The sequence below is a fragment of the Pseudomonas sp. 06C 126 genome, from assembly GCF_001855215.1.
GTDB lineage: Bacteria > Pseudomonadota > Gammaproteobacteria > Pseudomonadales > Pseudomonadaceae > Aquipseudomonas > Aquipseudomonas proteolytica.
Genome location: NZ_MIFU01000087.1, coordinates 1 through 54669 on the forward strand (window position 1 = coordinate 1; position 54669 = coordinate 54669).

A 54669-nucleotide genomic window follows, 5' to 3' on the forward strand; every position below is an offset into this window, starting at 1 on the left:
GGGCAAGCCCGCTCGCCACAACTGCGCTATCTGCCTGGATTTAGGCGTTGCGGCAAAGTTGTGTAGATACCTATGCCGCGATAGGGCCCCAAGCCCCAGCGAAGCTCTCAACTCTGCTCACTCTCATACCGATCCAACGTATCACTGGCAATCTCACGCCCCAGGGCGATCAGTTCCGGCGCTTTGTAGAATTCAAAAAACCGGCACACGCGCTTGGGCACGTTGATCAGCACATCCGGCGGGTAGCCCGCGATTTTGTACTGGGCCAACGATGTCTGCATCACCTCGAAACTCTGGTTGATCAGATCCAGCAGCGATGCCGGCCCCACGTTGTCGATGATGAACGAACCGGTAGCGGATTTCGGTGCACCAGCGGACTCAGGGGCGGCGGCCGGTTGCTGGGCTTCGGGCTCGGCGCCCTCGAGCCAGGGGTTGATATCAGCGGCTTGCGCCTGCAGCGCTTCCTGTTCCAGCAACAGCAGTTGCTCGGCCTGCTTGCGCCGAAATGGCAGGTGCGAACCCAACGAGCGTACCAGGTTGTCGAAGCGGCTCTTGAACGCCGGCGGGCGCTGGATTACCGGCAGGGTGTAGTGCTTCTGGTTGGTGGCGTTGAGGTTGACCGCAATGATCAGGTCGCAATGGCTCGACACCACCGGCACGATTGGCAGCGGGTTGAGCAGGCCGCCGTCCACCAGCATGCGGTTGCCTTGCATCACCGGGGTAAACAGGCTGGGAATCGCCGCCGAGGCGCGCATGGCCTGGTGCAGGCAGCCTTCCTGAAACCAGATTTCCTGTTGGTTGGTCAGGTCGGTGGCGACGGCGGTGTAGGGAATGCGCAGGTCTTCGATATTGATCTCGCCGACGATCTTGCGGATCTGCCCGAAGACTTTTTCGCCGCGTATCGCGCCCAGGCGAAAACTCACATCCACCAGGCGCAGCACGTCCAGATAGTCCAGGCTTTCGATCCAGTTGCGGTAGTCCTTAAGCTTGCCTGCGGCATAGATCCCGCCGACCACCGCGCCCATGGAGCAGCCGGCGATACAGGCGATTTCATAGCCGCGCTTTTCGATCTCTTCGATCACCCCGATGTGGGCATAACCCCGCGCTCCACCGGAGCCCAGGACCAATGCAACGCGTTTTTTCATGATCGGATCCTTCGCAAAACAGCTGTCCACAATGCACCCAACCAGGGGGCTGCTTCAATCCTAGCTGACAAGAGTGATTATTTTCATAAGCCGAGCTAGTTGCTCGGGTATGCTTTGGCTATCGGCGCTAGGCATTTCAGGCTGTGTGATAAGGCACTTTTCGATGTAGGCAACGTCTACATCCCACGACTGTTTTCTTTTCTTGAGGTGTCATTGATGAAAGCCTGGATGTGTTTGCCTGTGATTGTGTTGGCCCTGGCCGGTTGTGCCGGCAAAACGGCCTATCGCGATAGCTGCGGCAGCCAATTGGACGCGGCGTGGCACGAACTGGATTTGGCCAAGGCTGAAGGTTTCGCCGGCACGGTCAGCTATTCCAAGGCCCTGTCGTTGCTGACTGGCGCCAAGACCCAGCAACAATTCGAAGCGTTCGAAGGGTGCGCCAGCAAAGCGGAAAAAGCCCGTTTCTATATCCGTGAGTCGCGCGCCGGGCGTTGATCCGAGTCAGCGCAACATGCCGGGGTAGTGGTTAAGGTAGTTCCAGACGCCTGTTTTGCGCAGGTACATGGACGTTGTTTATCAGGGGAAGCAGCATGTCGGCGTTGGTGGATCAGTTGGTCACCCAGGTCATTGGCCTGGAAGTCGGATTGTTGAGTTGCCAGGCGCGCCTGGCGGCGGTTACCGATGACGAAGCGCTGCATGACCTGCGCACCACGGTGCGGCGCCTGCGCAGCCTGCTGCGCCCCTTGCGCGGGCTGCCCGGCGTCGAGCAACTGGAAGCGGCCGCCAGCGCAGTCGGCCAATTGACCACGCCGTTGCGCGACCGTGAGGTGCTGGCGGCGTACTTGCAGCAGCACGGTTATCACGACGCTGCGGCGCGGCGTCTGCGCCAGCAGCCACAAACCTATCGGCAGGTGGCGCAAAGCCCGGAAGTCGCACAACTGCTGCTGATCCTGGATGCCTTTCCCCGCTTTATCCGCGCGTCAGATCATCAAAAACTACTCAAGGGGCTGCGGGCGCGCATCGAAAAACGGCTGGCCAAGCAATGGCAGACCCTTGATGCGGCCCTGCACGATCCCGGTCACGACCGCCATCGCCTGCGCTTGTTGATCAAGCGCGTACGTTACGCGGCCGAGGCTTATCCGCAATTGGGGCAATTGCCGGCCAAGGCCATGTCCCGTCTCAAATCCGCCCAAGGCGCACTGGGGGATTGGCATGACTGCTGGCAATGGCTGGCGCAGGCCGAACACCAGGCGGATCTGCAACCTTGTGTTGCAGTCTGGCATCGCACCATGGCCCAGGCCGAAGGCAAGGCGGATCGGGTACTGGATAAGCTGGCGGCGGAGTGTTTCTGAGGCGGCGGCTTATCTGTCTGGGTATTTGGCCGGAATAAGCGCTGTACCTGGCTGGCACGCTGGTTAAGATCGCACAATCGATTTTCTTGATGTGAGGTCGCCATGCGCTTTAGTGATTTGCTCGACGCCGCCCGTAATAACCCGCTGGACGTGTCTATCCCGGCGCAATGGGCCCAGGGCCGCGCCACGTTTGGCGGCCTGGTCGCCGCCTTGCAATACGAAGCCTTGCGCGCCCAGGTGCCGGCAGACCGGCCGTTGCGTTCGTTGGCCGTGACCTTTGTCGGGCCGGTGGCGCCAGACGTCTCTGCCAGCTATCAAGTGGAAGTGCTGCGCGAAGGCAAGGCGGTCAGCCAGTTGCTGGGGCGGGTGGTGCAGGGTGGGGAAGTAATGACCCTGGCACAGGCCAGTTTCGGCGCATCACGGCCTTCGGAGATCGACGTGCCAGCATTGCCCGCGCCAACCTTCAAGCATTGGGACGAATGCCAGGAACTGCCCTATATCAAAGGCGTGACGCCTGAGTTCATGCGCTACCTGGCAATGCGCTGGAGCGTCGGCGGTTTGCCGTTCACGGGCAACAAATCCCGGGAGATGGGCGGCTGGGTGCGTTTGCGCGGGGATGTGAAGGAGGAGCCTTTGACCGAAGCGCATATCCTCGCGCTGGTGGATGCCTGGCCGCCGGCCCTGCTACCGCACCTGAAGCGGCCTGCAGCGGGCAGCACCCTGACCTGGACCATCGAATTCATCCAGCCTCTGGCGCAATTGACGACCCTGGATTGGTGCCAGTACCACGTCGAGATCGAGCATGCCCGCGACGGCTATGGTCATGCCGCTGCGATGTTGTGGGGGCCTGACGGCCAGTTGATCGCCATCAGCCGCCAGACCGTGGTGGTCTTCGCCTGAGCCCGCGTCAGTGGCGGTGGCGCTGACGCCAGGCTTGCCACCAGCCACCATTGAGGACAAAGCGCGCAAAGGTCACGAACTGCTCGACCACCAGGCGCTGTACTGCATCCTTACGATCACTGAACGGCTCGCTGGCCTGGGCTTCCAGGCTATGCCCATGACGTTGCAGGGCCAGGCCGGCCAACACGCCGACCACGCCGATGGCAAAGCTGGCCAAGCTCAGGCTGAACACCCCGGACACAATCAGCAGAAACCCGACGATGAACAGCGGTACTGCAATCAGGTGCAACACCAGGTTGGTCGGGTGCTGATGGTTCTGCGGGTAGGCGCGCCATTGCCAGGCCGGGAGATTGGGGTGACGTTTGCCCATGATGATAAATCCTCTGTCCATTGATACTCGATGAACAGAGTTTAGGTGGGGCGGGCAGGGGCGGCGAATTGGGGTTGGCTATGGGGGTTATAGCCAATTGACGGGTTCAGCCAACGGCAAGCGTTGGCTGAACGGCAGGCAAACCTCACAACTTCAGTTGACCGATCGCCTTGCTCAACTCGCCAGCCAGGGTCGCCAGTTCGTTGCTGGTGGTCGCGGAGTCCACGGTCTGCTGCACGGTGTTTTCTGTGACATCACGGATGCTCACCACCGCACGGTTCATCTCTTCGGCCACATGGCTTTGCTGTTCGGCGGCGACCGCAATCTGCGTGTTGCTCTCGCGCATCTGCGCCACGGCGCTGGTGATTTCCGCGAGTGAGGCGCCGGCTTCCTGGGCCTGCTGCACGCAGTCATCGGCCTTGAACGAGCTTTCCTGCATAAAATCCACCGCATCCCGGGTGCCGGCCTGCAGGGCCGAGACCATGCGCGTGATCTCATCGGTGGAGCTTTGCACGCGCTTGGCCAGGTTGCGCACTTCATCGGCCACCACGGCAAAGCCGCGGCCCATCTCCCCGGCGCGGGCGGCTTCGATGGCAGCGTTGAGGGCCAGCAGGTTGGTCTGTTCGGCGATGCTATGGATCACCCCGACCACGCCGTTGATCTTCTGACTGTCCTCGGCCAGCTTCTGGATCATCTCGGCGGTTTGCTGCACGCCGGTGGACAACCCGGCAATCGAACGCTGGACCCGGGTCACCACTTCCTGGCCGCTGCCGGCCAGCGTGTCGGCGGTCTGTGACAAGTCCCGTGTGGCGCCGGCGTGCTGGGCAATGTGATACACGGTGGCGGTCATTTCATTGATCGCGGTGGCTGCCTGGTCCGTCTCGCTTTGCTGGCCGAGCATGCCGTGCTGGACTTCATTCATGCTGCTGGCCAGGCGCGCGGCGCCGTCGTCCAGCAGTTTGGCGGTGCGCGCGACGGTACTGACCACCCGCTGGTAGCCGGCCTGCATGGCGTTGAACGCGCTGGCCATCTGCCCGACTTCGTCCTTGCAGGCCAGGGGAACGCGGGCCGAGAGGTCGCCGGTTTTTTCTACGTGCAGCATCACGTCTTTCAAGGTGTTGAGTTGGGCGAGCAAAAAGCGGATCAGCAGTTGCGAGGCACAGAGCATCGCCAGCATCAGGATCAGCACCGCCACCGCGTAGTTGGTGAAGCGTTCGGTAAACACCTGGCTCAGGCTCGGCGCATACGCCAGTACGGCGATTTGCTGGCCGTCGGCGCGGGAGATGACCTCGGCGCCCAGCAACGGGTTTTCGCCGAACAGCGGCATAGAGTTGAACTCGACCCAGCCATTGGCCTCGCTGAGGGCGGATAGGTCCTGCTCTGCCAGTTCGGGAGCCAGGCCCCGCTGGAACACCAGCCAGTGCTCGTCCTTGGGCAGCGGCTGCCCCGCCGGCCATGCGCCGAGCAAGCGCCCCTGGGCTTGTGCCGAGGCTTGGGAGGCATGGCTGCGGGCCTGTTGCTCAAGGTGCACGGCATACAGCACCAGCAGCAGCGTGGTGATGAAAGCGACCGCATTCACGGCCCAGAATTTGTACTTCAGCGAGATATTGCTAAGCCAGGCACCCATGGAAGGTTTTCTCTGATAGCGGAAACAGTTTTGGCAAGGTGCCATTATTGTGCCGCTATTCGGAAAAAGGGTGTTGATGTGGGTCAATGCGCCGCGTCAATCCAACGCAGGCAGGCCGAAAAACGCACGGGAGCAGGCGGTGCTGTGTTGGGCCAGGTCTTCCAGGCTTTCTTCGCGGTGCAGGGCCACTTCGCGCAACACCTCCGGCAAGTAGGCTGGCTCATTGCGCCCGTTCTTCGGTTTGGGCCGCAGGGTGCGCGGTAGCAGGTAGGGCGCGTCGCTTTCCAGCATCAGGCGGCCCCGGGGGATTTCCCTGACAAGCGGGTGCAGGTGTGTGCCACGGCGTTCGTCACATATCCAGCCGGTGATACCGATATGCAGGTCCAGATCGAGGTAGCTGAACAGTGCGCGTTGTTCGCCGGTGAAGCAGTGCACCACGGCGGCGGGCAGTTGATCGCGGTAGTCGCGCAGGATCTCCAGCAGGCGCTGGTTGGCGTCCCGTTCATGGAGAAACACCGGCAAGCGCAATTCGACGGCCAATGCCAGGTGGGCTTCGAGGACTTTTTCCTGCTGGGGGCGGGGTGAGAAGTCACGGTTGAAGTCCAGCCCGCATTCACCCACGGCACGCACCCGGTCCTGGCTGAGCAGGTCACGCAGTTGCCGCTCGCTGTCGGCATTCCAGTCGCTGGCGCTATGGGGGTGAATGCCCGCGGTGCTGAACAAGCGTCGGGCGCTTGGATCCAAGCGCTGGCACAGTTCCAGGGCTTGTTCGCTGCCGTGCACGCTGGTGCCGGTGACCACCAGTTGGCCCACGCCGGCGGCATAGGCGCGGTCGAGCACGGCCTGGTGTTTGTCGTCGAAACTGGGGTTGGTCAGGTTGACGCCAATATCAATGAGTTGCATGGTGCTATCTCCGCCTGCGGCCGGAAAGTCTATCAGAGCTGTGGATTTATAAGAAAAGCCAAGAACTACAACGAGTTATCGCTGTCTTTGAACGTCGCAAGTCACACCGTGGTTGGCCGAAGGCCTGCTGCTGTGACACCCTTGCGCCCAAAGTCTGCGCCTCTGGCGCTCTGTTTCTGTCCCCCAATGTGGCGTTTTTCGCGGTGCATGGGGCCTTGTTCTTTCCGGAGAGCGGATGATCCGACCCTCGGCATTGCTCATGGTATGCCTGACGCTACTGCTGCCCAACGCGGCGGTTGCGCGTCTGGACGGGCCGCTGGAAGTGACCAAGCCGGGCAAGGTCCGCGACCTGGCCGAAATCCGCAGCAGTCGCACGTTGCGCGTGCTGGTCAACCAGAGTCGCAACAGCTCCGGTGAAGTCCAGGGCCAGTCAATTGGTGTCGAGTACCATCGCCTGCGGGCCTTCGAACACTACCTCAATGGCCGCGCCCGCGATGGCCAGGAAATCAACCTCAAGATCATTCCCAAGGCCAAGGATCAGTTGCTGGGCGCGCTGGCCCGTGGCGAAGGTGACCTGGTGGCGCCCGGTGAGCTGCTGGATGCGACGGCTGCCCACAAGATCAGCAGCAGTGACCCGATTGCCAGTGACGTGCCGCTGTGGCTGGTGGGTCTCAAGGGCCAGCGGCGGTTTACCCGGTTGGAGCAACTGTCCGGGCGCACCCTGGCCCTGACCACGGGCAGCGCAGCAGGGGAGGCGGTCAACCAGATCAACCAGAAGCTGGCGCTGCGCAAGCTGCCGCCGGTCAAGGTGGAATGGGTGGACCCCAGCCTGGCGGTGGAAGATGTGCTGGAGATGGTCCAGGCCGGGATCTTCCACCTGACCATTGTCGAGCGACCGATTGCCGAGCGCTGGTCGAAGATCCTGCCCAAGTTGCGTTTCGACAAGCAAGTGGCGATCAGTGAGCCGGGTGAGGAGTACTGGTTCGTGCGCCAGGATGCGTCGATGCTGCGGGCGAGCATCGACCGCTTCCTGAAAACCTACAAGACCCCGTCAGACCAGGATGTAGCGTTCCAGCGCATCTATCGGCGCCTCTACCAAGTGCGTTACCCCTTGGCGCGGGCCGATCGCCAGCGCCTCGAAAAGCTGCGCCCGGTCCTGCAAAAACATGCCCGGGAACAGGGCATGGACTGGCTGAACCTGGCGGCCCTGGCCTTCAAGGAATCGTCCCTCAATCCCGCCGCGAAAAGTGGCAGCGGGCCCACAGGCCTGATGCAGATCACCCCGTCGGCCGCCCAGCGTGTGGGGGTCAACAATATCCAGACTCTGGACAGCAATGTGCAGGCAGGGGCGCGCTACCTGGCGCTGATTCGCCGCAAGTTCTTCGCCAGCCCCAAGCTCAACGAGCGCGAACGTATGGCGTTCGTCCTGGCCGCCTACAACATGGGCCCGGAACGGGTGCAGGGCATGCGCGCCGAGGCCAGGCGTCGGGGGTTGAACCCCAATCAGTGGTTCTTCCAGGTGGAGCGTATCGCCATGGAGCAGGTTGGAATGGGTGGCGTCAGCTATGTTAATAGCGTGAACAAGTACTACTTGGCGTTTGATCGGGAACGGGACTCTCTGGAGCCGGTGGCGACCAAGATCGTCTCACGCAAATAATCTAATTAATCGATATTGATTAACGCTATTTTCGGCTTTTATCATTATATAAACTGATTAATATAGCGGCCAACCAACCCCATCATCGAAAAGGATTATCTACATGAGCCCAATGATCAGAAACGTTCTGTCCACCCGTGCAGGCTTCGGCTTGACTGTCCTGCGGATTTTCGTCGGCATCATCTTTGCCGCCCACGGTTCGCAAAAACTCTTTGGCTGGTTCGGCGGTGGTGGCCTGGCGGGCACGGCGCAGTGGATGGAGAGCATCGGCCTGGCCCCAGGTACGCTGATGGCGCTGTTGTCGGGCGGCACTGAGTTCTTTGCCGGCCTGGCGCTGATCATTGGCCTGCTGGCACGCCCAGCGGCGCTGGGTCTGACGATTGTCTCGCTGGTGGCGATATTCTCGGTGCATATCAGCAACGGTTTGTTCATGGCCAACAACGGCTATGAGTTCGCCCTGGCGCTGCTGGGCGGCACGGTGGCGGTCCTGTTCGAAGGTGCTGGCAAACTGTCTGTCGATCGCGCCATCGCCAATTGATCTTGCAGCACACGTGTTAAAGGCCCGCCCGTGCGGGCCTTTTTCGTTGTACGGGATTCTTGACACCGCCCCACCGGCTTCTCTAGGATGCTGCATGCGCCGATTTAAACAGCTAATTGCGGGGCGCCACAGGGACTCACTGCAGCCCCGACAGAAGCCTGCTCCAGGTTTCGAAATACCGCTAAAGCGCTGGTTCGGTGTTGCCTCTCACCTGCCCGCAGACTTTTGAGGCAGAGACACGACACGATGAATGCACTACGACCTCTTGTACGCCTGGCCCCGATCACTGCGGGCCTCACTCAGCGCAACCCTAAAATCCTCCTTGGCGGCAAGCACCAACCGACGCTATTGCGCTACCTGGATGGCTGGCCCCGCCGTACTGGACGCCCTTCGGCTTTCTTGATCCAGTTTGTCGAAGACGGCGAGTCCCTGGCGCGCTTTGCCACGAACAGCTTTGACCTGGCGGTGATCCAGGCGCCCAACGCCGACGATGCCGGTGAGTTCATCCGACACCTGACCCGCGTAGCGCGCCAGGGTTTGATTACCCGCCGCTGACCGCGACGCTCAATAGAACGCCGCGGCGGGTGGATGTTGGCGGCGTCGGTGCGAGATGAGAATCCCCAGCCCCAGCAGGCTCACCATCAACGGAACAGTGACGATAGTGAGCAGGGCTACCGTGCGCTCCAACTGCCGAACGTCCTTGTAGGCTTCCTTCTTCAGGGTGTGAAGTTCCAGGCGCAAGCGCAGGCGTTCTTTGTTCAGCGCCTGCAACAGCGTATTGGAGGAAAGGGCCTGGCTTCCCAGCCTCGATAAAGGCGCGTTGAGCGTCTGCCACTCCTTTTCTGCCTGGTCCAGACGTTGCTCCAGAAGGTTGGCTTTTTTCCGGTAGGACTGCGCGGCCTCGTTGCGCATTCTGTCCAGCAACCCTGGCTGTGGCCCGTCGCTTGCGCGGGGGCTGATAGCGCTTAGTGTGTCAGGCGCCGCCAGGTTATCCAGGGTGTTGAAGACAAACCTGGCGTTGCCCGGACGCTGCGCTTGGTGTCCATTGGCAGTGCGTGCGGCCAGCCAGACGCGGTCACTGAGCAAGTCAGTGTCGGCAACTAGCACCACATGGATATTGGCGGCTTTTTGCAACGTCGCTTTCTGGCCGTTAATGCCGTCAGGAAAGGCGGAGTAGGCGGGTCCCTGTATCCGTGCGGCGATCACACTCGATCGGCCGCGCATGGCGGCTTCGCTGAGCATGGCGTCGAACCCATCCTGTTGGGCGAAGCGTGCGCCATCGAACGTATAGGCTCGCTCCGAGCTCCAGAGCAGGGGAGTGAAGGTGGTGCGGCTTTTTTTCAGGGGCATGAGCGTACCGGAATTCAACAGTGTCACCCTGTCAACGCCCCAACTGCTGATATCGCTCTGCGCCATTGACTCTCGGGTCAGGGTGAGCGCCCCAGGATGGCGTACGGGTGCTTGGCCGTTCGCCACCACTACCGGCGTTGCGTAGAGGCTGTCTGCCAATACCTGGTTCGCTGGCACCTGCACGCCCCATGCGGCGAGCAGGTTTTGCTGGTCAGGGTTCTCGGTGGTTGAGCCCGGTTCATCCAGGGGGTCGATAAACATCAGCAGCTTGCCCCCAGCCAGGACAAATTGATCAATGGCAAAAAGCGCTTGTTCCGGTAGTCGAGCGGGCTGCACCACCATCAAGGTCTTGATGTGCCCGGGGATACGCGAAATGTCGTTGCCCAGGCTCACCAGATTGAACTGAGCGCGGATTTCCTTGAGCAACTGCCAAGGCGGTGTGATTTGCTGATTGCGTTCATCCCGGCTGCCGTCCACGGTTAAGCCGCTGATCAGGCCGATTACTGGCTGTTCCTGGCGTGCGACGTTGTGGACCAAGTGGCTGATCTCATACTCCAGGAAGTTCGCCTGAGCGGGGTCGAAGCGTTCGATTTTCTGAGGTTCATGGTTGGCGCGGGTGCCGATGAGCCCGAACAGCCCCTGCGTTCTATCCAGGCCCAATGACTCGGCCTGGTACTCCTCCTCTGAAAAGGGCTCAGGGTCAATCAGGTGCAGCGTGATGTTGCCTTTTGATGCTCCTTCATAGGCTTTGAGCAGCAGTGCGATGTACGCGCCATGGCTTTTCAATGCTTCACTCTTGCGGGCGTGACTGGCGTTGAAAAAATACACCTCCATGGGGGTTTCAAGCCCCGCGAGCAGGGCCTGCGTCGAAGGCGACAGGGTATGGATTTTTTTCTCTGAGAGGTCCAGGCGGTAGTTGGGCAGCTTCAGTGCCCAAACCAGGTTAAAGGCAAGAAAAAGCAGGACGATGACGATCAACGTCACGCCGAAGTTCATGAGGTTCCTCATGGGGGGTTCCTTTCTCAGCTTTTCCTGAAATTTAAAGTAAGGGTGGTTGCGGTGAGGAACGCAATGATCATGCTTATGAAGTACAACGTGTCATGCAGCGTCAGAAGGCCGCTATCTATCGAGCTGAAACGCATCTGTGGATTGAGTGAAATCAAACTATCGATCAGCCAGATGGGCGCCTGATGGTCCAACATATCCAGAACTAGTGATAACGTGCTTACTGCAAATAGTAGCGCGAGTGTGATCACAAAAATAATCAGACGATTATAGGCCAGTACACAGATGAGGCAGGCGAATGAAAGATAAGCACCTGCCAGTAGCCAACTCCCGATGGACTGAGCCAAGATGGTCGAATTGTCCGCGATGCCCAGATAATTTATGGTAATGACCAATGGGAAGTTCAATAAAATCGTGAGCGCACAGAGTGCCCAGGCGGCCAGGAATTTCCCCAGTGTCAGCTCCAGGGCGGAGACTGGCAGGGTGCTTGTAAAGCAAAATGCATCGTCTTTATGCTCGTTCGCCCAAAGCAGTGTTGAAATAATAGGAATGAAAAAAAGGTAAAGCCAAGGATGGAACTGAAAAAAAGCGTGTAAGTTTTCCGGAGTTTTTTCCAGGAAGTTTCCTACAAACAAGCCGAGCACAGTGTTGGCAACCAAGAAAGTCGCGATGCTTAAGTAAGTGGTCGGGCTCGACAAGTAACTGCTTAGTTGCCGCTTGAATATCACGGGTAGACGTTTCAATTGAGTGCCTCCTGGCTCAAGTGGTGGATGACATCGCTCAGGCGCCCCGGCTCAAGGCTCCAGGTATTGATCTTCCAGCGACGGTTGGCGACCAGGGCATTGACGTGTGGATAGATGATTTGCCCCGGCATCGCGAGCACGGTCACGCTGCCGGCGGTATGCCGGTCTTCCTCTATGCCGGCCACTCCCGGGAGCACGGCCAGCGCCAGCAGGTCGAGGGGGGCATCGGCGGCCAGGGTGATTGCCTGGTAATAGTGCGAATTGCGCTGTAGCTCGCTGACAGGGGCATCGGCCAGCAATCTGCCCTCGGCCATAACCAGCGCCCGTTGACAAATACACGAGAATTCTTCGGGATTGCGCGAGGCGACAATTACCGTCATGTCTTCCGCCAGGGACTGGATGAGCGTCCCGACCTTTTGCTTTTGCAAGGGGTCCAGGCCTGCTGTGGGCTCATCGAGTAACAGCAGCCTGGGGTCATGCAGGATGGCTTGGGCCAGCGCCACTTTGCGTTGGTGCCCCGCAGGAAGGGTGGCGATAGGTGAGTCAAGTACTCGCCAGAGCTCTAGGCGGGTGATTGCCCGATCCACCATCTTGCGCTTTTGCAGGCCACGCAGCCCGCGAACTTCGGCGATGAAACCGAGGAAGTTCTTGACTGTCATGTTGCCGTGGCCGAGTGCCGCTTCAGGTTGATAACCTATTATTTTTTTCGCTCTTATGGGGTGGGTTGAGATATTTGTGTCATGTATTTTTATGGTGCCGGAAGTTGCCTTGATTGCGCCTGAGAGCAATTTGAGTAATGTGCTTTTTCCTGCGCCCTCATGTCCAAACAATCCCAGGCATTCCCGGGAGGTAACGCTGAACGTCAAGTTGTCGATGGCAATCGTCTGTCCTGTTTTTTTTGTTAGATTTGTTATTTCGATCATTGGGCTTTTCTACTTGGTTGTTTGCCGGGGCATGCTGAGTAGACGGGGCTCTATAAGCCAGTGTCTTCGGTTTGAGAATTGCCGAACGTTGTGGGAAAAAGTACTGATCAAGTGTTTAAGGCGCTGCTTTGTTAAAAAATGGTACGTTCAATAGGGGCGTTTGGAAACGCTGAGTCGCTGGAATAAGGTAAGTCCTACATGTGCCTCAATCACTCGCTGAAACAATTGTGTTGTTCTTGGTGATATGTTGATTTTGATTTCATAGATGGCGTGTATATGAAGTACTACCGTAAAGGAGTCCGATACTCATGATGCTTCTGCGTACTCTTGTTCTTGAACATTCTGGTCATGATTCCCCGGTTAACGGTGCATTGCTCTGTTGCTTTGCGGTACCGCAAATCGCTGCGAACTTTCTCGTCTATAGCCTGGACGAAGAGGTCGAGCCTGGGAGTTCGCGGGTCTATATCGCTGCACTGCGCAGAAAGGCCGAGCGGTATTTTCTAGGAGGGGTCGAGTCCAAGGAGAACCTGCAACTGGCGATGAGCGTGCTCAAGCAGATCATCACCCTGGCCACCGCATCCGGGGTCAAGGATGGCAATTGCTCGGCGTCGCAGGTGGCGTATCACTTCATTGACTTGAAGGGCAGCAAGCTACCGACGGCGAGGCCTGAAGATCACCACTCACTGATGATCAAGAAGGTATTGGTGATGAAGGTGATCACTCTGGGGACTTCAGTCATTGGACTGCCTGCGATCGAGAGCGCCGAGTTGATTGTGCCGTCCATCCGTTTCTCGTCAAAAATGGTGTCGCCGCCCAATCCGGCAAATCGTAATGAGGCTGTGACGCAGGAGCCGGACGATGAACCGGCCGTAGTTCTGCCGGCGTTAATCCCTGAGGAGCCATTACCTACTCCGACGAAGGCGCCGCAGCCCGAGGAGCCGGCTCCGCGAGTGCAGGAGCCAGTGGCACCTTCCGAAGCCGCCCCGCCATCCGTGGTGCCGGATCAGGCGACCCTGCATGAGGTGGATACCACACTGACCAATCTTGCCCGGGTGGCGCAAGAGTTGACGCAACAGAAGCGTGCGGCGTTTGAGCAGCAGGAGGAACTTGAGCAGCAGAGAAGCCAGTTGCTACGGGAAAAAAACGCATTGGCGCAGGCCAATCAACAGTTGGCGGCGCTGGAAACTGACTTGCAGCAAAGAACCCTGGCGTTGAAGGGGCGTGAAGAGCAGCAGGCGCAGGTGCAGCAGGCAGAACAACGCCGTCTGGAGGGCTGGGCACGTCAGATCGAAGATGAGTCGTTCAGGCTGCAGGCGCTGGACCGTGCAACCCAGCAACAGGCTGAGCAACTGGCGAGCAGCATGGGGCAGTTATCGGGCCTGAGGGGCGATCTGCAGGCGGTGTTGAATCGCCTGGACGCCACCTTGTTTCCCGAGCAAAAGATCGAGGTGCAGCGCGGCGTGGATGCAGGCAGTTTGCCTGGTCCCGGTTGACCCTGGGAATCAGGCCTGGCTACTTTCTGGCGTTCATTTATTATCAAGGCCGACCAGTTGCCGTCAGGCAGCCAGTGCATCTCTGGTGGGTGTAGCGCTGGTTTGAACCAATGGAAGTTTGCGGGGGATGTGACGCTTTTGAGTACCAAGCTGATTACCAAAGAAGGTCATGAAGCGCTGAAGAAGGAGCTTGATTACCTGTGGCGAGAAAAGCGTCCTGATACCACGCGCAAAGTGACTTGGGCAGCTTCCCTGGGAGACCGCAGCGAGAACGCCGACTACCAGTACAACAAGAAGCTGCTGCGCGAAATCGATCGTCGGGTGCGTTACCTGCGCAAACGCCTGGAAGATATGCGCGTGGTGGAATACATGCCCGAGCAGGAGGGCAAGGTGTTCTTCGGGGCTTGGGTGGATATCGAAAACGAGCAGGGGGAGACCAAGCGTTTTCGAATCGTGGGCTATGACGAGATTTATGAGCGCATGGACTACATTTCCATCGACTCACCCATGGCCAGGGCGTTACTGCGCAAAGAGGTGGACGATGAAGCCATTGTGCAGACGCCAGGCGGTGAAGTGTGCTGGTGGATCACCGGCATCGAGTACATCAAGTAGCAGCCGACTTGCTGGCGATGGCGCCTTTAGTAAGGCCGGCTCCCAGGGGGGAGCCGGCTTTTTTTGTTTCAACCTTCGCGCAATACCGCCAGCGGGCTGGCGTTCAACGCCCGACGCGTACCGAATACCCCGGCACCACCGATCAACACGGCACCAATCAGCGGAAGCACCAGCAGCCACGGATGGGGGTGCCAGACCAGGTCGAAGGCATAGCGATACAGGACCAGCGTCACCAGTTCGGTACCCAGCGCCGCCAGCAGTCCGCTGACCGCACCCAGTAGCCCGAACTCGATGCGCCGGGCCTTGACCAGCAACTTGCGTTCCGCCCCCAGGGCGCGCAACAAGGCGCCTTGGCGGATACGTTCGTCCAGGGTGGCCTGAAGGCCCGAGAACAGCACCGCCATGCCAGCCGCCAGGACAAACAGCAGCACGTACTCCACGGCCAATGTGACCTGGGCCAGGATGCTGCGCAATTGGGCCAGCAGCGCCTCGACCTGCAGGATGGTCACTGCCGGAAAGGCTCGGGACAGGTCGACGATCTGCTGGTCATGGCCGGCGGCCAGATAAAAGCTGGTCAGGTAGGTGGCCGGCAGGTCCTTGAGGGTGCCCGGTTGGAAGATCATGAAGAAGTTGGGTTGGAAGTTGTCCCAGTTGATCTCCCGCAGGCTGGTGACGCGGGCCTCACGGTTTTCCCCGCCAACGGTGAAGATCAGGTGGTCGTTGAGCTTGAGCTTGAGGCTGTCGGCGACCTTGGCCTCGACCGACACGCCTGGTATGGCATCGCCCGGCTGATCAGACCACCAGGTGCCTGATGTGAGGGTGTTGCCTGGGGGCAGGTTGGCGGCCCAGGTCAGGCTCAGGTCCCTTTGTATCGCACGATCGCCACTGGAGTCCTTGCTGACAATTTCCTGCACCGGCTCGCCGTTGATGCTGATCAGGCGTCCCGGTACCACGGGATACAAGGGCGCTGCCTGCGCCTGCAGTTCAAGCAGGCGGGCACCGAAGGCGTCCTTGTCGGCCGGGAGGATGTTGAGGGCGAAATAGTTGGGAGCATCCTTTGGCAACTGGTTCTGCCAGGTGTCCAGCAACTCGCCACGCAGCAAGGCGATCAAACCCATCGATAGCAGGATCAGGCCAAACGCCAGGGACTGGCCCGCCGCGGCCAATGGGTGGCGTAACAACTGGCCCAGCCCCAGGCGCCAGGGCAGGGCGGCGCGTGCCAGCAGGCGGCGCAGGCTTTGCAACAACAGCAGGAGCAGGCCCCCGAGGATCAACGCGGCGATAACCCCACCGCCCAGTAGGGCGAAGGTCAGCACCAGGTCCAGGCTCAGGCGCCACATGATCAGGCCCAGGGCAAACAACGCGGCCCCATACACCATCCAGGTACTGGAGGGGATCGGCAGCAAGTCGCGCCGCAATACCCGCAGCGGCGGCACTCGGCCCAGGGCCGCCAGAGGGGGCAGGGCAAAACCGGCCAGGGCCACCAGCCCGGTACCGATGCCGGCTACGGCGGGTAGCAGCTCACCCGGCGGCACGTCTGCCGGCAGCAGGTCGTGCAACAGGTAAAACAGCCCCAACTGTGCGAGCCAGCCCAGTGCCGCACCGGCAAGGCTGGCCAGCAAGCCCAGGACAGTCAGCTGCAGGCTGAACAACAGCATGGTTTCCCGGCGCGACAGGCCCAGGCAGCGCAACAGTGCGCTGGCGTCGAAGCGGCGGCTGGCAAAGCGGTTCGCCGACAGCGCCACGGCCACCCCGGACAGCAGCACGGCAACCAGGCTGGCCATGTTCAGGTAGCGCTCGGCCTTGCCCAAGGCACCCCCGATCTGCTGGTTGCCGTCCCGTGCGTCCTGCAGGCGCTGGTTGGCGGCCAGCCCCGGCGTTATCTGGTCGCGATAGGTCTGCAGGGCGGTACTGGCTGGCGGCGCGCGCCACAGCTCGCGGTAGCTGACCCGGCTGCCCGGCTGCACTACGCCGGTGGCCTCAAGGTCAGCCAGGTTGATCATCACCCGAGGGGTGAGGCTATAGAAGTTGCCCGCCCGATCCGGCTCATAGGTGAGGACGCGCGCCAGGCGCAGGGTTTTCATGCCCACGTCGATGCTGTCGCCGACTTTCAGGTCCAGTGCTGTCAGCAGACGTGCCTCGACCCAGGCTTCACCGGCTTTCGGCCCGCCGCCCGAGGTTTCTTCGGCGAACGGTTCGGCCGCGCTTTTCAGTTGGCCGCGTAGCGGGTATTGCTCGTTGACTGCCTTGATGCTCGACAGCTGAATGCCGTTGTCGGTGGCGATGACGCTGGAAAACTCCACCACCCTGGCGTGCGTCAGGCCCAGTTGCGTGCCGCTGGTGACCTGCTCGGAACGGGCAGGGGAGCTGCCCTCCAGCACCAGGTCGGCGCCGAGGAACTCGGTGGCGCGCAGTAGCATCGCGCCGTTGAGCCGCGCCCCGAAATAACCGATGGCGGTGCTGGCGGCCACGGCCACCAGCAGGGCGAAGAACAACACGCGCAATTCACCGGCGCGGGCATCGCGCAATAACTGGCGTAGGGCAAGGCTGAACAGGCGCAACAGCGGCAAACGTGCCATCAAGGCTCCAGGGGCTCGACCATCAGGCCGGCTTCAAGGCGGATCAGGCGTCGGCAGCGATGGGCCAGGCGCTCGTCGTGGGTCACCAGCACCAGGGTGGTACCGTTTTCTTTATTGAGTTCAAACAGCAGGTCGCTGATGCGCTCGCCGGTGTGGCTGTCGAGGTTGCCGGTGGGTTCATCGGCAAACAGCACGTCCGGCTCGGCCGCGAACGCCCGGGCAATCGCCACGCGTTGCTGCTCGCCGCCGGAGAGCTGGCGGGGTGAATGGGTCAGGCGCTGGCCCAGGCCGACACGTTCGAGCAAGTGCCTGGCGCGCTCGCGGGCGTCTTTGCGCCCGTCCAGCTCCAGGGGCAGCATGACGTTTTCCAGGGCATTGAGGCTGTCGAGCAACTGGAACGACTGGAACACAAAGCCGACGTGTTCAGCGCGGATACGTGCCCGTTGATCCTCGTCCAGGACGCTCAGGGCCTGGCCGGCGAGGGTCACTTCACCGCTGCTGGGCAGGTCGAGCCCGGCCAGCAGGCCAAGGAGCGTGGATTTTCCGGAACCGGAGCTGCCGACGATAGCCAGGCTATCGCCCTTGTTCAGTTCCAGGCTCAGTTCGTGCAGGATGGTCAGTTCACCTTCCGCGCTGGGAACCACTTTGCTAAGGTTCTGCGCGGTGAGAATGCATGCGCCCATGGAGAATCCGATGCGAATATGGTTTTTGAGTGCTGGCCTGGCCCTGATGTGCATGGCCCAGAACGCAGCGGCGGGTACTGTCCTGATCGTTGGCGATAGTATCAGTGCCGGTTTCGGCCTGGATACCAGCAAAGGGTGGGTCGCACTGCTGGAGCAACGCCTCAAGAAGGAGGGTTTCGCCGATAAAGTGGTCAACGCCTCCATCAGCGGCGACACCAGTGCCGGAGGCTTGGCGCGGCTGCCGGCGGCGCTTGCAGAGCATAAGCCCGACGTGGTGGTTATCGAGTTGGGGGGGAACGACGGCTTGCGTGGGCAGCCGCCTGCGCAATTGCAACAAAATCTTGCGTCGATGATTGACCAGTCCAAGGCCGGTGGCGCCAAGGTGTTGCTGCTGGGGATGCAGTTGCCGCCCAATTATGGCCCGCGATATACCACTGCGTTTGCCCAAGTCTATGGTGCGCTGGCCAAGGAAAAAAACGTTCCGCTGGTGCCGTTTTTCCTTGAGGGCGTGGGCGGTCATCCGGACATGATGCAGGCCGATCAACTGCACCCGGCAGTCGGTGCCCAGGCCAAGTTGCTGGAAAATGTCTGGCCAACGCTAAAACCGCTGTTATGACGCTTTTCTAGCAGCGGTCTTTCGGCTAAGGTGGCGCCCCCGATTTGGAGCCCCCGATGTCGTCGCGTCCTGCCTGGTCCTTGTTTGCCTACCAACTGATCGAGCCCGACGAGCAGCTGGATCTGTTCGCCTGCCAGGAAGTGAAGGTGCATCTGGTGACGCGCCAGTTGGAGCTGGGCGGTACCATCGATCGCACGCTCTGCGGCACATTGCTGCCGGCCCAGCCACGCTGGTCTTCGGTGGATCGTTCGATCTTCCAGGACCAGCGCCTCTGCCCCTTGTGCCGGGCGATTCTCGAATCGCAAAAGCGGGGTACGCCGCCTATCTGGCCTGAACTGCGCTTCGAGCTTTAAGGGCAGGTACACGCTACAATCGCCATTTTACCCCCGTCGATCTGCGAAGGATTTTCCGGATGTTGTCGCGCCTGCCTGTCGTCACCCGCTGCCTGTCTCTCGCTGCCTTGTGTGCAGCCGGTCCTGTTGCGGCCCTGCAACTGCCCCTGCCACCACCGGGTGAAGACATTGTCGGCCAGGTCCAGGTGATCAAGGCCAAGTACGAAGACACCTTTGCCGACCTGGGGGTGACTTATGACCTGGGCTATTCGGAGATGGTTGCGGCCAACCCCGGCGTCGATGCCTGGTTGCCGGGTGCCGGGGCCGAGATTGTGCTGCCGACCCGTTTCATTTTGCCGCCGGGTCCCCGGGAGGGCATCGTGATCAACCTGGCCGAGTACCGCTTGTACTATTACCCCAAGGGCCAGGACGTGGTGTACACCTTCCCGCTTGGAATCGGTCGTGAAGGCTGGGGCTCGCCGATTGCCCATACCAGCATCATCGCCAAGACTCCCAATCCGACCTGGACCCCGCCAGCGTCAATCAAGGCCGAGCACGCTGCCGACGGCGACCCGTTGCCCAACGTGGTGCCGGCAGGTCCCGACAACCCCCTGGGGCCGTTCAAGTTCACCCTGGGCACGCCGGGCTACCTGATTCATGGTTCCAACAAGAAGTTCGGCATTGGTACCCGTACCAGCCATGGCTGCTTCCGCATGTTCAACAACAACGTGCTGGAGATGGCCAAGATGGTCCCGGTGGGCACGCCTGTGCGAATCATCAATGATGCCTACAAGTTCGGCATCAGCGGCGGCAAGGTCTACCTCGAAGCCCATGCGCCATTGAACGACGATGGCACGCCGTCGGTGGTCGACAAGCACACGGCAGTCATCAATGCGATGCTCAAGCGCGAAGACCTGGCCAACAACCTGCGGGTCAACTGGGATGAAGTGCGTGATGTCGTCGCGGCCGAAGATGGCTTGCCGGCGCAGATCGGCGAGCCGGGAGCGGCGCCGATGGTCACCAGCATGCCGGTCGATTTGCAGCAGTAACACCTGCCGTCAATCGAAGCCCGCCATGGATTGCTCCTGGCGGGCTTTTTATTGCCTTGGATCCATAGCTGAATCCCAGGCAATAAAAAGCCGATCCAAAAATGGATCGGCTTGATAACAACCCCGAAGGATTATTACTTGCGGCTAGCTTTTTCAAGCATACGCAGAGCGCGCTCGTTAGCTTCGTCAGCAGTCTGTTGTGCTTTTTGAGCAGCAGCCAGAGCTTCATCAGCTTTACGGTAGGCTTCGTCTGCACGGGCCTGGGAGCGAGCTGCTGCGTCTTCAGTTGCAGTCAGACGAGCTTCGGTTTCTTTGGAGACGCTGCTGCAACCGGTAGCCAGAACTGCGGCCAGAGCCAGAGCAGAGAATTTCAGAACGTTGTTCATCGTGTTCCCCTTCAAGGACTTTCTATTTAATGGCTACTATCTCAGAGTGAGCTAATAGCCGGCGTACATACTACCCATTACTTGTAGTAAGTAAACTGACGTAGCGCAAGAAGCAAAAAAAATTCTTGTGCCGAATCTATTTTGGCTAATCTTTAGCGAGTTTGTATAAAAAATATCCAGTTTTTGCTGCGCAGGCAAACATTGGATCCAGGCTGAAAGCACCGCCTGGCAAGTGTTAAACGTTGTAAGCCGATGTCAATTTATATATCTGCGCAAATACTATTGTTCAGATTGCCCGGGCGCTGACGGGCATCTTTCGCGCATGTAGAGGTGACTTTAAAAGCGTCGGTTCGTCTCAAGCTTCAACTGCCGGCAATGTTCAGGCTATCGACCATCGGATGTTCGATCAGCCCTTTCTATGTCCGCCAGCCTGATGGATGACGAGCGTCCCTTGAGCAATGACAGGATTGGTGCCTACTATTCCTTGGTGCGGGGCGTGAGTGCTGTAGGGCTTTTCTCGTTGTCGAAACCGGCACGGGGTGGCGTAGATGTTCCTTCGCCGGAAAAACATCGGTAAGGTAGGGGTCAGAAACCAAGACCCGCGAGGAGTAGTGATGAGCGAGGCGTTGTCCATCCACCATGACCAGGCTGGTCATCAGTTCGAGACCAATGTGGACGGTCATCGTGCCTATCTGACCTACATGGACCTGGGGAAACAGACCCTGGATATCTACCGCACGTTTGTGCCCAATGCCCTGCGTGGGCGCGGCATTGCTGCTGCGCTGACCGAAGAGGCGCTGCAATACGCCGAGAGCATGGGTTATACGGTGATCCCGTCCTGTTCCTATGTGGAGCGCTACATGGAGCGCCACCAGCGCCATGCCGCGAAGCTGTGAAAGCAAATATGCGCACATAAAAAAACGCCGGGCTTAGCCCGGCGTTTTTGTGTGCGTCAGGTACGTTTGCGCTTGGGCAATACGTCCTTGAGCTTGGCGTGCATGCTGCGCAGGGTGGTCTCGGTGGCAGACCAGTCGATGCAGGCATCGGTGATCGACACGCCGTATTGCAGGTCGGCCAGATCTTTTGGAATCGCCTGGCAACCCCAGTTCAGGTGACTCTCGACCATCAGGCCGATAATCGACTGGTTGCCTTCCAGGATCTGGTTGGCCACGTTCTCCATCACCAGCGGTTGCAGTGCCGGATCTTTATTGGAATTGGCGTGACTGCAATCAACCATGATGTTTGGCTTGATCTTCGCCTTGGTCAGCGCCTGTTCGCACAAGGCCACGCTGACCGAATCGTAGTTGGGCTTGCCATTACCGCCACGCAGTACTACGTGGCCATAGGCGTTGCCCTTGGTGGTGACGATGGACACGCCACCTTCCTGGTTGATCCCCAGGAAACGATGCGGGCTGGAAACCGACTGCAAGGCGTTGATCGCCACGGTCAGGCCGCCATCGGTACCGTTCTTGAAACCCACGGCCGAGGACAGGCCAGAGGCCATTTCGCGGTGGGTTTGCGATTCGGTGGTACGTGCACCGATCGCCGACCAGCTGATCAGGTCTTGCAAGTACTGCGGGGAAATCGGGTCCAGGGCTTCGGTGGCCGTGGGCAGGCCCATTTCAGCCAGGTCCAGCAGCAACTTGCGGCCAATATGCAAGCCGTCCTGAATCTTGAACGAGTCGTCCAGGTACGGATCGTTGATCAGGCCTTTCCAGCCGACGGTAGTACGCGGCTTCTCGAAATACACGCGCATCACCAGGTACAGGGTGTCGGACACTTCCGCAGCCAGCACCTTGAGGCGTTCGGCGTACTCATGGGCAGCCTTGAGGTCGTGGATCGAGCAAGGGCCGATCACCACGAACAGGCGGTGGTCAGTGCCGTCGAGGATGTCACGAATGACTTCGCGGCCCTTGGTGACAGTCTGCAGGGCAGCGTCGCTCAAAGGGATTTCGCGCTTGAGCTGATCGGGCGTGATCAGGGTCTCGTTGGATTCGACGTTTAGGTCGTTGATCGGTAAATCAGCCATCGTGTTACTCGTCAGGGTCACGGGTGCCGGCCGCCAGCGAACCCCGTGCGGCGGAGCACAGCATGATTTAAATGCAGCGGGGAGCCGAACCTTAGCGCGTACAAGCCTGCTCGACAATGGGCAATTGCGCGTGTTGTCGTGTGGCCTGATAGTGTGTTGCCTGGTTAAAGGTGGTGGTGCGGATCGAGTGAAAGCGTTTGAATTGACGGATTTGGATATCGACCAGCAGTTGCTGGCGCTGCCTGGTGCTTCGCTGCTGGTGTTTACCAGTGTCGGCTGTTCCAGTTGCCGTTGGGCGCGCCAGCAGCTACCCGGCTGGAATCTGCCGGTGGCGCGCATCTGCTGGGTCGACGCTGGGCACAATGGCGGCGCGGTTGCGCGCTACGGGATCTTTCATTTGCCGGCTTTATTTGTAGTGTGCGAGGGTCAACTCCACGGCGCACTACAGGTGGGCCTGAACCCGAGTGACCTCAGCGACGCTATAAATGAGGCGCTCCAACAAGAACCAGAGGAGTTGCCATGACGAGTGCAGTTGAACCTGGGCCGCGCATTGGGATTATCGGCACCGGTGCCATCGGTGGTTTTTACGGGTTGATGCTGGCACGTGCCGGTTTTGACGTGCATTTCCTGTTGCGCAGCGAATATGCGGCGGTGAGTGAGCGTGGCTTGCAACTCAATAGTTCGGTGCATGGGGCCTTGAGCCTGCACCCGGTCCAGGCCTATGCCAATGCGGCCGACATGCCGCCTTGCGACTGGCTGCTGGTGGGCACCAAAACCACCGGCAACGTTGAGCTGGCACCGACCATTGCCCAGGTGGCGGCGCCGGATGCCAAGGTCGTGCTGTTGCAAAATGGCCTGGGTGTCGAGGACGGCCTGCGCGAACATTTGCCTGAGTCCCTGCATTTGCTCGGCGGGCTTTGTTATATCTGCGTGCACCGTTCCGGGCCGGGGATCGTCGAGCACCAGGCCATGGGCCGGGTCAGTCTTGGCTATCACAGTGGCAATGCCGCACAGGATGCAGACCGCCGCCAGGCGATTGTGGAGGAGGGCGCCGGGCTGTTCCGCCAGGCCGGGATCGACTCCCAGGCCATGCCTGACCTGGACCAGGCACGCTGGCATAAGCTGGTGTGGAATGTGCCATACAACGGCCTGTCGGTGCTGCTCGGTGCCAATACCTCGGAGTTGATGGCTGACCAATCCAGCCGGGAATTGATCCAGGGCCTGATGGCCGAAGTGGTGCAAGGCGCCCATGCATGCGGCCATGAAATCGCACCTGGCTACGCCGCGCAGATGTTCAACATGACCGAGCGTTTGACGGACTATTGGCCCAGCATGTATCACGATCATCTGCACCAGCGCCCCCTGGAACTGGCTGCGATCTACGCCCGTCCGCTGGCTGCCGCCCAGGCCGCCGGCTGTGAAATGCCGCGGATGCAGGCGCTGTATCAAGCCTTGGGCTTTATTGATCGACGCAACGGCTGAGGAACAGACATGGCCAAAGGCATGAGCGACAAACTGGTACTGGCGATTTCCTCGCGGGCACTGTTCGACCTGGGCGAAAGCCACAAGGTTTATCTGGCCCAGGGCGTCGAGGCGTACCGCAAGTACCAGATCGACCACGAGGAAGAAATCCTTGAGCCCGGGGATGCGTTCCCTCTGGTCAAGAAGCTCCTGACCCTCAATGCCAGCCTGGGCCGCGCGCGGGTCGAGGTGGTGCTGGTGTCGCGCAACAGTGCCGATACCGGTTTGCGCGTGTTCAATTCGATCCAGCATTACGGCCTGGATATTTCCCGCGCGGCCTTTGTCGGTGGGCGCAACCCCCACCCTTACCTGGCGGCGTTTGGCTGCCACCTGTTCCTCTCCACCCATGCCGAAGATGTGCGCAGCGCACTGGATGCCGGTTTTGCGGCTGCGACCATTCTGTCTGGCGGCGCCCGCCGGGCTTGCAGTGCCGAATTGCGGATTGCCTTCGATGGCGATGCGGTGCTGTTTTCCGACGAGTCCGAGCGCGTCTACCAGAGCGGCGGCCTGGAAGCCTTCCAGGCCAGCGAGCGGCAAGCGGCCCGCGAACCGCTGCGCGGCGGGCCATTCAAAGGGTTCCTGGCCGCCCTCAATCTGTTGCAACGTGAGTTCCCCGATGAGTCCTGCCCGATCCGCACGGCGTTGGTGACGGCGCGTTCGGCCCCGTCCCACGAACGGGTGATCCGTACGTTGCGCGAGTGGGACATCCGCCTGGATGAGTCGCTGTTTCTTGGCGGCCTGGAAAAATCCGCGTTCCTTGAGGCGTTCGCCGCCGACGTGTTTTTTGACGACCAGGCCGGCCATTGCGAGAAAGCCAGGGAGGTTGTGGCCACCGGGCATGTGCCCCATGGCGTGAGCAATGAGCCAAAAGTCCAGGTCCAGAGCTAAGTTCATCGCAGTCGCGGAGGCGCTGCTAAGCTGAAACAATCCCCGCCATCCTGGCAGCCCGGGAGGTTCTATGATTCGGTCGATGTTGTACGCCTCAGACCTGGGTGTTTATGCGCCTTACGTGATGCAGCATGCGCTGGCGATGGCACGTACGTTCAAGGCGGATCTGTATGTGATTCATGTGGTAGAGCCGATCGGGCTGTTCGCAGAGTCGGTGCTTCAAACCTATCTTGATGAACAGGCCTTGAGCGAATGGCAGAGCCAGGGGCTCAATACAGTAATGGCGAACATCGAGCAGCGGGTGCTGGACAGTTTTCGTGAAGAGTTGCAGGACGGCGAGCAGGACTTGCAGGCGATTCGTTCGGTGCGGGTGATCCAGGGGGATCCCGCCCAAGTGATTCTCGACCAGGCGCAGAAACTCTCGGTGGATTTGTTGATCGTAGGGAGTCATAGCCAGGGCGCAGGGATCTCGACGCCACTGGGGCGTACCGCGGCGCGGGTGTTGCAGTTGTCTCAGGTACCGGTCTATCTGGTGCCTTTGCTGCAGCGTCGGCGCAGTGATGATGTGTGATGGGGCGTAAACGATAAAAAGTTCTAGATTTATCAATCCAACCTTTAATATAGTTATATACCGTCGCTGATATCCGTGGCGTCTATCTGCTTTGAGGGACACATATGAAGCTTCAACAATTGCGCTACATCTGGGAAGTGGCGCACCACGACCTCAACGTTTCCGCCACGGCTCAAAGCCTCTACACCTCGCAACCGGGTATCAGTAAACAGATCCGCCTGCTCGAAGACGAATTGGGCGTCGAAGTGTTCGCCCGCAGCGGCAAGCACCTGACCCGCGTCACACCCGCTGGTGAGCGCATCATCACCACGGCCGGTGAGATCCTGCGCAAGGTTGAAAGCATCAAGCAGATCGCCCAGGAATTCTCCAACGAGAAAAAAGGCACCCTGTCGATCGCCACCACCCACACCCAGGCCCGTTATGCGCTGCCGCCGGTGATCAGTTCGTTCATCAAGCAGTACCCGGACGTGGCCTTGCACATGCACCAGGGCTCGCCGATGCAGATCGCGGAAATGGCAGCTGACTGTACTGTCGATTTTGCCATCGCCACCGAAGCCCTGGAGCTGTTCGGCGACCTGGTGATGATGCCGTGCTATCGCTGGAACCGCTGCGTCGTGGTGCCCCAGGGGCACCCATTGGCTAAGCTGCCGAAGCTGACCCTGGAAGCGCTGGCGGAATATCCGATTGTCACCTACGTGTTTGGCTTCACCGGCCGTTCCAAGCTCGACGAAGCCTTCAGTCATCGCGGCCTCACGCCCAAAGTGGTGTTCACCGCGGCTGATGCCGACGTTATCAAGACTTACGTGCGCCTGGGCCTGGGCGTCGGCATCGTGGCCAAGATGGCCGTCGATACCAAGCTCGACAGCGACCTGGTGGTGCTCGATGCCAGTGAACTGTTCGAGTCCAGCGTGACCAAGATCGGTTTCCGTCGTGGCACGTTCCTGCGTGGCTTCATGTGCGATTTCATCGAGAAGTTCGCCCCGCACCTGACCCGTGAAGTCATGGCCAAGGCGATCCAGTGCCACAACAAGCAGGAACTGGAAGAGCTGTTCGACGGCGTTGAACTGCCGGTTCACTGACCGACCTAGCGGGCCTCGGTCACCACGAACTGTTGCCGGGCGCCCGCTACTAGAATCTCTACCTCATCCCCCTCGAACTTGCCCAGCAGGCTTTTGCCCAGCGGCGAGCGAGGGGTGATGACGGTCACCAACTGCCCCACCACATAGACTTTCAGGCCTGCCGCGTCCGGCGCGAGGAGCAGCCATTGCTGACGGCCGCTGTCATCTTCGAGGCCGAGCAGGGTGCCCACTTCGATACCCCGTTGCTCATCGTAGGGTCGCAGGTTCAGGTTCTGGCACAACACCAGTGACTGCCTGATTTCCTCCACGCGCTTGGCTTGCCCGGCGGCGAGGTAAGACGCCTCCAGGCCCAGGGTGTCGTATTTGTTCTCGGCGATGTTTTCTTCGTGGGTCGCGGTCTCGTAGGCGGTTTGCGCGGCGCGTTGCGCCACATCCAGGTCGGCGGCGAGTTTTTCCAGGATCAACTGGAGGACGGCATGTTTATTCATGGGGGCTTGCGGCTCAATCACAGAATTGCAGGACGTTGGCCCGGCTCTTGTCGCTGGGGGCGTTCTGGTCCTGTTGGAGCCAGAACTGGCATTTGGGGTTGGACAGGTTGCGCGGGTTGGCTCGCGCCTGGTCCAGCGTCTGTTGTTGTTCCTGCTTGTGCAGGTTCTGTTGGTATTGCTCAAACATTTGGTTGGGCGGCTCTGGCGTCACGGTCGGCGGCGCGCCCAGTTGTTGCACGGCCTGGGTGACGGCGGCCACAGGTTGTTCAAGCAGGTAGCGCGAGGCCAGCCAGCCTGTCAGCGCGATGGCGACAAAGCCCAGCCACAGGCCCAGGGCCACGGCAATACTGAGTTTGAACAGCGACATCGGGCGATCGGACATGGCGGCCTCCTGGCGGACGGTTGCGGTGAGCGAGGGATTGTCGCATAGCCAGCGTGCAGAATAATCGCGATCAACCCTTCTGCATGACGGCATTTATGCGGACAATCGAGCCTTTGAATGATGGAGCCCGGAATGAAAGCCCGCTGGGATATTTTTTGCAGCGTCGTCGACAACTACGGCGACATCGGCGTGACCTGGCGCCTGGCCCGGCAATTGGCAGCAGAACACGCCTGCGTGGTGCGCCTATGGGTCGATGACTTGCGGGCGTTCGAGCGCATGTGCCCAGAGGTGGAGGTGCAGTTGGACCAGCAATGGCAAGAGGGCGTCGACGTACGTCACTGGTCACAGGACTGGGCGCCTACGCCAGCGGCTGATGTGGTGATTGCCGCATTTGCCTGCCAATTGCCCCATGACTATATGGAGGCCATGGCGGGGTGCGAGCACTCGCCACTGTGGATGAACCTCGACTATTTAAGCGCCGAGGAATGGGTCGTTGGTTGCCACGGCCTGCCGTCGGTGAAGTTCAAGGGTGTGCAAAAGTATTTCTTCTTTCCGGGATTTCGCCCTGGCACGGGGGGCTTGCTGCGTGAGGCCGGGCTGATCGAGCGGCGCCAAGCCTTTCAGCGTGATTTGCAGGGCCGGCAAAAATTCCTGCAAGGGCTGGGCGTCTTTCCCGCAAAGGGCGCGCGGTTGATGTCGCTGTTTGCCTATGAAAACGCCGGGCTGGCCAGTTGGCTAGACGTGTTGGCGGCTGATGGGCAAGCCACTCATCTGTTGGTGCCGGAAGGGCGCATTCTTGGCGACGTGCAGCGCTGGTTGGGTGTGGAGGCGTTGGCCGCAGGGGATATTCACCTGCGCGGGACGCTGACGGTACAGGTGCTGGCGTTCGTGCGGCAGGAACAATACGACCGCCTGCTGTGGTGCTGCGACTTCAATGCCGTGCGCGGCGAAGACTCCTTTGTGCGTGCGCAATGGGCTGGGCGCCCGTTGCTATGGCACATCTACCGCCAGGACGAAGATATCCACCTGGACAAGCTCGATGCCTTCCTCGCGCTCTATACCCAGGCCCTGTCGGCACCCGCAAAAGCCGCGCTGATCGCCCTATGGCAAGCCTGGAACACCGACAGCGATATGGCCTCAAGCTGGAAAATCCTGCTGGGGCATTGGCCGGAACTGACCGAGCACGCCGAAAAATGGTGTCTGGAACAGGCCTTGCAGGCTGATCTTGCGACGGCGCTGGTACAGTTTTATGAAAATTGGATATGATACGCGACCTTGATTTTTGTAAATCCCATCCAAATTTCGGATATTCGTAATGAAAACTGGTAAAGAACTGAAACCCGGTACCGTGATCCGTATCGACAACGACCCTTGGTTGGTTCAGAAAGCTGAGTTCACCAAGTCTGGTCGTAACAGCGCAATCATGAAGACCAAGCTGAAGAACCTGCTGACCGGTTACAAGACCGAAACCGTATACAGCGCCGATGACAAGCTGGACGACGTAATCCTCGACCGTAAAGAAGCGACCCTGTCGTTCATCAGCGGCGACACCTACACGTTCATGGACACCACCGACTACACCATGTACGAGCTGAACGCTGAAGACATCGAAGCCGTTCTGCCATTTATCGAAGAAGGCATGACCGACGTCTGCGAAGCGATTTTCTTCGAAGAGCGCCTGGTTTCCGTAGAGCTGCCGACCACCATCGTGCGTAAGGTTGCCTACACCGAAGGTTCCGCTCGCGGCGACACTTCGGGCAAAGTGATGAAGCCGGCCAAGCTGGCTAACGGTACCGAACTGCAAGTGGCTGACTTCATCGAAATCGACGACCTGATCGAGATCGACACCCGTGAAGGTGGTTCGTACAAAGGTCGCGCCAAGAAGTAATTCTGGCGTTACTGATAAAAAACCCGACCAAGAGTCGGGTTTTTTTATGCCTGGTGACCAGTCACACCGTGATATGCAAACGCACATCGACGTTGCCACGGGTGGCATTGGAGTAAGGGCAGACCTGATGTGCGGCATCCACCAGGCTTTGCGCCTCATCTTGTTCCAGGCCGGGCAGGGACACGTGAAGGTCGATGTCCAGGCCAAAACCACCGGGGATCTGGCCGATGCCCACATGGGCGGTGATCGAGGCGTCATCGGGGATTTTGCGTTTGCTCTGGCTGGCGACGAATTTCAGGGCGCCGATAAAGCAGGCCGAATAGCCAGCGGCGAACAGTTGCTCGGGGTTGGTGGCCTGGCCGCCAGCGCCGCCCAACTCTTTGGGTGTAGAAAGTTTGACGTCGAGGATGTTGTCGCTGGAAACGGCACGACCATCACGGCCGCCAGTGGCGGTGGCTACTGCGGTATACAGAGTTTGCATGGGAGATTCCTCGCGGTTTGGTTTGCGCTAAAAGTTTGCGCGCTAAGTAAGTGGCGAGGTGAATGTATCGCGCAAATGTTTAGTGCGCAATATAAATTTCCAAGCTAATCCCAATCCCTATAGGAGCCGGCTTGCCGGCTCCTATAGGGGGGATGTTCGGTCGAAAACAGTGTGAGGGTCAGACGCTACCCTGCAGGTTCCTGCGCAATTCCAGCAAATCCGCCTGCAGCTTTTGCAGTTGCTCCATCTGCATACCGCTGGCGCCGAGAATGCATTGGGGGATATCCATGGCCTTGTCCCGCAGCGCTCGGCCGGTTGCGGTCAGCTCTACGACGACTACGCGCTCATCGTTGCGGCTACGGGTGCGACTCAGCAGGCCCTCGGCTTCCAGGCGTTTGAGCAGCGGTGTCAGTGAGCCGGGATCGGTCAGCAGGCGGCTACTGATTTCGCCTACGGTCAAACCATCTTCTTCCCACAACACCATCATCGCCAAATACTGTGGGTAGGTCAGGCCAATGGCTTGCAGCAGGGGTTTGTAGACCTTGGTCATCAACAACGATGTGGAGTGCAAGGCAAAACACAGTTGGTTGTTGAGGAGCAGGGAATCGCAAGTGTCGGTCATGGCAGTGCCTTAAAACGTATTTGCTCTGGAATCTAGCGGCCAAACCTTTAACGCGCCAGATAATTCTGTGGCAGCGGTCAGCCCCAGCCGCTTTGTAACGCCAGATCCCACGGTGGAACAGGGCTGAAACGGCTCTTGAGATACTCCAGCAGCAGGCGGCTGCGGGCGTTGGCCTGCTGTTCCAGGCGCAGGGCGTAGATGCCAGCGGTTTCTGCCGTAGGCAGGCCGTTTTCGCAGAACAGCGGCACCAGTTCACCGCGCACCAGATACTCGCTGGCCAGCCAGGTGGGCAGGTGTGCGATGCCCAGCCCGGCCAGGGCGCCGGATAGCAGGGCTTCGGCATTGTTGGCGCTCATGCGGATGCGCTGCGGACGGTAGGTGTTCTTGCGGCCATCGAGTTCAAAGCGCCAGGCGAACATTGGCGCCAAGCCTTCCCAGTCCAGGCCATCGTGCTCGTTGAGCTGGCTGGGATGGGTCGGAGTGCCGCGGTTCTTCAGGTAGGCCGGGCTGGCGCAGGCGATGCGCACGATGCTGGCCAGCGGCGTGGCGATCAGCCGTGTATCGACGATATGCCCCGCGCGCAGCACCAGATCAACCTTGCCCAAGTGCTCGCCCTGCATGTCGACAAAGCTGTCGATCAGGTGCAGGTGCACATCCAGCCCCGGGTAGACCGTCAGAAAGTCTGCGATTGCGGGCGCCAGGTGCCGACGCCCAAACGCGGCGGGTGCATCCACGCGAATCAGGCCTTCGGGCGCATGGCTCAAGGACACGGCCTCGGCTCGGGCCAGTTGCAGCTCCCGGACAATCCGCCGTGCACGCTCGGCAAACGCCGTGCCTGCCGGCGTGGGGAGCACCGCATGGGTACTGCGCAGGAAGAGCCGGCTACCGACGGCACTTTCCAGGCTGTCGATCCGGCGGGCCACGGCGGAAGGCGTGAGGGGGTGGCGGCGCGCGGCAGCAGAAAAACTGCCTGCCTCCAACACATCGAGGAACAGGCCCAGTTGATCAGTCAAGGTGGTGGGGTTCATGGGGGCTCGCTTGTGCGGATTTGGCATAGCCATTGTGCGTTGCTGTGCGTTTCCATGCCAGAGGGGACTGCGTAGGATGCAGGGCTTGAGACGGTGGGGGTGTAGTTGTGGTGGATATGGCGATGTATGTGGTGCTGGGCGTAGCCTTGGGTACCGTTGGTGGTCTGTTTGGCATCGGTGGCGGGCTGATCGCGATCCCGGTGCTGGGCGTGCTGTTCGGCCTGGATCAGCAAATCGCCCAAGGGACTGCGTTGGTGATGGTCGTGCCCAATGTGATGCTGGCGTTGTGGCGTTATCACCAGCGCAATCGGATCGAGCTGCGTCATGCCTTGCCACTGGGGCTCATGGGCTTTTGTTTTGCCTGGTTGGGGTCGATCTGGGCGGTGGGGATCGATGCGGGGATCATGCGTATTGGCTTTATTGCGTTTCTGGTGGCGCTGTCGGCATACAACCTGTTGCGCATGGTCACCAGCAATGCGCCACCGTCACCGCAGATGCGCTATTCCTGGCCGTGGCTCGGGGTGTTGGGGGCGGTGTCCGGCTCCATGGGCGGGTTGTTCGGCGTCGGTGGTGCGGTGGTTGCAACCCCGGTGTTGACCAGTATTTTCGGCACCACCCAAGTGGTCGCCCAAGGCTTGTCCCTGGCGCTGGCTTTGCCCAGTACCAGCGTCACGTTGGTGACCTATGCCTGGCATCAGGAAGTGGATTGGCTGATCGGCGTGCCCCTCGCCGTTGGTGGGCTGCTCAGCATCAGTTGGGGGGTGAAGATCGCCCACGCATTGCCGGAGCGATTGCTGCGCGGGTTGTTCTGCGGCTTCCTGGTGGTGTGCGCGGTGATGTTGACCTTTAAGGTCTGAAGCCCTCAACAATGTACTGCGCCAGGCATTCGGTGATCGGAGAGGCCATGGCGGGATTGCGCAACAGCCGCAAATTGACCATCGGCAGCGTGCCGAAGCCCTCGTCGCTGCCGAGTATGCGCAGATCGTCTGTCACCAGGCTTTCCATCATCACCATCGCGGCCAGGCCTGCACCGACTACCGCCTGAATCGCTGCGCCATTGGAGCTGTGATAGGCCAGGCGATACGGACGCCCCGCGGCATCCAGCGCCGCGGTGGCCCAGTGCGTGCAATAACTGTCCATGCCGGAAATTGCCAGGGGCAGGACTTCATGTTCGTCCACGCAGAAGCAGTGGGAGGCCACCCAGACCATGCGTTCGGTGCGCAGCAGTTCACCAACTTCGCTCCCCGGCTCGCGACTGATAACGGTCAATGCCAGGTCACGTCGCTGCATCAGCACTGGCGTGCCTTCGCAGTGCATCTCGATCTGGATCAGCGGGTACGCCTTGGAGAACCGCTGGAGAATGCCGGGCAGGTAGCGCATCACGTAGTCGTCCGGCGTACCGATGCGCACCAGCCCGACCATGTGCGGTTCACGCAAGGTATTGAACACCTCGCTGTGCAGCTTCAGGATGCGCCGCGCATACCCCAGCAGCACCTGGCCTTCGGGCGTGAGCTTGACCTGTCGGCCGTCACGCTCGAACAGCTTGCGTTGCAGCACGTCCTCTTCCAGGCGCTTCATCTGCATGCTTACCGCTGACTGAGTGCGATTGATCTGCTCGCCAGCCCGGGTAAAACCACCCAGGTCGGCAATGGCGACGAAGGTGCGCAGCACCTCGGTATCGATACTGGGGTAGTTGGGCAATTGATCAATCTCTGAGATGTATTTCATAAAAAACATTCGTTGGATTGATGTTAGTGCCAGGCACAGACTTTAGTCATCCCCAGTGGAGGGCGAGATGATGAAAGGTCGAATCGATCATGGGTTACTGGCGAAGCGCCGCTTTGCTGGGCTGTTTCAAAGGGTTTCGCGTTGGTACGCCCTGCAGTGCGAGCGGCAGTTGCTGGCAGAGTTGAGTGATGAATCCCTCAAGGATATCGGCTTGACCCGCAGGGATGTCGAGCATGAGCGCCACCGGCATTCCTGGAACGATCCTTTGGGTAAATGACGGCTTCGCGCTACAGTCTGTGGGCCAAATCAGGAGATGCACATGCCCGCAGATCTGAGTTTCTCCCTTAAGCAGGCGCGTCGCATGGCGTTGGCGGCCCAGGGCTTTTCCGGGCGCCCACCGCCTGTGCAGGTCAAGGCTGTGCAGGTCAATCGCTTGATCGAGCGCCTGGGGGTGCTGCAGATTGACTCGGTCAATGCCGTGGTGCGTTCGCACTATCTGCCGCTGTTTTCCCGCCTGGGCAATTATTCGCCGCTGCTGCTGGAACAGGCCGCCTGGAGTCAGGGGCGGCGGCGCACGTTGTTTGAATATTGGGGGCATGAGGCCTCGCTGCTGCCCATGGCCCTGTATCCGCTGATGCGCTGGCGTATGCAACGTGCGTCCGAGGGGCAGGGGATCTATCAGCAGATGGCGCGTTTTGGACGCGAGCAACAGGCCACCATCCGCCGGGTATTGGCCATCGTCGAGCAGCAAGGCGCGCTGGGGGCTGGCAGCCTGTCGACCCGTCAGGAACGCGCCGGGCCCTGGTGGGACTGGAGTGACGAAAAGCACGCGCTGGAGTGGTTATTCGCCGCCGGCCTGGTGACGGTGGCCGGGCGTCGCGGTTTCGAGCGTTTGTACGACCTTCCGGAGCGCGTCATTGCCCCGGCGATTCTGCAACAGGCGCCCTTGAGTGAGCACAGTGCCCAACGTGGGTTGCTGCTGCATGCCGCGACGGCGTTGGGTGTGGGGACGGAAAAGGACCTGCGTGATTATTTTCGCCTTGAGCCAGCAGACAGTCGCGGGCGCCTTGCCGAGCTGGTCGAGGATGGGCAATTGCAGGCCTGCCAGGTCCAGGGGTGGAAACAGCCGGCGTACTGCCTGCCCGAGCCAAGCGTCCCGCGCAAAGTCACGGCCAGTGCCTTACTGTCGCCTTTCGATTCATTGATCTGGGAGCGCAGCCGTACCGAGCGGCTGTTCGAATTCCGTTATCGGTTGGAGATCTACACCCCGCAGGACAAAAGGGTGTACGGCTATTACGTGCTGCCATTCCTGCACAACGAACGGATTGCGGCGCGCGTGGATTTACGGGCCGAGCGCGCCAACGGGCGGCTGGCGGTCCATGCGGTGCACGAAGAAGAGCCGGGGTTGGACGAGGCGGGGATGTTGGCGTTGGCGTTGAATTTGCGGCAGATGGCTGATTGGTTGGGGTTGGAACAGGTGCAGATCAACTGTCAGCGGCCCAGTGCGGCCCGGTTGCGGGTGGCGATGCTGGCAATGGAGGCAGGCAGGTAGGGCTGCTGTGGCGAGGCCGCTCGCCACAGCGGGCCTCGCGGTCCTAGCGTTTAACCTGCTTCAGCGTCTCGGCAATCAGGAACGCCAGCTCCAGCGACTGATCGGCATTCATCCGCGGGTCGCAGTGGGTGTGGTAGCGGTCCGACAAGCCATCTTCGGTAATCGGTCGCGCACCACCAATGCACTCGGTGACATTTTGCCCGGTCATTTCGATATGAATCCCGCCGGCGTAAGTACCTTCGGCTTCATGGACCTGGAAGAATTCCTTCACTTCGCTGAGGATCTGCGCGAAGTCCCGGGTCTTGTAGCCACTGCTGGCCTTGATGGTGTTGCCATGCATCGGGTCGCTGCTCCACAGCACCTGCTTGCCTTCGCGCTGCACGGCACGGATCAGGTTGGGCAGGTGATCGCCGACCTTGCTGGCGCCCATGCGCGCGATCAGGTTCAGGCGGCCGGGGTCGTTGTCCGGGTTGAGGATATCGATCAAGCGAATCAGGTCGTCGGGGTTCATGCTCGGGCCGACCTTGACCCCGATCGGGTTGTTCACCCCGCGCAGGAACTCGACGTGTGCGCCATCGAGCTGGCGCGTGCGGTCGCCGATCCACAGCATGTGGGCCGAGCAGTCGTAGTAATCATTGGTCAGGCTGTCGCGGCGCACGAAGGCTTGCTCGTAGTTGAGCAGCAGCGCTTCGTGGGCGGTGAAGAAGCTGGTCTCGCGCAATTGTGGCGAGGTGTCCATGCCGCAGGCGCGCATGAAGGCCAGGGTCTCGTCGATGCGATCCGCCAGTTGGCTGTACTTGTCGGCCAGCGCGGAGTTGGCGATAAAGTCCAGGTTCCACTTGTGCACCTGATGCAGGTCGGCAAAGCCGCCCTGGGCGAAGGCCCGCAGCAGGTTCAAGGTGGCGGTGGACTGGTGGTAGGACTGCAACAGGCGGTCGGGGTCCGGGACGCGGCTTTTCTCGTCGAAACCGATGCCATTGACGATATCGCCACGGTAAGCAGGCAAGGTGATGCCGTCGATGGTTTCATCGTTGGCCGAGCGCGGCTTGGCGAACTGGCCAGCCATGCGCCCGACTTTGACCACCGGGCAGCCAGCGGCGAAGGTCATGACAATGGCCATTTGCAGCAACACTTTAAACGTGTCACGGATCTTTGCGGCGGAGAACTCGGCAAAGCTCTCGGCGCAGTCGCCACCTTGCAGCAGGAACGCGCGACCCTGGGTCACCTCGGCAAACTGGCGGCGCAGCTCCCGGGCTTCGCCGGCGAAGACCAGTGGCGGGTAACTGGCCAGGCTCTGCTCGACCTGCAGCAAATGTGCGGCGTCGGGGTAGCGGGGTTGTTGCTGGATCGGCAGGGCGCGCCAGCTGTCGGGGCTCCAAGGTTGGCTCATCGTGAACTCGAATGAATGTCGGGAGCGTGCATGTTATCAGCAATTAGTGCGTGACCTGCTGGCGCTGCTTGGCCGACAATCGCGCCTTTCCCGCTTGCTACCAGGCGGCTTGAGCCCGTGCCCGGGCCCGTTAGGAGATGAAATGACTGAGGAGCGCGTCGAGCGCCTGTTGGCTGAGGTCCATGATGACTTCGGCATGATTCGCGTGCTGGAAGTGGCTGACTACCGCTTTCTCGAGTTTGGCGATGCCATCGAGCAGAGCTGTGTGTTCACCGCCGACCCCAGCTGGCTCGAGTACGACTACACCCGCGCCATGTTGATTGGCGCCTTGTGCCATGAGCAGCCCGAAAGCGCGCTATTTCTCGGCCTGGGGGCCGGGACGCTGACCCAGGCGTGCCTCAAGTTCCTGCCCCTGGAGGATGTCGAGGCCATTGAGCTGCGTCCGGACGTGCCGCGCCTGGCTATCGAGTATCTAGGGTTGGATGATGACCCGCGGTTGTACATCCGCGTGGGCGATGCGTTGGAGTTGCTGGAGACGGCAGAGCCGGCAGACCTGATTTTCGTCGACCTGTATACCGATGTGGGGCCTGGGGTTGGCCACCTGGCCTGGACCTTCCTGGAAAACTGCCAGAAGAAACTCAACCCCGGCGGTTGGTTGGTGATCAACCAGTGGGCGACCGATGATGGCAAGCCGCTGGGTGCTGCACTGCTGCGCGGGCTTTATCATCGGCATTATTGGGAATTGCCGGTCAAGGAGGGCAACGTGATCCTGCTGGTGCCGGCGGACCTGGACCAGACGCTGGACCTGGCGGCGGTTTCTGCGCGGGCCGAGGCGCTGGCGCCGCGCCTGGGGTATTCGTTGCAGGCGTTGATCAAGGCTGTTCGGCCGGCGACGTAGGTGTCTGTACTGGCCCATCGCGGGCAAGTCGAATCGTCGCACCGCCGCTCCCACAGGTGTATGCGGTCAAATGTGGGAGCGGGCTTGCCTGCGATGAGGTCATCACTGACTGCTTACAAACCTTTGAACACCCCCGGCCGCTTCTCCAGCATCGCTCGCACTCCTTCCTTGGCATCCTCGCTGTTCAGCAGTTTTTCGACCAGCACCGGCAACCCGGCCGCCGCCGCAGTCTCGCCTTCATCCCGCGCCTGGCGTGCCGATGTCAAAGTCGCCTGCACGCCCAGCGGCGCCTGGCTGGCGATCCGGTTGGCCAGGGCCAGCGCCCGCGGCAGCAGGTCTTCGCTGGCCATGACCTCCTGCACCAGCCCCAGGCGCAGGGCCTCATGGGCATCGAACTCATCGCCAGTCAGTAGCCAGCGCATGGCATTGCCCCAGCCGGCGATCTGGTGCAGGCGCAAGGTGGCGCCACCAAAAGGGAAGATCCCACGCTGGACTTCCATCTGCGCAAAGCGCGTATTGCTGGCGCACAGGTTGATGTCCGCTGCGAGCATCAGCTCGATACCGATGGTCAGGCAATAGCCCTGGGCGGCAACGATCACCGGCTTGCTGACCCGCGGCCCGGCAAATACACCCCACGGATCGCAGCCTCCCAGCGGCGGTTGCCAGCCCTGGGCCATGGTGTGTGCGACGTTGATCAGGTCCAGCCCGGCGGTGAAGTGGTCGCCATGGCCGAACACCACGGCTACGCGGGCTTCTTCATTGCGATCGAATTCGCCGTAGGCCAGGCTCAGTTCGTTGAGCAGGTCGAGGTCAAAGGCGTTGCGCTTGGCGACCCGATCGAGCCCCAGCAGCAGGACATGCCCTTGTAGTTCACGGCTGACGCGGCTGCTGCTGGCTTGATTCATGGGGAGATCCTCGGGCGCGAAAGGCAGTTTCGGACCGAAGGGCCCACTGCAAAAGGTGAAGCGTTTAAGCGCAATGACCAACAGGGCCGGGCCTTTGAAAAATAGACGCTCCTGCAAGGATGCGCAAAGCCTGTGACACAGAGCACTTGAATGGGCTTTTCCGATAAAAAAAGCTCCCTTTTTCAGGGATTTCCGGTATAGTGCGCGCCGGCCTTTAACCGGGCCGCGTTTAGGTAGCGCAATTCCCCGAAGTCAGCTTCGGCTGCACGTCCGCACAGCGGACTCTCCCTTGACGAATCTTTTTCATTCATTCGTTTTCGCAAATCCCCGCCGACAAAGCAGCCAGGGCGACTCTTGAGTCTCAACACGGCATGCGCAGCTTTGGAGCATGGGTCTTTGCGGATGCACTTAGAGGCAGACCCATGACCCAGGAAACCGGCGGCTTCGCCGCTTTTAATCTTAACCCGAACATTCTTGCTGCCGTCATCGCGACCGGCTACGAAGAACCTTCGGCTATTCAGCAGCAATCGATCCCGATCATCATGGCCGGCCAAGACATGATTGGCCAGGCGCAAACCGGTACCGGTAAAACCGCCGCGTTCGCTCTGCCTATCCTGCATTGCATCGATCCTGCCAAGCGCGAGCCGCAAGCCCTGATCCTGGCGCCAACCCGTGAGTTGGCGCTGCAAGTAGCAACCGCTTTCGAAACCTACGCCAAGCAAATGCCGGGCGTTACCGTTGTGGCCGTTTACGGCGGCGCGCCTATGGGCCCACAACTCAAAGCAATCCGTAATGGCGCACAGATCGTTGTCGCCACCCCGGGCCGTCTGTGCGACCACCTGCGTCGCGACGAAAAAGTGCTGTCGACCGTGAACCACCTGGTTCTCGACGAAGCTGACGAAATGTTGAAGCTGGGCTTCATGGATGACCTGGAAGTCATCTTCAAGGCGCTGCCACCGACCCGTCAGACCGTACTGTTCTCGGCCACCCTGCCACAGTCGATCCGTGCCATTGCTGAACGCCACCTGCGCGATCCGCAACACGTGAAGATCCAGACCAAGACTCAGACCGTTACCGCGATCGAACAGGCTCACCTGTTGGTTCACGCTGACCAGAAGACCTCGGCTGTATTGAGCCTGCTGGAAGTCGAAGACTTCGACGCCCTGATCATGTTCGTGCGCACCAAGCAAGCGACCCTGGACCTGGCCAGTGCCCTGGAAGCCAAAGGCTACAAAGCCGCTGCGCTGAACGGTGACATTGCCCAGAACCAACGTGAGCGCGTGATCGACTCCCTCAAGGATGGCCGTCTGGACATCGTTGTAGCGACCGACGTAGCTGCTCGTGGTCTCGACGTTCCGCGTATCACCCACGTGTTCAACGTTGACATGCCTTACGATCCAGAGTCCTACGTTCACCGTATCGGCCGTACTGGCCGTGCCGGGCGCGAAGGTCGTGCACTGCTGCTGGTGACTCCGCGTGAGCGCCGCATGCTGCAAGTGATCGAGCGTGTAACCGGTCAGAAAGTTGCCGAAGTCCGCCTGCCGGATGCCCAGGCCGTTCTCGATGCCCGCATCAAGAAACTGACCAACAGCCTGTCGCCGCTGGTGGCTGACGCTGAATCGACCCACGGCGACCTGCTGGACCGCCTGACTGCCGATATCGGTTGCACCCCGCGTGCCCTGGCTGCAGCCCTGCTGCGCAAGGCTACCAACGGTCAGGCCCTGACCCTGGCGGCGATCGAGAAAGAACGTCCACTGGTGCCGAACAACGCTCCGCGCGGTGATCGTCCAGAACGTACGGGTGACCGTCCGGACCGTGGTGATCGCGAGCGTCGCGCTCCGGTTCCATTGGCTGAAGGCCGTGCCCGCTGCCGTACCGCGCTGGGCGCGCGTGATGGCATCGCCGCCAAGAACCTGCTGGGCGCTATCCTCAACGAGGGTGGCCTGGCACGTGAAGCGATCGGTCGCATCCAGGTGCGTGACAGCTTCTCCCTGGTGGAGCTGCCGGAAGATGGCCTGGAGAAGTTGCTGGCCAAGCTGAAGGACACTCGCGTTGCCGGCAAGCAGCTCAAGCTGCGTCGCTATCGCGAAGATTGATCGGCCTGCAGGCTGATTGATCGAACATAAAAAATCCCCGACTGGTTCGGGGATTTTTTTGCCTGGGATTTCACCTGGCCCTGGGTGTTGTGGGGAAAGGGGACAAGCCAGCGCTGTTAGTCAAATCGATAGATATCCATCCCCAAGGCGCCCAGGGTGAACCCCTGGTGCGCCACACTGAACTGCCCACCCGCGCCGCGTGCGAAGTACAACGGCAGCAAGTGCTCATCGCTGGGATGGCTGCGTACCGCATAAGGCGCTTGCTGGCGGTAGTCGTGCAACGCGGCCTCATCCTGTGTGGACAGTTTGTCGACCACCCAGTCGCGAAATTCCCGCGCCCAGGGCTCAATGCTTTCCGGGCCGGCGCGCCAGTCCAGCTCACCGAGGTTATGGGTAATGCTGCCGGAACCGATCAGTAGAACGCCTTCTGTGCGTAAGCTCGCGAGAGCCTGCCCGATCCGGGTTTGCAGCGCGGGGCCCATATGGCTGGGCAAGGACACCTGCACCACGGGGATATCGGCCGCCGGATACATCAACGACAGCGGCACCCAAGTGCCATGGTCAAAAGGGCGCTGGTTGTCGAGGCGGGCCTGTAGGTCATCGGCGGCGAGCAACTCGACGATCTGCCGCGCGAGTGCCGGGTTGCCGGGCGCTGGATACTGAACCGCAAACAGTTCCCGGGGGAAGCCGCCGAAGTCGTGCCAGGTTTCTGGGGCGGGACTGCTACTGACCAGTAACTCATGGCTTTCCCAGTGCGCAGACATCACCACGATTGCCTTGGGCCGGGGCAGGGCGCCAGCCAGTCGCTCAAGGGCCGGCCCGCTGGCGCCGGGTTGCAGGGCCAGCATGGGCGAGCCGTGGGAAATAAACAGGCTGGGGAGCATGGGCGGGGTCCTCAAGGTTAAGATGGGACCATCTTCAATCAGATCATTGATCTAAATCTAATATAAGTTTTAGCGCTATTTGATCGAATTTTCAGGACTACTCATGGACTCCACCTTTTGGCATGACCGCTGGGCAAGCAATCAGATCGGCTTTCACCTGCCCGAGGTCAACCCCTACCTGCTGCGGCACTGGCCTGGCCTCGGGTTGGCCAATCAGGCACGGGTACTGGTGCCGCTGTGTGGCAAAAGCCTGGACCTGATGTGGCTGGTGCAGCAGGGGTATGGGGTGCTGGGTGTGGAGCTCTCGGAAAAGGCCGTCCAAGAGTTCTTCCAGGAGCATTGCCTGGTTGCGCAAGTCAGCCAGCGGGGAAGCTTCAAGGTTTATCAGGCGGGCGCTATCGAGTTGTGGTGCGGCGATTTTTTTGAGTTGAGTCGCGAGGATGCAGCGGGCTGCACGGCCCTCTATGACCGGGCGGCGCTGATTGCCTTGCCGCCGTTGATGCGCGAGCGTTATGCCGCGCATTTGCAGGCCATTACGCCGCAGGTGGATAGTGGCTTGCTGATCAGCCTGGACTATCAGCAGGCCCAGAAAGCAGGCCCGCCATTTGCGGTCAGCGACGATGAGGTCCATAGGCTGCTGGGAGCGCACTGGCGGCTGAGCACCCTGGAGCAGCGGGATATCCTGGCCGAGAGTCCGAAGTTCGCCCAGGCTGGCGTCACGCGGCTGGAGGAGCGGGTTTACCAACTGGCGGGGTGTTAAACCTGCGCCCACAAAAAAAGGGGCGATTGAATCGCCCCTTTTTTACTCGCTGGCTGTCAGCCGCGACGACGCAGTGCGTCGATCCGCTCTTCCAGCGGCGGGTGGCTCATGAACATCCGTGCCAGGCCTTGCTTGACGCCGCCGTTGATGCCGAAGGCATTCAGGGTGTCAGGCATATGCACCGGCAGGCCCTGTTCGGAGCGCAGGCGTTGCAGGGCGCCGATCATGGCGGCAGTACCGGCCAGTTGGGCACCGGCTTCGTCGGCGCGGAATTCGCGTTTGCGCGAGAACCACATCACGATGGAGCTGGCGAGGAAGCCCAGTACCAGTTCGGCAAAGATGGTCGCCACGTAGTAGGCGATACCCTGGCCGCCTTCGTTCTTGAAAATCACCTTGTCGACAAAGTTGCCGATGATCCGCGCGAAGAACATGACAAAGGTGTTCACCACGCCCTGGACCAATGCCAGGGTCACCATGTCGCCGTTGGCGACGTGGCCGATCTCGTGGGCCAGCACGGCCTTCACTTCGTCGGGCGAGAAACGCTCCAGCAAACCCTGGCTGACGGCAACAAGAGCATCGTTCTTGTTCCAGCCGGTGGCGAAAGCGTTGGCCTCGTAGGCCGGGAAGATCCCGACTTCCGGCATCTTGATCCCGGCTTCGCGGGACAGTTGCTCGACGGTCTGCAGCAGCCATTGCTCATGCCGGGTGCGCGGCTGGGTGATGATCTGGGTGCTGGTGCTCATCTTCGCCATCCACTTGGAGATGAACAGCGAGAAGATCGAGCCGGCAAAACCAAAGACGGCACAGAAAACCAGCAGCTGATTGAGGTTCAGATCAACCCCGTTGGCCGCCATGAACCCGTTGAAGCCGAAAAGGCTCAGGGTGATGCTGGCAATCAGCACGACCGCCAGGTTAGTGGCCAAGAACAGCAGGATGCGCATCATGGTTGTAGAATTCTCCTCATGCTTAATATGTCGCTTACTGCGGGGTATATAAGGTGCGGCACTGGGCTATTCAACCGGGCGACTATTTCAAACTGTGTCCTACAGCGTGAATGTAGAGCCTTGAAGGGAATTTCTGACTCTGGATGCAGCTGGAAATTCCCGTTCGGCAGCCTTTGGGCCCCGTGATTGTTGGGACGTACAGAGTAGAGGGGAAGCGGGGCAGGGCAGAAGGTGTTTCTACGCGAGGCGGGCACAGATGTGTTGCCAGATACTCGCTGTACGACCTGTAGCGGGTCGTACAGCGAAAGCACAGTTACTGGCGATAGGACTTCAGGAAGTTGCCGATGCGCCCGATGGCCATGTCCAGGTCATCCACGCGCGGCAGGGTCACTACGCGGAAGTGATCAGGCCACGGCCAGTTGAACGCCGTGCCCTGGACCACCAGCAGCTTTTCCGACAGCAGCAGGTCGAGGACGAACTTCTCGTCGTTGTGGATCGGGCACACTTTCGGGTCGATCCGTGGGAAGGCATACAGGGCGCCCATGGGTTTGACGCAACTGACGCCGGGAATGTCGTTGAGCAGCTCCCAGGTACGGTTGCGCTGCTCCAACAGACGGCCAGCGGGCAGCACCAGGTCGTTGATGCTCTGGTAACCCCCCAGTGCCGTCTGGATCGCGTGTTGGCTCGGCACGTTGGCGCACAGGCGCATATTGGCCAGCATATCGATGCCTTCGATATAGCTCTGGGCATTGTGCTTGGGCCCGGAGATGGCGACCCAACCGGAGCGGAAGCCCGCCACCCGGTAGGACTTGGACAGGCCGTTGAAGGTCAGGCACAACAGGTCCGGGGCGAGCGAGGCCGTGCAGATGTGCACCGCGTCGTCATAGAGGATCTTGTCGTAGATCTCGTCGGAGAACACCACCAGGTTGTGCTGGCGCGCCAGTTCCAGCATGCCCAGCAGGACTTCCTTGGAATACACCGCGCCGGTCGGGTTGTTGGGGTTGATGATGACCAGTGCCTTGGTGTTGGGCGTGATCTTGGCCTTGATGTCGGCCAGGTCCGGCCACCAGTTGGCTTGCTCGTCGCACAGGTAATGCACCGGATGGCCACCGGCCAGGGTCACGGCGGCCGTCCACAGCGGGTAGTCCGGCGCGGGCACTAGCACTTCGTCGCCATTGTTGAGCAAGGCTTGCATGGCCATCACGATCAGCTCGGAGACGCCATTGCCCAGGTAGATATCTTCGATACCCACCCCTTCCACCTGCTTCTGCTGGTAATACTGCATCACCGCCTTGCGCGCGCTGAAAAGACCTTTGGAGTCGCTGTAGCCTTGGGCGGTGGGCAGGTTGCGGATCACATCCTGGAGAATTTCATCCGGCGCTTCGAAACCAAAGGGCGCCGGGTTGCCAATGTTCAGCTTGAGGATGCGATGGCCTTCCTCTTCCAGGCGTTTGGCGTGCTTGAGCACTGGGCCGCGAATGTCGTAGCAGACGTTGGCGAGCTTGTTCGATTTGCTGACCTGCATGGCGATGTGATCCCGAAAATGAACGATCCAGACGATGTGAAGACTACCGTGCTGGGAATCCTGCGTGTGGCCTGACCCATAAATACGTTTGAATGCCGATAACGCGGGTGCCAGACTGGCGTTTTGAAGAGGCGCAATCATACGTGCCGCCTGATCCATGGAAAAGACACAGATCAGGCTTTTTCAGTTGTCGAGGTGTATTGATGGAAAAGTTGGATAAGACCCTGGATGAATGGCGGGAAATGCTCGATCCGGCGCAGTACCAGGTGTGCCGCCTCAAGGGCACCGAACGGCCGTTTTCCGGTAAGTACAACGCCACCACCACCGATGGTGTGTATCACTGTATTTGCTGCAATGAGCCGCTGTTCGATTCCAAGACCAAGTTCGATGCCGGTTGTGGCTGGCCCAGTTTTTATGAGCCGATTGCCGACAGCGCGATGATCGAGATTCGCGATGTCAGCCACGGGATGATTCGCACCGAAGTGACCTGTGCCAAGTGCGATGCGCATTTGGGGCACGTGTTCCCTGATGGACCGCCGCCTACTGGCTTGCGTTACTGCATCAACTCGGTGTGCCTGGACCTGGTTCCCCGTTGAAACCCTGCGTTGTGTAGGAGCGGACTTGCCCGCGAAGATCGTTAACGGTGACGCGGGCTGCCTGGGTGAACGCAGCGTCTGGGCGTTTTTCGCGGGCAAGCCCGCTCCTACAAGGGGAGAATGTCGGGATATCGGTTTGGTTAATCATATTGTGTGCAATTGAATTGCTCGCTATGTTTATCTTGTCTTCTTTACTTCTTGAGGCCTTGTCATGAGCGACAACCTGCTGACCATTCCCTGCACCACCATCAAGGGCGAGCAAAAGACCCTGGCGGACTTCGCCGGTAAGGCGATCCTCGTGGTCAACACCGCCAGCAAGTGTGGGTTTACCCCCCAGTACAAAGGCCTTGAGCAGCTCTGGCAGCAGTACAAGGACCAGGGGTTGGTGGTGTTGGGGTTTCCGTGCAACCAGTTCGGCAAGCAGGAGCCGGGCAACGAGGGGGCGATTTCTGAGTTCTGTGAGCTGAACTTCGGTGTCAGTTTCCCGCTGTTCAAGAAGGTCGATGTCAATGGGGGTGAGGCCCATCCGCTGTTTGTGCAGTTGAAGCAGCGTGCGCCAGGCCTGCTGGGTTCCAAGGGCATCAAGTGGAACTTCACCAAGTTCCTGATCGGCCGCGATGGCCAGGTGGTCAAGCGTTTTGCCCCGACCACCAAGCCCCAGGAACTGACCCAAGAGATCGAAGCGTTGCTTAAATGACAGACTTGCCTAGCGTATCCCTGGCCTTGGATGACCAGTTGTGTTTCAAGCTGTACGCCGCCTCCCGGGCGGTGACGCGTGCCTATAAGCCGATGCTTGACCAGTTGGGCCTGACGTATCCGCAATACCTGGTCATGTTAGTGCTGTGGGAATGGCACGCCTGCGCGCCGCACCCGCCGACGGTCAAGGCGCTGGGGGAGCGCTTGTTGCTCGACTCCGGCACTTTGACGCCGCTGCTCAAGCGCCTGGAACAGCTGGCGCTGATCAAACGTCGCCGTAGCGCGGCCGATGAGCGTGAAGTGCACCTCAGTCTTAGCGAAGCAGGCCAGGCGCTGCGTGATCGCGTCCAGCCGCTGAAGGCCCGCCTGTTGTGTGACAGCGGCGTGGACCTGAGCCACGCCGACGCCCTGCGCCAGGGGCTGGACCAGCTGTTGCGGCAAATCAAAGCGTTGTCGTAGTCGGCACCCAGAGGTCGAGCAGGGCGTTGAGTTCTTCGCGGCGAAAGGGCTTGGCCAGGTAGTCGTTCATCCCGGCGGCCCTGCACCGTTCGCGCTCCTCGGCCAGGGCATTGGCGGTCAGTGCGACAATCGGCAGCTCTGGCCAGCGCCCGCTGCGGCGAATCTGCCGGCTTGCCTCGTAGCCGTCCATGACCGGCATGTTGCAGTCCATCAGCACCATATCGAAACGTTGTTCCTCCAACTGTTTCAACGCCTCGCCGCCGTGGGCGGCGACCACCACCTCGCAGCCAAGCTTGCTGAGCATGCCTTTGGCTACCAACTGATTGACCGGGTTGTCTTCCACCAACAGGATGCGCGCCCGGTGGGCGACCGGGCTGGTTTCCAATTGGGCCAGGTCGAGGACGATTTCACTGTCGGCGCGCAGGGTGCGGTGCAAAACCTGATACAACGCCGCGCGGCTCAGCGGGCGTGCCTGCTGTTGCAGGGGCGCCAGCGCGGCCACTTCCTCGCTGGGCATGAAGCTGCCGTAGGCGGTGACCAGCAGGATCGGTGCGCGGATGCTCGGGCGCAGGCGGAACAGGCATTCGGGGCAGTCGGTGATGAGGACGTCCGGTGCCAGGCCGCTCAAGTCATCGTCGATCGTATAGCTGTGCGGCGTTAGTCCCCAGTGCGGCAGCAGGGTCTGCAGCAGTTCCGCCAAGCCGCTGCTGGCCCCGGTAATGACTGCAACTTCGCCGCTCAACGGCCCGAACCGCACGGCCGGTGTGTGGGCTGGGAGTGGCAGTTCGGCACAGAACTGGCTGCCGAAGCCGGTTTCTGAACTGATGGTCAGCCGGCCTTGCATGGCCTCGCAAAGATTATGGGTCAGGGCCAGGCCCAGGCCAGTCCCGCCGAACTGTCGGGTAATACCAGCACCCGCCTGGGTGAAGGGTTTGAAGATCCGCGCCTGCGCCTCCTGGGCAATGCCGATACCGGTGTCGCACACTTCTATGCGCACGCCATCGGGTTGCGCATTAAGTCGTACATCGACGCGGCCGAAGCGGGTGAACTTCAAGGCATTGGACAGCAGGTTACTGACAATCTGCCGGACCCGGGTCGGATCACCCACGACTTGGGCGGGAAACTGTGGGTCGATCAGGCAGGTCAATTCCACGCTGGGCGCGGCGTTTTGTGACAGCAGGTTGGCGGTGTCTTCCACCAGGGACCCGAGGTCGAAGGGGATGCTCTCCAGTTCCAGTTGCCCGGCATCGAACTTGGACAGGTCGAGAATATCGTTGAGCAGCTCTACCAGGACTTTGCCGGAGTCATGAGCAATCGACAGTTGTTGGCGTTGCTCGGCATTCAGCGCGCTGTCCAGGGATAGCGCGATCATGCCCAGCAAGCCATTGAGCGGGGTGCGGATCTCGTGGCTCATGTTGGCGAGGAAGGCCGCCCGTGCCTGGGCCATGCCCAGGGCGGTCATTTTCGAGGCCTCCAGTTCTTCGTTGGATTGGCTCAGCCGCTGGTTGATCGCCTTGAGCTCGGTGGTACGCGCCGAAACAATGTCTTCCAACTGGCCAAGGTACTCGGTCAGGCGGTCTTCGGCGTGGCGTCGTTGCTGGATTTCGGTCTCCATATTCTCGAACTGTTGGTTGGCGACGTTGACCAGCACACCGATCTCATCGTGTTCGTGCCCGGGCGGGCAATCCAGGCGGGCCTGGGGTGCACTGCCGGGGCTGCGTGTACTCAGTTCGTGGATGATGCGCACCAATGGCTGGGTCAGCATCACGTAGAACAGGCCCAGGAGGATGCCGGTCAGGATCAGGCTGCGGGCAAAGCCATTGAGCAGGGTGATCTCGGCGCGGCGCAGGAAACGGCTGCCAAATGCGTAGGTATCGACGTCAAGACGCAGCACGCCGAGGGATTCGCCGGGCATATGGGTGAGGTACAGGCGGTCTTCGAACTGGCGGTTGGCGCCGAACAGGAAGTCGCTGATGGGGCGGTAGCGGCTCTCCTTGCGCGGCCGATCAACATCAGCCAGCACCAGGCCATTGTTATCGACCAGTTGCGCCCGGGTAATGGCGGGGGAGTGCAGCAGGCCCAGGGTCAGTTCCTGGGCCAGTTCTGCGTCGATGTTGTAGGCGATGCGTGAGGCCGGGTTGTGACTGATTTCCAGCAGCGCATGTATTTCACGGTTGATGGAAGCATCTTCGCTGGCATAATCAATGCCGATTTGGATCAGGCTGAGCAAGGTTCCCAATACGAAACCGACCAGCACAGTCAGTCTGGCTTGTTTATAAGACAAGCGGTGGGCGAACTTGATATCCATTGGGTGCTGAGCCACTTTACGTTTCCCTTCGCCCGGCAAGCATAGCTGAACATCCTCAGCGCCAGCCTTGCCCGGTATGAATCGTTTTTCAGGTGCAACCGTCTGGCAGCTGCGTCAGGGTTGCCAATACGCCATCTTTTACAAAAACTTGCCACAGGAATAGTCATGGATTCTCGATTGAATGCCTTTCTTGAGCGGGCCGATGCGGTGCTTGCTCGTCTGGAACCCCTGTTGCCAGCCCCTCGCGCGGTGATTGACTGGAATCACTGCCTGGCAGCCCGCTGGCAGCGCGAGGGCCGCAGCGGCTTTCTGTTGCCACTGGAAGTCAGCCTGGATATGCGCCTGTCCGACCTGATCGGCGTCGACAAGCAGCGCGAGCAATTGGCGCGCAATACCCAACAGTTTCTCGACGGCCTGCCTGCCAACCATGCGTTGCTCTGGGGCTCGCGTGGTACTGGCAAATCGTCCATGGTCCGCGCGTTGCTGGCCCAGCATGCCAAGGCCGGCTTGCGCTTGATCGAAATCGAGCGTGATCACCTGGCTGACCTGCCGCGTGTGGTCGAACAGCTACTCAAGCTGCCACAGCGTTTTATCCTGTTCTGCGACGACCTGTCGTTTGAGGCTGGCGAAGGCGATTATCGTGTGCTCAAGAGCGTGCTCGACGGCTCGCTGGAGCAGGCCCCGGAAAACGTGTTGCTGTACGCCACCTCGAACCGTCGTCACTTGGTGCCGGAAAACCAGAGCGACAACGACAACTGGAAGCGCGTGGACGGTGAGCTGCATCCCAGTGAGGCCGTGGAAGACAAGATTGCCTTGTCCGACCGTTTTGGCTTGTGGTTGTCGTTCTACCCGTTCACCCAGGAGCATTTCCTGGACGTGGTGGAGCACTGGATCGGTGAGTTGGCGAACAAGGCCGGCTTGCAGTGGCAGCGTGATGAAGCACTCGACATCCTTGCGGTGCGCTGGGCGACGGGCCGTGGCAATCGCAACGGCCGCTGTGCCTACCAATTTGCCCGCTACTGGGTGGGCCTTAAACTGCTGGAGCGCCATCCATGATCGACTTGCAAGAGGCCGGCAGCGGCCTTGATGGATACGCCATGCTTTGTGCACAGCTGGAATCGCTGCTGGCCGATGAGCGTGACTTTATCGCCAACGCGGCGCAGTTTTCCGCGTTCCTGTACAACCAGCTCGATGACTTGAACTGGGCTGGTTTTTATCTCAACCGTGATGAAGAACTAGTGCTCGGGCCTTTCCAGGGGCAGATCGCCTGCGTGCGGATTGCGTTCGGCCGGGGCGTGTGTGGTGCCGCGGCGGCTTCGCGACAAACCCAGCGGGTGGAAGATGTGCATGCGTTTGCCGGGCACATTGCCTGCGACAGTGCCTCCAACAGTGAACTGGTGGTGCCGTTGATCAAGGATGGGACGTTGATTGGGGTGCTGGATCTGGATAGTCCGAAACTGGCGCGTTTCAGTGCTGAGGATCAGGTGGGTATTGAGCGGCTGGTAGCGATCTTCCTGCGGTTGACTGCCTGCTGACTAAGCGCCGTCCCCTGTGGGAGCTGGCTTGCCTGCGATGGTGTCCGTAAGAGTACATGGGGGGTGTCAGGAACCCCACGTCTTCGTTAGCGACCATCGCCGGCAAGCCGGCTCCTACAGTGGAGCGAGGGTGTCCAGTTGCTCCTGCAGTACGTGCTCAAGGTCGAGCATGGCTTTTTCGATGGCCTTGACCCAGGTCTCGAATTGCGCCAGGTCGGCATCTTCGCCAGCCTGTTCCAGCAGCTCACATTGTTCGGCCAATACGCCGGCCTGGGCGATCCTGGCGGCGCCCTTGATCTTGTGGGCCTGGTCGATCAGGCCCTGGCGGGCACCTTGCAGGAGCAATGCCATGAGTTCGTCGCGATCGCGCCGGCTGCTGCTCAACAGTTCTTCCAGCAGACGCTGGCTCAGCAGTGGATCACCGCCGGTAAGGGCGTTCAGGCCGTCGAGGTCAAAGATCCGCGATGGCGCGTATGGGGTGATTTCGGCCAGTTGGCGCTCCAGTGTCGTGAGGCTGATGGGCTTGAACAGGCAGTCATTCATGCCCGCGTCCCGGCAGCGCTGTTTTTCCTCCGGTTGGGCATTGGCGGTGAAGCCCAGAATGACACAGGGCGTGATGCTCTCCCGTCGCTCATGTTCACGGATTGAACGGGTCAGTTCATAACCGTTCATTACCGGCATATTGCAGTCGGCAATGATCAGGTCGAAGTGTTCCTGGCGCCAGGCCTGGAAGCCCGCCGCACCATTGTGGACTGCGGTGAAGCGATGCCCGAGGAAGCCCAGTTGCTGGCACATGAGCAGGCGGTTGGCCGGATGGTCGTCCACCACCAGTACATTCAGCACGGCTGCGGCATCCTGGGCCGCGGGCTTGAGTTCGATCAGCGGGTAGGCAGGAGGCAGGCTGGTCAGTTGCAGCGAGACAAACACCTGGGTGCCCACGCTGGGGACGCTGCTCAGGGCCAGCTCTCCGCCCATCATCTCGCACAAGCTGCGACAGATCACCAGGCCAAGACCGGCGCCGCTCCTGGCCAGGTGCCCGGAATTGTCGGCTTGGGAAAAAGGTTCGAACAGGCGTTGCTGGTCATCCCGGCTGATACCGATACCGGTGTCCTCGACCACCAGTTTCATCTGGATCTGTTGTGGCTGTCCGGTGGCCTGGATATCTACCTTGATCTTCACGTCTCCCTGCTCGGTGAACTTGATGGCGTTGCTCACCAGGTTCGACAGGACCTGTTTGAAGCGCAGGGGATCGATCTGCACGTCACGTTCTTCGACGCCGGGATTGAACTCCAGCAACAGGTTGAGGTTTTTCTGGCGTGCCAGGCCATCGAACACCCGCACGACGGACTCGATCAGCTCCCGCAGGTCGACGCGCTCCGGCGCCAGGCTCAGGCGGCCCGACTCAATGCGCGCGATGTCGAGGATATCGCCAATCAACTCCAGCAAGTCCTTGGCCGAGTTGTAGGCCACCTCGATCGCCGGACGGTCCAGGTGCCCCTGATCGGCCCGTTTCAGGGTCAATTCCAGCATGCCGATCACCGCGTTCATGGGCGTGCGGATCTCATGGCTCATGGTCGCCAGGAACGTGCTTTTTGCGCGATTGGCTTCATCTGCGCGGTCCTTGGCGGCGCGCAGGTCATCGAATAATTGGCGACGTTCGCTGATATCGATCCAGCCGCCGATGATGCCCTGCACCTTACCGACCGAATCCCGGTAAGGCAGGATCCAGTGATAGATCGTCAGGTGCTGCCCGCCAATGTCCAGGGAGCGGTCAAGGATCAGTGGCGTGCCTTCGGCCACCACTCGCAGATAGTCGGCATGGTACTGGTTGGCCTGGGCCGCATCCGCCAGGCTGATTTGCATGACACTCTTGCCAATGACCTCTTCGCGCCTGACGCCGAAGACCTGCAGGTAACTGTCATTGCACGTCTGCAGCAAACCATTACGATCGCGCACGTAGATGGGGTGAGGAGTTTCATTGACCAGGGCACGCATGAATTCGTATTGGTCGCTCAAGGCCCGCTCTGCCATCTGTCGGTGCTTGATCTGCCTGCGCATGTAGCCGTTCCAGGCCAGCGAGGTGAGCAGCAGCAGCCCGGCAGCGCTGATGATCTGGATAATCAGGCGGTGGTAGTTGCGCCAATAGCTGTCGGATGCGGCCGTGTAGCCACGCCAGCGGTTGTTGATAACCCCCAGTTCATCCGGCGCGATGCTGAGCAGGGCCTTGTCCAGTATGGAGGCCAGTTCTGTAGCGCTGCGCGACGTTGCCAGGGAAAAAGAGGCCAGTTGCGTACCGATACTTGAACTGATCTGCAATCGGTCCTGAAAGAACTGGGACGAAAGGAAGTAGTTGGCGACCACCAAGGAATTGACGGCCCCATCCACTTGCCCCTGTGCGAGCATTTCCGAGGCCTTGAACGTATCGTCGGCCTGTACCAGGGTGATCTGTGCAAATTCCCGATGCAGATAATCCACCAGGGGGTTGCCTTGGGTGATAGCCAGTTTTTTTCCTGCCAGTTGCTCAAGGCTGGAAGGGGCGCCGGGCTCCTTGCGTGTGAGCAGGACGTAGGAGTTCTGCAGGTAGGGACGGCTGAAATTGAGCCTGGTTTCACGTTCGCGGGTCGGGCTGATGGCGGCAATGATGTCGGCGCTGCCGTTCTCGACCTGCTCGATCATCTGGTTGACGTTGCGGGTGTGCTGGAACTCCAGGCGCAAGCCCGTGCGCAGGCGGATCAGCTCCAGCAGGTCGGCGGTCATGCCCCGCAATTGGCCGTCTGAATCGACGAACGTCAGTGGCGCGAAGGTTTCGTTGATGACCACTTTCACCACCGGATGGTCCTTGAGCCAGCGTTCTTCACGCCGGCTCAACTGCAGCTTGTGGTCGCTCAGCAGGATATCGCTGCCTGCGCTCCAGCGTTTGGCGATGCTTTCGCGCTCGTAGGGCTCGACGCTGGCGAGGACCGCATCGACGATGCTCAGCAGGGTTTGCTGGCCGCGATGTACGGCAAAACTGAAGCCGTAGGCTTCGTGCTTGCCGAAATTGGCCATGCGGATGTTCTTCAGGTAGCCCTTGTTGATCATGTAGTGGGTGGAAATGGTATCGCCGAGAAATACATCGGCCTGGTCGAACGCTACGGCGTTCAGCGCATTCAAGTAAGACGGATAGACCTGGATGATCGCGTTGGGGTACAGCGCTTCGACTTCCTTGAGCGGCAGGTAGTGGTAGACGAGGCTCAGGCGCATGCCCGCCAGCCCCTCGTCGAGCGGGCGGGTTTCTGCGTCACGGGTGACCAGCACTGGCTGGTCGACCGCGTAGGGTGTTGATAGGACAATGTCGGCGTTGTTCGCTTCAAAGCCGTTGGCGCTACCCAGCAAATCGATTTTCCCGTCTTCCAGCGCCTGCATTGCCGCTTCCCGCGACGGGTAGCGCATCACGGTGACGGGCACTGCCAGGGCTTTGGCGAGGATGCCTGCGTAATCGGCAGTAATACCTTCGTAGTCATGCCCGCTGGCGGTGATGTCGAAAGGCGGGTAGTCGGGTATCGAGGTGCCTAGCACCAGTTCGCGCTTGTTTTGTAGCCATTGGCGCTGGCTAGGGTCCAGTTGAACGTCCAACTGAGCGATACCGGCACGGCTGAGCAGAGAGTAGCGTTCTGGAGCGGTTTGAGTGGCTGGCACGGCTGTACTCAAGCACAGCCCGATACTCAAAATGATTAGATAGTCCTTTAAACGCCTTGGCATCCTGTTTCTCACACTAACGCGTTGCGTTTTGCCATCTCGATAAGTTCTACCAAAGACTTGGCTTTGAGTTTTTGCATTAAACGTTTTTTATAAGTGCTGACAGTTTTATTGCTGAGGAACATGCCTTTGGCAATTTCCTTGTTTGTGCGACCTTGCGCAAAAAGTTGTAAGACCATAAGTTCTCGGTCATTGACTGATTTGAAAAGTATCAATTCTTCGTTTTCGCCCAGTTCGGCGTCTGTGGTATTCAAGGCCTGGCTTGGGAAATAGTTGTAACCTGAAAGTACAGCCCTGATTGCACTTAGCAGTTCGCTTAAGTCACCTTTTTTGCAGACATAACCGTCGGCACCTGAACGCATGCAGCGTGTAGCAAAAAGTGTCGGGGATTGGGCCGTTAGAATCAGGGTTTTCATTGGCGTGCTCATGGCGTTGAACCTGCAAAGGACCTCCAGACCGTCGAGCTTGGGAATACTGATATCAAGTATGATGAGGTCTGGAAGGCATTCGCGGACCATTTGTATCGCGTCGCAACCGTTATCTGTTTCACCGACTACTTTGTAACCTTCATGTTCCAGCAACATTCGGATTGCAAGTCGAATAACCGGATGGTCGTCAATAATAAAAACTGTATTCATGAGGCAATTCCATACTAGTGCAAATTAGCGCGCACATTAGCTCAGAAGGTAGGTCAGGAGCATGAAGGGAAGGCTGAGTAGGTATAAAACAGGAAAAATCCTACGTATAAAAAGGTATTGGACTACGATGCGCTAAGGCTTTCTTGGTCGTATTGTAAGAGTTTCTTAGGTGGAACGCTTTAAAGTTGTGCGGTGTTATTGATAGGTTGGAGAAGGGCGATATTTCATTTGCAGAAGTGTTTAATGTCCTACGTAGAAATTTGAAAAGTTACCTTGGGAATAACAGAGTGCGGGTGCGGCAGCGTTCTTCAGGTTTGACCCACGGTTTTAGCTCAAGTCCAGGGCCACACTCTTTAGTCCTGGCCGAGCCCTGATTGGCTGATCAACTCGATCCAGGCTTCTTTGTTCAAGGGCTTGGGCAAATACCCAAGCAGACGCAAGTCGCGTTGTATGGCGAGGGTTTTCAGATATTCCAGTTCAACGGCCGGTAGGCTACTTAGCAATACCGCACTTTTGACAAAACCTGCATGGCTGGCGATCTCCACCAGCTCCAAGCCGGTGAGGTCGGGCAGGCATTGATCACATAACATGACATCGAAGGGGGCCTCGGTCGTCCTCATCAACTTGATCGCCTGTTCGGCATTTTCAGCGGGGGTCAGTTGGCTGAAACCGAAACTCTTGAGCAGGCATTGGATGGCCAGGAGTTGAAACGGGTGATCTTCCACCAACAGGATGCGCAATTGTCGTTCTGGCATAGGAAGTTCCGTGGAAGTAGCT

The 54669-nt window shown here is 60.0% G+C and carries 56 protein-coding genes; 30 read left to right on the forward strand and 26 right to left on the reverse strand.

The genetic code is table 11. The features are described from left to right. Positions 1 to 107 precede the first annotated feature (107 nt). Positions 108 to 1145 carry a patatin-like phospholipase family protein gene (locus tag BHC62_RS15370; protein ID WP_029300796.1) on the reverse strand — a complete coding sequence of 346 codons (1038 nt, stop codon included), beginning with the start codon at positions 1143 to 1145 and terminating at the stop codon, positions 108 to 110. A gap of 216 nt (positions 1146 to 1361) precedes the next feature. On the opposite strand from BHC62_RS15370, the gene BHC62_RS15375 reads away from it, so the two are divergent. The 3 genes from BHC62_RS15375 (at position 1362) to BHC62_RS15385 (ending at position 3397) form a co-directional block, all read left to right on the forward strand. Then, positions 1362 to 1640: a hypothetical protein gene (locus tag BHC62_RS15375; RefSeq protein ID WP_029300795.1), complete on the forward strand. Its 279-nt coding sequence runs from the start codon at positions 1362 to 1364 to the stop codon at positions 1638 to 1640. 95 nt (positions 1641 to 1735) lie between these two features. Further along, positions 1736 to 2497, forward strand: a complete 762-nt coding sequence (locus BHC62_RS15380) for a CHAD domain-containing protein (protein ID WP_070995441.1) — start codon at positions 1736 to 1738, stop codon at positions 2495 to 2497. 102 nt (positions 2498 to 2599) lie between these two features. Continuing rightward, positions 2600 to 3397, forward strand: a complete 798-nt coding sequence (locus tag BHC62_RS15385) for an acyl-CoA thioesterase II (RefSeq protein WP_029300793.1) — start codon at positions 2600 to 2602, stop codon at positions 3395 to 3397. Between the two features lie 7 nt (positions 3398 to 3404). Here the strand turns inward: BHC62_RS15385 and BHC62_RS15390 are convergent, their stop codons facing one another. The 3 genes from BHC62_RS15390 to BHC62_RS15400 form a co-directional block, all read right to left on the reverse strand. Next, positions 3405 to 3767: an Mpo1-like protein gene (locus BHC62_RS15390; protein WP_070995442.1), complete on the reverse strand. Its 363-nt coding sequence runs from the start codon at positions 3765 to 3767 to the stop codon at positions 3405 to 3407. Between the two features lie 145 nt (positions 3768 to 3912). Next, positions 3913 to 5394 (reverse strand): methyl-accepting chemotaxis protein, encoded by a 1482-nt coding sequence (locus BHC62_RS15395; RefSeq protein ID WP_029297948.1) that lies wholly within the window; start codon positions 5392 to 5394, stop codon positions 3913 to 3915. 96 nt (positions 5395 to 5490) lie between these two features. Continuing rightward, on the reverse strand, positions 5491 to 6297 hold the full coding sequence (locus BHC62_RS15400; RefSeq protein ID WP_070995443.1) for a TatD family hydrolase: 807 nt from the start codon (positions 6295 to 6297) through the stop codon (positions 5491 to 5493). 235 nt (positions 6298 to 6532) lie between these two features. Between BHC62_RS15400 and BHC62_RS15405 the strand changes: the two genes are divergently transcribed. From BHC62_RS15405 to BHC62_RS15415, 3 genes are all read left to right on the forward strand, one after another. Beyond that, positions 6533 to 7954 carry a transglycosylase SLT domain-containing protein gene (locus tag BHC62_RS15405; RefSeq protein ID WP_029297952.1) on the forward strand — a complete coding sequence of 474 codons (1422 nt, stop codon included), beginning with the start codon at positions 6533 to 6535 and terminating at the stop codon, positions 7952 to 7954. A gap of 103 nt (positions 7955 to 8057) precedes the next feature. Beyond that, positions 8058 to 8492, forward strand: a complete 435-nt coding sequence (locus tag BHC62_RS15410) for a DoxX family protein (RefSeq protein WP_029297954.1) — start codon at positions 8058 to 8060, stop codon at positions 8490 to 8492. A 246-nt stretch (positions 8493 to 8738) separates the two neighbouring features. Next, complete coding sequence (locus BHC62_RS15415) at positions 8739 to 9047, forward strand: hypothetical protein (protein WP_029297956.1); 309 nt, start codon at positions 8739 to 8741, stop codon at positions 9045 to 9047. 9 nt (positions 9048 to 9056) lie between these two features. Here the strand turns inward: BHC62_RS15415 and BHC62_RS15420 are convergent, their stop codons facing one another. The 3 genes from BHC62_RS15420 to BHC62_RS15430 are packed head-to-tail and all read right to left on the reverse strand — an operon-like array spanning position 9057 to position 12513. Continuing rightward, a complete protein-coding gene (locus BHC62_RS15420) occupies positions 9057 to 10850 on the reverse strand; it encodes a Gldg family protein (RefSeq protein WP_070995444.1) in 1794 nt (597 codons plus the stop codon). Positions 10851 to 10864: 14 nt separating this feature from the next. Next, positions 10865 to 11590: an ABC transporter permease gene (locus tag BHC62_RS15425; RefSeq protein ID WP_070995445.1), complete on the reverse strand. Its 726-nt coding sequence runs from the start codon at positions 11588 to 11590 to the stop codon at positions 10865 to 10867. Continuing rightward, positions 11587 to 12513: an ABC transporter ATP-binding protein gene (locus BHC62_RS15430; protein WP_071610040.1), complete on the reverse strand. Its 927-nt coding sequence runs from the start codon at positions 12511 to 12513 to the stop codon at positions 11587 to 11589. Before BHC62_RS15430 ends, BHC62_RS15425 begins: the two co-directional genes overlap by 4 nt. A 308-nt stretch (positions 12514 to 12821) precedes the next feature. Here BHC62_RS15430 and BHC62_RS15435 point away from each other — a divergent pair, with 308 nt between their 5' ends. Further along, positions 12822 to 14006: a hypothetical protein gene (locus tag BHC62_RS15435; RefSeq protein ID WP_070995447.1), complete on the forward strand. Its 1185-nt coding sequence runs from the start codon at positions 12822 to 12824 to the stop codon at positions 14004 to 14006. 138 nt (positions 14007 to 14144) lie between these two features. Further along, positions 14145 to 14618 carry a transcription elongation factor GreB gene (gene greB, locus BHC62_RS15440; protein WP_029297967.1) on the forward strand — a complete coding sequence of 158 codons (474 nt, stop codon included), beginning with the start codon at positions 14145 to 14147 and terminating at the stop codon, positions 14616 to 14618. A 68-nt stretch (positions 14619 to 14686) separates the two neighbouring features. Here the strand turns inward: greB and BHC62_RS15445 are convergent, their stop codons facing one another. Further along, positions 14687 to 17197, reverse strand: a complete 2511-nt coding sequence (locus BHC62_RS15445; protein ID WP_070995448.1) for an ABC transporter permease — start codon at positions 17195 to 17197, stop codon at positions 14687 to 14689. Continuing rightward, positions 17197 to 17880, reverse strand: coding sequence for an ABC transporter ATP-binding protein (locus tag BHC62_RS15450; protein ID WP_029297972.1), 684 nt, complete (start codon positions 17878 to 17880; stop codon positions 17197 to 17199). The genes BHC62_RS15445 and BHC62_RS15450 overlap by 1 nt, the downstream gene beginning before the upstream one ends. 10 nt (positions 17881 to 17890) lie before the next feature. On the opposite strand from BHC62_RS15450, the gene BHC62_RS15455 reads away from it, so the two are divergent. Genes BHC62_RS15455 through BHC62_RS15465 form a run of 3 tightly spaced genes read left to right on the forward strand, consistent with a single transcriptional unit; the run spans position 17891 to position 19877 of the window. Then, the gene (locus tag BHC62_RS15455) at positions 17891 to 18496 is read left to right on the forward strand and encodes an arylesterase (protein ID WP_070995449.1); all 606 of its coding nucleotides are present in this window, start codon (positions 17891 to 17893) and stop codon (positions 18494 to 18496) included. A gap of 56 nt (positions 18497 to 18552) precedes the next feature. Further along, a complete protein-coding gene (locus BHC62_RS15460) occupies positions 18553 to 18849 on the forward strand; it encodes a hypothetical protein (protein WP_029297976.1) in 297 nt (98 codons plus the stop codon). Between the two features lie 59 nt (positions 18850 to 18908). Then, positions 18909 to 19877 carry a L,D-transpeptidase family protein gene (locus tag BHC62_RS15465; RefSeq protein WP_029297978.1) on the forward strand — a complete coding sequence of 323 codons (969 nt, stop codon included), beginning with the start codon at positions 18909 to 18911 and terminating at the stop codon, positions 19875 to 19877. A 134-nt stretch (positions 19878 to 20011) separates the two neighbouring features. Here BHC62_RS15465 and oprI read toward each other — a convergent pair whose 3' ends face one another. Further along, a complete protein-coding gene (gene oprI, locus BHC62_RS15470) occupies positions 20012 to 20263 on the reverse strand; it encodes an outer membrane lipoprotei OprI (RefSeq protein WP_003172710.1) in 252 nt (83 codons plus the stop codon). A 614-nt stretch (positions 20264 to 20877) separates the two neighbouring features. Between oprI and BHC62_RS15475 the strand changes: the two genes are divergently transcribed. Continuing rightward, entirely contained in the window at positions 20878 to 21159 is a 282-nt protein-coding gene (locus BHC62_RS15475) for a GNAT family N-acetyltransferase (RefSeq protein ID WP_029297992.1), read from the forward strand. Between the two features lie 56 nt (positions 21160 to 21215). Here the strand turns inward: BHC62_RS15475 and BHC62_RS15480 are convergent, their stop codons facing one another. Beyond that, positions 21216 to 22292, reverse strand: coding sequence for a 3-deoxy-7-phosphoheptulonate synthase (locus tag BHC62_RS15480; protein WP_029297994.1), 1077 nt, complete (start codon positions 22290 to 22292; stop codon positions 21216 to 21218). A gap of 145 nt (positions 22293 to 22437) precedes the next feature. On the opposite strand from BHC62_RS15480, the gene BHC62_RS15485 reads away from it, so the two are divergent. The 5 genes from BHC62_RS15485 (at position 22438) to cysB (ending at position 26351) form a co-directional block, all read left to right on the forward strand. Further along, a complete protein-coding gene (locus BHC62_RS15485) occupies positions 22438 to 22815 on the forward strand; it encodes a hypothetical protein (protein ID WP_029297997.1) in 378 nt (125 codons plus the stop codon). Next, positions 22812 to 23774: a putative 2-dehydropantoate 2-reductase gene (locus tag BHC62_RS15490; RefSeq protein ID WP_070995450.1), complete on the forward strand. Its 963-nt coding sequence runs from the start codon at positions 22812 to 22814 to the stop codon at positions 23772 to 23774. The genes BHC62_RS15485 and BHC62_RS15490 overlap by 4 nt, the downstream gene beginning before the upstream one ends. Before the next feature lie 9 nt (positions 23775 to 23783). Then, positions 23784 to 24701 carry a 5'-nucleotidase gene (locus BHC62_RS15495; protein ID WP_029298003.1) on the forward strand — a complete coding sequence of 306 codons (918 nt, stop codon included), beginning with the start codon at positions 23784 to 23786 and terminating at the stop codon, positions 24699 to 24701. 70 nt (positions 24702 to 24771) lie between these two features. Next, entirely contained in the window at positions 24772 to 25272 is a 501-nt protein-coding gene (locus BHC62_RS15500; RefSeq protein ID WP_029298005.1) for a universal stress protein, read from the forward strand. Positions 25273 to 25376: 104 nt separating this feature from the next. Further along, positions 25377 to 26351, forward strand: a complete 975-nt coding sequence (gene cysB, locus BHC62_RS15505) for an HTH-type transcriptional regulator CysB (RefSeq protein ID WP_070995451.1) — start codon at positions 25377 to 25379, stop codon at positions 26349 to 26351. A 5-nt stretch (positions 26352 to 26356) separates the two neighbouring features. On the opposite strand, the gene BHC62_RS15510 is transcribed toward cysB, so the two are convergent. Continuing rightward, on the reverse strand, positions 26357 to 26839 hold the full coding sequence (locus BHC62_RS15510; protein ID WP_070995452.1) for a GreA/GreB family elongation factor: 483 nt from the start codon (positions 26837 to 26839) through the stop codon (positions 26357 to 26359). Between the two features lie 13 nt (positions 26840 to 26852). Beyond that, positions 26853 to 27221: a hypothetical protein gene (locus BHC62_RS15515; protein WP_070995453.1), complete on the reverse strand. Its 369-nt coding sequence runs from the start codon at positions 27219 to 27221 to the stop codon at positions 26853 to 26855. 132 nt (positions 27222 to 27353) lie between these two features. Here BHC62_RS15515 and earP point away from each other — a divergent pair, with 132 nt between their 5' ends. Both earP and BHC62_RS15525 read left to right on the forward strand, forming a co-directional pair. Beyond that, complete coding sequence (gene earP / locus BHC62_RS15520; RefSeq protein ID WP_070995454.1) at positions 27354 to 28487, forward strand: elongation factor P maturation arginine rhamnosyltransferase EarP; 1134 nt, start codon at positions 27354 to 27356, stop codon at positions 28485 to 28487. Between the two features lie 49 nt (positions 28488 to 28536). Continuing rightward, positions 28537 to 29109, forward strand: a complete 573-nt coding sequence (locus BHC62_RS15525) for an elongation factor P (RefSeq protein WP_029298017.1) — start codon at positions 28537 to 28539, stop codon at positions 29107 to 29109. A gap of 61 nt (positions 29110 to 29170) precedes the next feature. On the opposite strand, the gene BHC62_RS15530 is transcribed toward BHC62_RS15525, so the two are convergent. From BHC62_RS15530 to BHC62_RS15540, 3 genes are all read right to left on the reverse strand, one after another. Then, positions 29171 to 29590, reverse strand: a complete 420-nt coding sequence (locus BHC62_RS15530; RefSeq protein WP_070995455.1) for an organic hydroperoxide resistance protein — start codon at positions 29588 to 29590, stop codon at positions 29171 to 29173. A gap of 178 nt (positions 29591 to 29768) precedes the next feature. Next, positions 29769 to 30212, reverse strand: coding sequence for a MarR family winged helix-turn-helix transcriptional regulator (locus BHC62_RS15535; RefSeq protein WP_029298021.1), 444 nt, complete (start codon positions 30210 to 30212; stop codon positions 29769 to 29771). 77 nt (positions 30213 to 30289) lie between these two features. Beyond that, positions 30290 to 31240, reverse strand: coding sequence for a LysR family transcriptional regulator (locus BHC62_RS15540; protein WP_029298022.1), 951 nt, complete (start codon positions 31238 to 31240; stop codon positions 30290 to 30292). A 107-nt stretch (positions 31241 to 31347) separates the two neighbouring features. On the opposite strand from BHC62_RS15540, the gene BHC62_RS15545 reads away from it, so the two are divergent. Then, a complete protein-coding gene (locus BHC62_RS15545) occupies positions 31348 to 32097 on the forward strand; it encodes a sulfite exporter TauE/SafE family protein (protein WP_029298023.1) in 750 nt (249 codons plus the stop codon). On the opposite strand, the gene BHC62_RS15550 is transcribed toward BHC62_RS15545, so the two are convergent. Then, entirely contained in the window at positions 32087 to 32968 is an 882-nt protein-coding gene (locus tag BHC62_RS15550) for a LysR family transcriptional regulator (RefSeq protein ID WP_070995456.1), read from the reverse strand. The genes BHC62_RS15545 and BHC62_RS15550 overlap by 11 nt on opposite strands. A gap of 67 nt (positions 32969 to 33035) precedes the next feature. Here BHC62_RS15550 and BHC62_RS27445 point away from each other — a divergent pair, with 67 nt between their 5' ends. Both BHC62_RS27445 and BHC62_RS15555 read left to right on the forward strand, forming a co-directional pair. Continuing rightward, positions 33036 to 33245 (forward strand): DUF1127 domain-containing protein, encoded by a 210-nt coding sequence (locus BHC62_RS27445; protein WP_071610041.1) that lies wholly within the window; start codon positions 33036 to 33038, stop codon positions 33243 to 33245. Between the two features lie 42 nt (positions 33246 to 33287). After that, entirely contained in the window at positions 33288 to 34520 is a 1233-nt protein-coding gene (locus BHC62_RS15555; RefSeq protein ID WP_070995457.1) for a winged helix-turn-helix domain-containing protein, read from the forward strand. A 43-nt stretch (positions 34521 to 34563) separates the two neighbouring features. On the opposite strand, the gene BHC62_RS15560 is transcribed toward BHC62_RS15555, so the two are convergent. Next, the gene (locus tag BHC62_RS15560; RefSeq protein WP_029298031.1) at positions 34564 to 35910 is read right to left on the reverse strand and encodes a class II 3-deoxy-7-phosphoheptulonate synthase; all 1347 of its coding nucleotides are present in this window, start codon (positions 35908 to 35910) and stop codon (positions 34564 to 34566) included. Positions 35911 to 36052: 142 nt separating this feature from the next. Between BHC62_RS15560 and BHC62_RS15565 the strand changes: the two genes are divergently transcribed. Beyond that, positions 36053 to 36808 (forward strand): spermidine synthase, encoded by a 756-nt coding sequence (locus BHC62_RS15565; protein ID WP_029298032.1) that lies wholly within the window; start codon positions 36053 to 36055, stop codon positions 36806 to 36808. 113 nt (positions 36809 to 36921) lie between these two features. Here the strand turns inward: BHC62_RS15565 and BHC62_RS15570 are convergent, their stop codons facing one another. Then, complete coding sequence (locus BHC62_RS15570) at positions 36922 to 37713, reverse strand: crotonase/enoyl-CoA hydratase family protein (protein ID WP_029298036.1); 792 nt, start codon at positions 37711 to 37713, stop codon at positions 36922 to 36924. A 422-nt stretch (positions 37714 to 38135) separates the two neighbouring features. Here BHC62_RS15570 and BHC62_RS15575 point away from each other — a divergent pair, with 422 nt between their 5' ends. Continuing rightward, positions 38136 to 39809, forward strand: a complete 1674-nt coding sequence (locus tag BHC62_RS15575; protein WP_017136163.1) for a DEAD/DEAH box helicase — start codon at positions 38136 to 38138, stop codon at positions 39807 to 39809. Between the two features lie 116 nt (positions 39810 to 39925). Here BHC62_RS15575 and BHC62_RS15580 read toward each other — a convergent pair whose 3' ends face one another. After that, positions 39926 to 40693 (reverse strand): class III extradiol ring-cleavage dioxygenase, encoded by a 768-nt coding sequence (locus BHC62_RS15580; RefSeq protein WP_029298038.1) that lies wholly within the window; start codon positions 40691 to 40693, stop codon positions 39926 to 39928. Between the two features lie 103 nt (positions 40694 to 40796). Here BHC62_RS15580 and BHC62_RS15585 point away from each other — a divergent pair, with 103 nt between their 5' ends. Beyond that, entirely contained in the window at positions 40797 to 41453 is a 657-nt protein-coding gene (locus tag BHC62_RS15585; protein ID WP_070995458.1) for a thiopurine S-methyltransferase, read from the forward strand. 56 nt (positions 41454 to 41509) lie between these two features. Here BHC62_RS15585 and htpX read toward each other — a convergent pair whose 3' ends face one another. Both htpX and BHC62_RS15595 read right to left on the reverse strand, forming a co-directional pair. Next, positions 41510 to 42397, reverse strand: coding sequence for a protease HtpX (htpX, locus tag BHC62_RS15590; RefSeq protein WP_029298042.1), 888 nt, complete (start codon positions 42395 to 42397; stop codon positions 41510 to 41512). A gap of 313 nt (positions 42398 to 42710) precedes the next feature. After that, complete coding sequence (locus tag BHC62_RS15595; protein WP_029298044.1) at positions 42711 to 43922, reverse strand: pyridoxal phosphate-dependent aminotransferase; 1212 nt, start codon at positions 43920 to 43922, stop codon at positions 42711 to 42713. A 203-nt stretch (positions 43923 to 44125) separates the two neighbouring features. Here BHC62_RS15595 and msrB point away from each other — a divergent pair, with 203 nt between their 5' ends. The 3 genes from msrB (at position 44126) to BHC62_RS15610 (ending at position 45673) form a co-directional block, all read left to right on the forward strand. Next, entirely contained in the window at positions 44126 to 44518 is a 393-nt protein-coding gene (msrB, locus tag BHC62_RS15600) for a peptide-methionine (R)-S-oxide reductase MsrB (protein WP_029298046.1), read from the forward strand. Positions 44519 to 44729: 211 nt separating this feature from the next. Further along, entirely contained in the window at positions 44730 to 45215 is a 486-nt protein-coding gene (locus BHC62_RS15605; RefSeq protein ID WP_029298051.1) for a glutathione peroxidase, read from the forward strand. Beyond that, the gene (locus tag BHC62_RS15610; RefSeq protein WP_070995459.1) at positions 45212 to 45673 is read left to right on the forward strand and encodes a MarR family winged helix-turn-helix transcriptional regulator; all 462 of its coding nucleotides are present in this window, start codon (positions 45212 to 45214) and stop codon (positions 45671 to 45673) included. The genes BHC62_RS15605 and BHC62_RS15610 overlap by 4 nt, the downstream gene beginning before the upstream one ends. On the opposite strand, the gene BHC62_RS15615 is transcribed toward BHC62_RS15610, so the two are convergent. After that, a complete protein-coding gene (locus tag BHC62_RS15615) occupies positions 45657 to 47981 on the reverse strand; it encodes a response regulator (RefSeq protein WP_029298055.1) in 2325 nt (774 codons plus the stop codon). The genes BHC62_RS15610 and BHC62_RS15615 overlap by 17 nt on opposite strands. Positions 47982 to 48146: 165 nt before the next feature. Here BHC62_RS15615 and BHC62_RS15620 point away from each other — a divergent pair, with 165 nt between their 5' ends. Then, the gene (locus BHC62_RS15620) at positions 48147 to 49037 is read left to right on the forward strand and encodes an ATP-binding protein (protein WP_070995460.1); all 891 of its coding nucleotides are present in this window, start codon (positions 48147 to 48149) and stop codon (positions 49035 to 49037) included. Continuing rightward, complete coding sequence (locus BHC62_RS15625) at positions 49034 to 49516, forward strand: GAF domain-containing protein (protein WP_070995461.1); 483 nt, start codon at positions 49034 to 49036, stop codon at positions 49514 to 49516. The genes BHC62_RS15620 and BHC62_RS15625 overlap by 4 nt, the downstream gene beginning before the upstream one ends. A 114-nt stretch (positions 49517 to 49630) precedes the next feature. Here the strand turns inward: BHC62_RS15625 and BHC62_RS15630 are convergent, their stop codons facing one another. The 3 genes from BHC62_RS15630 to BHC62_RS15640 form a co-directional block, all read right to left on the reverse strand. Then, positions 49631 to 53257, reverse strand: a complete 3627-nt coding sequence (locus BHC62_RS15630; RefSeq protein ID WP_070995462.1) for a transporter substrate-binding domain-containing protein — start codon at positions 53255 to 53257, stop codon at positions 49631 to 49633. Between the two features lie 8 nt (positions 53258 to 53265). Further along, entirely contained in the window at positions 53266 to 53892 is a 627-nt protein-coding gene (locus BHC62_RS15635) for a response regulator transcription factor (protein WP_029298064.1), read from the reverse strand. Positions 53893 to 54245: 353 nt separating this feature from the next. Further along, entirely contained in the window at positions 54246 to 54647 is a 402-nt protein-coding gene (locus BHC62_RS15640) for a response regulator (RefSeq protein WP_029298066.1), read from the reverse strand. Positions 54648 to 54669 lie beyond the last annotated feature (22 nt).

Coding starts and splice junctions, on each gene's coding strand:
- BHC62_RS15555 (WP_070995457.1), top strand. CDS start 33,288: ATGCCCGCAGATCTGAGTTTCTCCCTTAAGCAGGCGCGTCGCATGGCG.
- BHC62_RS15605 (WP_029298051.1), top strand. CDS start 44,730: ATGAGCGACAACCTGCTGACCATTCCCTGCACCACCATCAAGGGCGAG.
- BHC62_RS15380 (WP_070995441.1), top strand. CDS start 1,736: ATGTCGGCGTTGGTGGATCAGTTGGTCACCCAGGTCATTGGCCTGGAA.
- oprI (WP_003172710.1), bottom strand. CDS start 20,263: ATGAACAACGTTCTGAAATTCTCTGCTCTGGCTCTGGCCGCAGTTCTG.
- BHC62_RS15475 (WP_029297992.1), top strand. CDS start 20,878: ATGAGCGAGGCGTTGTCCATCCACCATGACCAGGCTGGTCATCAGTTC.
- BHC62_RS15620 (WP_070995460.1), top strand. CDS start 48,147: ATGGATTCTCGATTGAATGCCTTTCTTGAGCGGGCCGATGCGGTGCTT.
- earP (WP_070995454.1), top strand. CDS start 27,354: ATGAAAGCCCGCTGGGATATTTTTTGCAGCGTCGTCGACAACTACGGC.
- BHC62_RS15435 (WP_070995447.1), top strand. CDS start 12,822: ATGATGCTTCTGCGTACTCTTGTTCTTGAACATTCTGGTCATGATTCC.
- BHC62_RS15540 (WP_029298022.1), bottom strand. CDS start 31,240: ATGAACCCCACCACCTTGACTGATCAACTGGGCCTGTTCCTCGATGTG.
- BHC62_RS15595 (WP_029298044.1), bottom strand. CDS start 43,922: ATGCAGGTCAGCAAATCGAACAAGCTCGCCAACGTCTGCTACGACATT.
- BHC62_RS15530 (WP_070995455.1), bottom strand. CDS start 29,590: ATGCAAACTCTGTATACCGCAGTAGCCACCGCCACTGGCGGCCGTGAT.
- BHC62_RS27445 (WP_071610041.1), top strand. CDS start 33,036: ATGATGAAAGGTCGAATCGATCATGGGTTACTGGCGAAGCGCCGCTTT.
- htpX (WP_029298042.1), bottom strand. CDS start 42,397: ATGATGCGCATCCTGCTGTTCTTGGCCACTAACCTGGCGGTCGTGCTG.
- BHC62_RS15610 (WP_070995459.1), top strand. CDS start 45,212: ATGACAGACTTGCCTAGCGTATCCCTGGCCTTGGATGACCAGTTGTGT.
- BHC62_RS15450 (WP_029297972.1), bottom strand. CDS start 17,880: ATGGGCGCATGCATTCTCACCGCGCAGAACCTTAGCAAAGTGGTTCCC.
- BHC62_RS15525 (WP_029298017.1), top strand. CDS start 28,537: ATGAAAACTGGTAAAGAACTGAAACCCGGTACCGTGATCCGTATCGAC.
- BHC62_RS15405 (WP_029297952.1), top strand. CDS start 6,533: ATGATCCGACCCTCGGCATTGCTCATGGTATGCCTGACGCTACTGCTG.
- BHC62_RS15375 (WP_029300795.1), top strand. CDS start 1,362: ATGAAAGCCTGGATGTGTTTGCCTGTGATTGTGTTGGCCCTGGCCGGT.
- msrB (WP_029298046.1), top strand. CDS start 44,126: ATGGAAAAGTTGGATAAGACCCTGGATGAATGGCGGGAAATGCTCGAT.
- BHC62_RS15630 (WP_070995462.1), bottom strand. CDS start 53,257: ATGCCAAGGCGTTTAAAGGACTATCTAATCATTTTGAGTATCGGGCTG.
- BHC62_RS15500 (WP_029298005.1), top strand. CDS start 24,772: ATGATTCGGTCGATGTTGTACGCCTCAGACCTGGGTGTTTATGCGCCT.
- BHC62_RS15510 (WP_070995452.1), bottom strand. CDS start 26,839: ATGAATAAACATGCCGTCCTCCAGTTGATCCTGGAAAAACTCGCCGCC.
- BHC62_RS15625 (WP_070995461.1), top strand. CDS start 49,034: ATGATCGACTTGCAAGAGGCCGGCAGCGGCCTTGATGGATACGCCATG.
- BHC62_RS15635 (WP_029298064.1), bottom strand. CDS start 53,892: ATGAATACAGTTTTTATTATTGACGACCATCCGGTTATTCGACTTGCA.
- BHC62_RS15640 (WP_029298066.1), bottom strand. CDS start 54,647: ATGCCAGAACGACAATTGCGCATCCTGTTGGTGGAAGATCACCCGTTT.
- BHC62_RS15370 (WP_029300796.1), bottom strand. CDS start 1,145: ATGAAAAAACGCGTTGCATTGGTCCTGGGCTCCGGTGGAGCGCGGGGT.
- BHC62_RS15615 (WP_029298055.1), bottom strand. CDS start 47,981: ATGGATATCAAGTTCGCCCACCGCTTGTCTTATAAACAAGCCAGACTG.
- BHC62_RS15515 (WP_070995453.1), bottom strand. CDS start 27,221: ATGTCCGATCGCCCGATGTCGCTGTTCAAACTCAGTATTGCCGTGGCC.
- BHC62_RS15455 (WP_070995449.1), top strand. CDS start 17,891: ATGCGAATATGGTTTTTGAGTGCTGGCCTGGCCCTGATGTGCATGGCC.
- BHC62_RS15490 (WP_070995450.1), top strand. CDS start 22,812: ATGACGAGTGCAGTTGAACCTGGGCCGCGCATTGGGATTATCGGCACC.
- BHC62_RS15460 (WP_029297976.1), top strand. CDS start 18,553: ATGTCGTCGCGTCCTGCCTGGTCCTTGTTTGCCTACCAACTGATCGAG.
- BHC62_RS15550 (WP_070995456.1), bottom strand. CDS start 32,968: ATGAAATACATCTCAGAGATTGATCAATTGCCCAACTACCCCAGTATC.
- BHC62_RS15390 (WP_070995442.1), bottom strand. CDS start 3,767: ATGGGCAAACGTCACCCCAATCTCCCGGCCTGGCAATGGCGCGCCTAC.
- BHC62_RS15495 (WP_029298003.1), top strand. CDS start 23,784: ATGGCCAAAGGCATGAGCGACAAACTGGTACTGGCGATTTCCTCGCGG.
- BHC62_RS15535 (WP_029298021.1), bottom strand. CDS start 30,212: ATGACCGACACTTGCGATTCCCTGCTCCTCAACAACCAACTGTGTTTT.
- BHC62_RS15570 (WP_029298036.1), bottom strand. CDS start 37,713: ATGAATCAAGCCAGCAGCAGCCGCGTCAGCCGTGAACTACAAGGGCAT.
- BHC62_RS15395 (WP_029297948.1), bottom strand. CDS start 5,394: ATGGGTGCCTGGCTTAGCAATATCTCGCTGAAGTACAAATTCTGGGCC.
- BHC62_RS15415 (WP_029297956.1), top strand. CDS start 8,739: ATGAATGCACTACGACCTCTTGTACGCCTGGCCCCGATCACTGCGGGC.
- BHC62_RS15420 (WP_070995444.1), bottom strand. CDS start 10,850: ATGAGGAACCTCATGAACTTCGGCGTGACGTTGATCGTCATCGTCCTG.
- BHC62_RS15430 (WP_071610040.1), bottom strand. CDS start 12,513: ATGATCGAAATAACAAATCTAACAAAAAAAACAGGACAGACGATTGCC.
- cysB (WP_070995451.1), top strand. CDS start 25,377: ATGAAGCTTCAACAATTGCGCTACATCTGGGAAGTGGCGCACCACGAC.
- BHC62_RS15580 (WP_029298038.1), bottom strand. CDS start 40,693: ATGCTCCCCAGCCTGTTTATTTCCCACGGCTCGCCCATGCTGGCCCTG.
- BHC62_RS15465 (WP_029297978.1), top strand. CDS start 18,909: ATGTTGTCGCGCCTGCCTGTCGTCACCCGCTGCCTGTCTCTCGCTGCC.
- BHC62_RS15480 (WP_029297994.1), bottom strand. CDS start 22,292: ATGGCTGATTTACCGATCAACGACCTAAACGTCGAATCCAACGAGACC.
- BHC62_RS15400 (WP_070995443.1), bottom strand. CDS start 6,297: ATGCAACTCATTGATATTGGCGTCAACCTGACCAACCCCAGTTTCGAC.
- BHC62_RS15445 (WP_070995448.1), bottom strand. CDS start 17,197: ATGGCACGTTTGCCGCTGTTGCGCCTGTTCAGCCTTGCCCTACGCCAG.
- BHC62_RS15385 (WP_029300793.1), top strand. CDS start 2,600: ATGCGCTTTAGTGATTTGCTCGACGCCGCCCGTAATAACCCGCTGGAC.
- BHC62_RS15410 (WP_029297954.1), top strand. CDS start 8,058: ATGAGCCCAATGATCAGAAACGTTCTGTCCACCCGTGCAGGCTTCGGC.
- BHC62_RS15565 (WP_029298032.1), top strand. CDS start 36,053: ATGACTGAGGAGCGCGTCGAGCGCCTGTTGGCTGAGGTCCATGATGAC.
- BHC62_RS15585 (WP_070995458.1), top strand. CDS start 40,797: ATGGACTCCACCTTTTGGCATGACCGCTGGGCAAGCAATCAGATCGGC.
- BHC62_RS15575 (WP_017136163.1), top strand. CDS start 38,136: ATGACCCAGGAAACCGGCGGCTTCGCCGCTTTTAATCTTAACCCGAAC.
- BHC62_RS15560 (WP_029298031.1), bottom strand. CDS start 35,910: ATGAGCCAACCTTGGAGCCCCGACAGCTGGCGCGCCCTGCCGATCCAG.